The organism is Herbidospora solisilvae, assembly GCF_009901565.1.
Classification (GTDB): Bacteria; Actinomycetota; Actinomycetes; order Streptosporangiales; family Streptosporangiaceae; genus Herbidospora; species Herbidospora solisilvae.
On sequence record NZ_WXEW01000008.1, the window covers coordinates 447,860 to 504,962 of the forward strand.

The window sequence follows — 57,103 nt, forward strand, 5'->3', positions numbered from 1 at the left end:
TGATGGCCCTCGTGCCCGACGGCGAGCTCATGCAGCGTGCCGCCGCCGGGCTCGCCGCCGTCTGCGCGCGGCTCCTGCCGGGGGTCTACGGCTCCCGGGTCGTCCTGCTCGTGGGGGGCGGGGACAACGGCGGGGACACCCTCTACGCCGGGGCGCGGCTCGCCGCCCGGGGCGCCCAGGTCGAGGCGGTGCTCGCGGGGAGCAGAACCCATGAGGGCGGGCTCGCGGCCCTGAAGAGGGCCGGTGGCCGGGTGATCGAGACCGGCGAGGTCGGCGTGCCCGACCTGATCCTCGACGGGCTGCTCGGGATCGGCGGCAGGGGAGGCCTGCGGGAGCCCTATGCCACGCTCGCCCGGGTCGCCGCGGAGTCGGGGGCCATGGTGGTGGCCGTCGACGTGCCGAGCGGGGTCGACTCCGGCACCGGCGAGGTCGCGGGCGAGGCCGTGAAGGCCCAGGTCACCGTCACGTTCGGGGCCCGGAAGGCCGGGCTGCTCGTCGATCCGGGAGCCGAGCGGGCCGGGATCGTCGAACTGGTCGACATCGGGCTGACTCCCCACCTGCCCGAACCCGAGATCACCGTGCTGACCGCCCAGGACGTGGCCCGGCTGCTGCCGGCGCCGGGGATCGAGTCGGACAAGTACCGCCGGGGCGTTGTCGGGGTCCTGGCCGGGAGCGACCGGTTCGCGGGGGCGGCCGTGCTCGCCGTGGGCGGGGCGGTCAGGGCGGGGGCGGGCATGGTCCGGTTCGCCGGGCCCGAAGACGCCGTCCACCAGGTCAGGGCCCGGTGGCCCGAGGCCGTCACGACCGTGCTGCGGGAAGATCCGGTCGAGGAGGTCGGGCGGGTCCAGGCCTGGGTGCTCGGCCCCGGCATGGGCACCGACGAGCGGGCCCGGCGGATCGCCGCCGAGGTGCTCGCCACCGGCCTGCCGGTGATCGTGGACGCCGACGCCCTCACCATCGTCGCGAACGACCCCGGGCTGCTGCGCCGCGAGGCTCCCACGCTGATCACCCCGCACGCCGGCGAGCTGGGCCGGATCCTGGGCGCCGACCCGAAGGACATCGAGGCCCGGCGGATCGAGCACGTGCGCAGGGCGGTCGAGGAGCTCCAGGTGACGGTTCTGCTCAAGGGCTCGACCACGCTGGTCGCCGAGCGGGGCCGTCCGGTCAGGGTGAACCCGACCGGCACCTCCTGGCTGGCCACGGCGGGCACCGGTGACGTCCTGTCGGGCATCTCGGGGACGCTGCTCGCCGCCGGACTGGCCCCCTACGACGCTGGAAGCGCAGCCGCTTTCCTCCACGGCCTGGCCGCCCGGAAGGCCGCCGAGGGCGCGCCGATCGCCGCACTCGATGTCGCCCTCTCGTTGCCGGATGTGATCCGGCACCTCCGGACGGCTGCAAATATGGAGGCATGAGCAGCAGCTTCGTCACTCCTGCCGAGGCCAGGGTCGACCTTTCGGCCATCCGTCACAACGCCGCCCTTCTCAAGGAGGCCGCCGGCGGGGCCGAGATGCTGGCGGCCGTCAAGGCCGACGCCTACGGTCACGGCCTAGTGCCGTGCGCGAAGGCGGCCCTGGAGGGCGGGGCGTCGGGGCTGGGGGTCGCCACGGTCCGTGAGGCCGTCGCGCTCAGAGACGCCGGGATCACGGCTCCGGTGCTGGCCTGGCTCATCCCGCCGGGGGAGCCGCTCGACGAGGCCGTGGCCAAGGGGGTCGACCTCTCGGCCGGGGCGCCGTGGCTGATCGACGAGATCGCGGCCGCCGCACGGCGTACCGGAAAGACAGTCAATGTCCACCTCAAGGTCGACACGGGCATCTCCCGGGGCGGGGCGACCGCCGAGGCGTGGCCCGATCTGGTCGACGCGGCGCTGAAGGCCCAGGCCGAGGGCGTGATCGTGGTCGACGGGGTCTGGTCCCACTTCGCCTGCGCCGACATCCCCGGCCATCCGTCCATCGACAAGCAGCTGGCCGCCTTCGACGAGGCGGCCGGGAGCCTGCCGGGGGTCCGGCGGCACATCGCCAACTCGGCCGCGATCGTCACCCTGCCCCAAGCGCGCTACGACCTGGTCAGGCCCGGCATCGCCCTCTACGGGCTGAGCCCGATCCCCGAGATGGGCGACTTCGGCCTGCGGCCCGCCATGACCCTCACGGCCCGGCTCGCCCTCGTCAAGAGGGTCCCGAAGGGCACGGGGGTCTCCTACGGCCACCTCTACGTCACCGACAGGAACACCACGCTTTGCCTGGTTCCCCTCGGGTACGCGGACGGGATCATGCGAAACGCCACCAACCGTGCCCAAGTCCTCGTCAACGACCAACGCTTCACCATCGCCGGACGCGTGTGCATGGATCAGTTCTCCATCGACCTGGGTGACCACCCCGCCACAGAAGGGGACGAAGTTGTCCTTTTCGGCCCAGGCGATAGAAATGAACCCACATGTCAGGAATGGGCTGATTCCCTCGGCACGATCACTCATGAGATCGTGACCAGGATCGGCACCCGGGTGCCACGTGTGCACGTGCGGCAAGGAGATCGGGAATGACAGTACGGCGCACAGCCGGCATCGCGGGGATCGTGGTCGGCGCGGCCTCCGCGGGGGTGGCGGTGGCCGCCCTGGCCAAGCGCTACGCCGTGGGCCGCATCCGGTTGCGGCCCGACCTGGAGGCCAGCGAGCCCTTCGGCGAGCTCCACGGCACGACCGCCCGGGTCGTCACCTCCGACAACCTCACCCTCGCCGCCGAGGTCGACGGGCCGCCCGACGCCCCGCTGACGGTCGTGCTCTGCCACGGCTACTGCCTGACCTCCGACTCCTGGCACTACCAGTGGCGCCTGCTGCGCGAGAAGTACCGCGTGGTCGTCTGGGACCAGCGCTGCCACGGCCGCTCGGAGCGGGTGGTCGACGTCGACCAGTCGATCGACCGGCTGGGCGAGGACCTCGCGCAGGTGCTCGACGACCTCGTGCCGGGGCCGTGCGTGCTGGTCGGCCACTCGATGGGCGGCATGACCATCATGGCGCTGGCCGATCGGCGGCCCGAGTTGTTCGGCGACAAGGTCAAGGGCGTCGCGCTCATCTCCACCTCCGCCGGTAAGCTGGCCGAGCTCAGCCTCGGCATGCCCGCCCTGGTCGCCAAGCTGGTCCACAAGGCCACGCCGGCGGCCGTGTCGGTCATGAAGAAGAAGGCCGCGCTGGTCGACCGGGGGCGTCAGGCCGGGAACGACATCTCGTTCCTGCTGCTGCGCCACCTCGGCTTCGGCGACTCCGGCCGGGTCAGCCCGACCCTGGTCGACTTCGCCGAGTCGATGATCCGGGCCACGCCGGCCGACGTGATCGCCGGTTTCTACCCGGCGCTCATGTCCCATGACAAGCTGAAGGCGCTCGACGTGCTGAACAAGGTGCCCACGTCGATCATCGTCGGCGACCGCGACTGGCTGACCCCGCCCGAGCACAGCAGGGCGATCGCGGCGGCCGTGCCGACGGCGACGCTGACCATGGTGACCGACAGTTCCCACCTGGTTCAGCTCGAGTGTCCGGGAATCGTGAACGATGCCCTGATCGACCTGATCGACCGGGCGGAACTGGGGGACAGGTGAAGGAGCCTGCGGCCACGGCCGAGGACATGCGCGCACTCGGCGTGAAGATCGCCGGGCTGCTGCGGGCGGGCGATCTGGTCGTGCTGACCGGCCCGCTGGGAGCCGGGAAGACGACTCTCACCCAGGGGATAGGCGAGGGCCTGAAGGTACGCGGCCCGATCACCTCCCCGACCTTCGTGATCGCCCGGGTGCACCCGTCGTTGTCCGGGGGCCCGGCCCTCGTCCACGCCGACGCCTACCGCCTGGGCGGCGCGCTCGAGGTCGACGACCTCGACCTCGACGCCTCGCTGGCCGACTCGGTCACCGTGGTCGAGTGGGGCGAGGGCCTCGTCGAGGGGCTGTCGGACGAGCGCCTCGAAATCGTGATTGACCGGGACGACACCGATGAGAGTAGGTATGTCCTGCTTCGGGGTGTTGGCAATCGTTGGTCCGATATTCCCGCAGGGACGATCTAGTACGGTCCCGCTTGGAGCCTTCCACACCGCCGCCGATTCGTTAGAAAATGAAGATCTTTACTAATGGATTGGCCTAGATTTTCTGGGTAATGGTCGGCGGTGGGAGGGGTGGGCCGATGAACGCGTTATCGAAGGCCGCGTTGGCCGGGGTGCTGCTACTCGGAGTCGCCGGTTGTTCCGCGGAGGCGGGCATCGTCCCGGAGGCGTCCATCACAGTGACGCCACCGGTGCCGACGGTCACCGCGAGCATCCCGCCCCGGCAGGAGGTCCGGGTCACGCTCAGCCCCGACGAGATCCAGGGTGGGCAGTCCCGGAACATCCGGATCACCGCCTACTGCCCGCCCGCGCTGCCGGGCACCAGCTACCAGGCCAGCGCCCATTCCGACGCGTTCACCGGCATCGTGAGCCTGCTGGCTCCGGCGGCCGAGACGCCCGCGCCGTCCCCGGCCCCCGCGCCCCGGCTGACCGGCGTGGCCGTGCTCAAGGCGAGCGCGAAGGCCGGCGGCTACCGCGTCGAGGTGCGCTGCTCGGCCACCAACGACATCGGCAACGCCCGCCTGCAGGTGCTCCGCAGCGGCAACACCGCCGACGAGACCCGCTTCCCGACCAAGGCCCCCGGCGCGGGCGGCGGCGGCACGGCCGCCGGCGGTCCCGCCGACGAGTCGGGCGTCCCGGTCGCTCCGTTCGCCGTCGGGCTGCTGGCCGCGGCCGGTCTCGGCATCGCGGTGGCCCGCAGGCGCGCCCGGGGCTGACGCCTTGGCCGTCTCCACCCGGATGGTCGTCGCGGCGATCGTCTCGGGGTTCGTCCTGTTCGCGCTGACCAAGCCGGAAACGGCCCAGGTCGAGGGCGAGCGCAGCAAAGCCGTGCCCGAACGCATCGACATCCCGGTGCTCCAGATGAAGGCGCCGCTGATCAAGCTCGGCCTCACCGGCGACGGGGAGGTCGAGCTGCCGCCGTACGAGAAACCGAAGATCGCCGGGTGGTACGAGGGCAGCTCCGTACCCGGCGACGAGGGCGCGGCCGTGATCATCGGCCACGTCGACACCAAGACCGCGCCCGCCGTCTTCTACCGGCTGCGGGAGCTGAAGAAGGGCGCGGTCGTCAAGGTCGTCAGGTCCGACGGCAAGACCGTCTCCTACAAGGTCGACGCGATCGAGCAGATCCCCAAGGAGTCCTTCCCCGCCGAGAAGGTCTACCTCGGCGAGGGCCTGCGCCTGATCACCTGCGGCGGGCAGTTCGACTGGGACGCCCACGAGTACAAGGACAACGTGATCGTGTACGCCTCCCGCTCCTGAGCACACGTGCTGTAGGGCTAGGCTTGCTTTTCGTGCTGGTCCTGGCCTTCGACACGGCGACCCCTGCCGTGACCGCCGCGGTGCACGACGGAACACGCGTGCTGGCGGAATCCACCACCATCGACGCCCGGCGCCACGGGGAATTGCTCGCGCCGGCGATCGAGACCGTCCTGCGTGAGGCGGGCGTGACCGTCCACGACGTCACCGCCGTCGTCGCCGGAGCGGGCCCCGGGCCCTACACCGGCCTGCGGGTCGGCCTCATCACGGCGCGGGCCTTGTCGACGACGCTGGGGGTGCCCGCCTACGGCATCTGCACCCTCGACGCGATCGCCTACGCCGCCGGGGTGCCCGGCCCGTTCACGGTGATCACCGACGCCCGCCGCAAGGAGCTCTTCTGGGCGACCTACGCCGACGGCTCCACCCGGCTCGACGGTCCCCGGGTCGACAAGCCCGCCGACGTGCCGGTCGAGCAGACGGTCGTGGGCGCCCGGCTCTACCTCGACGGCGTGACCGGTCCCGAACACCCGTCGGCCGGGGCGCTGGCCGCGCTGGCCGCCGTCGAACTGGGCCGGTTGTCGCCCGAGGAGGCCGCCGCGGCCGCCAGGCTGCCCGAGGGGCGCATCGACTCGGTCGAGGCCGCCCAGAACCGGGCCGTCCTCGGCCCGCCCGTGCCGATCTACCTGCGGCGCCCCGACGCACAGATCCCGGGGGCGCCCAAGAAGGTGACGGCGTGAGCGTGGTGACGCTGCGCGGCATGGGCGTCGACGACCTGCCGGCCGTCATGGAGCTCGAACGCGCCACCTTCCCCGCCGACGCGTGGAGCGAGCGCATGATGCTCGGCGAGCTGGCCGACCAGCCGCGCACCCGCCACTACATCGTGGCCGAGCGCGACGGCCGGATCGTCGGCTACGCCGGCCTGGCCGTGGCGGGCGACCAGGGCGACGTGCAGACCATCGCCGTGCTCGCCGAACACCGGCGGGCCGGGGTCGGCGCCCTGATGCTCAACGCCCTGCTCGACGAGGCCGCCCGCCGGGGGGCCTCAGCGGTCTTCCTGGAGGTCCGGGCCGACAACGCCCCCGCCCAGGCCATGTACGAACGGTTCGGCTTCCACCAGCTCGGCCTCCGGCGGGGCTACTACGACGACGGAACCGACGCGATCACGATGGTGAGGAAACTCGATGGCTGACGAGCCGATCGTCCTGGGAATCGAGACGTCCTGCGATGAGACGGGCGTCGGCATCGTGCGCGGCCACACCCTGCTGGCCGACACGATCGCCTCCAGCATGGACGAACACGCCCGCTTCGGGGGAGTCGTCCCCGAGGTGGCCTCCCGCGCCCACCTCGACGCGATGGCCCCCACGGTCGACAGCGCCCTGGCGAAGGCGGGCCTGAAGTTCTCCGACATCGACGCCATCGCCGTCACGGCGGGCCCCGGCCTGGCCGGTGCGCTGCTGGTCGGCGTCGCCGCCGCCAAGGCCTACTCGGTGGGTCTCGGCGTGCCCCTCTACGGGGTCAACCACCTCGCCGCCCACGTGGCGGTCGACCAGCTCGAACACGGGCCGCTGCCCGAGCCGTGCATGGCTCTGCTGGTCTCGGGCGGCCACTCGTCGCTGCTGCTGGTGCCCGACGTGACCCGGGAGGTGATCTCCCTTGGTTCGACCGTCGACGACGCCGCCGGTGAGGCGTTCGACAAGGTCGCGCGGGTGCTGGGGCTGCCGTTCCCCGGCGGTCCCCACATCGACCGGGCGGCCCGCGAGGGTCGCGGCGACGCGATCCCGTTCCCCCGGGGCAAGGTCGACGACGGCACGCTCGACTTCTCGTTCTCCGGCCTGAAGACGGCCGTGGCCCGATACGTGGAGAAGCAGGGCGACTCCGTCTCGGTCTCCGACGTGGCGGCCTCGTTCCAGGAGGCCGTGGTCGACGTGCTGACCAGGAAGGCGCTCCAGGCGTGCCGCGCCCACGGCGTCGAAGACCTGCTGATCGGCGGCGGCGTGGCGGCCAACTCGCGGCTGCGGGCGCTGGCCCAGGAGCGCTGCGACGCGGCCGGGGTCCGGCTGCGGGTGCCGCGCCCGGGGCTGTGCACCGACAACGGGGCGATGGTGGCGGCGCTGGGGTCCAATCTGGTCGCGGCGGGGGCGACGCCCTCGCTGCTCGACATCCCGGCCGACTCCTCGATGCCGATCACGACCGTGAGCGTCTGAACGTAGGAACACGAAAGGGCCGGGCGAAGTCGCCCGGCCCTTTCTCGTGTGTGGAGATCAGTCCTTGGAGCTCCTGGTGGGCCGCAGGAGGGCCTCAGCCAGCGCCAGCATCGTTTCCTCCAGCGCCCCCAGCCTTCTGGTCAGGTCGGTGTGGGCGGGCTCCACCGTGGTCGAGAGGGCCTCGCGGACCGCCTCGCGGTCGGTGCGGGTCTCGACCAGCGGGGCGATCTCGCCGACCAGGCGGTGCAGTTCGCCGATCTCCAGGGTCGCGGGGAGCTGGCCGAGCCGCTGGTTGATCGACTCGACGCGGTCGTCGACGCCGTCGAAGCGTTCGCCGAGCTGCTCCTCCAGGGCCTCGACCTTCGAGGTCAGGCGGGTCTCCGAGTCGCCCACGCAGGCGCCCAGGCGCTCGTCGAGGGCGCTGACGGCGCGGTCGGTGCCGTCGAGCTTCTCGCCGTTCTCGGTGAGCTTGGCCTCGATGCCCGTCACGCGGGTGTCGATGTCGGCCAGGCACTCGTCGGCCGTCTCGATGCGGGCGTCGATGCGGTCGAGGCGGACGGTCACCCCCGCGACCTGGCCCTCCAGGGCGTGGAACTGGGCCTTGGCGCCCGACTGCGCCTCACTGATCGCGCTGAGACGGGCGTTGCTGGCCGACTGCTGGCCCTCGACGCCGGAGATGCGGGTCGCGATCTGGTCGAGCGTCGCGGTCAGGCGGGTGACCACGGTGTCGAGGCCGGCGGTGAGCGACTCGGTGACGTCGGCCTCCAGGCGGTCGAGGCGCTCGCTGAGGTCGGTGACGGCCTTGTCGATGCGGCTGAAGCGGGCGGCGGCCGCCTCCATGCCGGCGTGCATCTGGGCGAGGCGGTCGGTGACCGAGGCCAGCCGGGTGAGGGACTCCTCGACGCTCTCGCCCATCGTGCCGACGTCGGCCCACAGGCTGGGGAGTTCGCCGATGGGGGTGACCTTCTCGCCGACGGTGTCGACGTGGTCACGGACCATCTCGATGTGCTGGGCGAGGCCCTCGGCCCAGGCGGGCGGGCGGCCCGTCAGGTCGTCGAGGCGGCCGCCGACCGCCTCCATGGTCGCGCTGATGCCGCCGAGCTCGCGCTCGCGGACCTCGCGGAGCAGCCATTCCATGCCCTCCATGCGCTGGCGGATCTCGTCGAGCACCGCCCCTTGGGTGCGCTGCTCGTAGACATGGTCCTGGGCCGCGCGGGCCAGCAGCTCGCGCATCCGGTCGGACACTGCGGCCTGACCGCCCGCTTGAAGGAGGGTGTGGTTTTCCACCGAGGAGCTCCGGATCAAGAGGAAGACGTGAACACGTAATGTCACCGAACGATAACCCTCGGCGCTGCCACTTTCCCGGGGACAGGGAAACATCGGGGTTCCCGATGGATTGCCCGGACTGGCGGCTTTACCTGCCCATTTCCGAGGCCAGCACGGCCACGGGGCGGGTGCCGAGACGGGTCAGCACGACCACCGCCGAGCCCTCCCCGGACAGTCGCAGATCGTGACGGAGCCGCTCCAAGTCGACCGCCGAACCGCGCTTCTTGATCGTGACCGCGCCGACCCTCCGCTCCCGCAGCGCGGCCCTGAGCCGCTTCAGCGAGAACGGCATGACCTCCTCGACGAGATAGCCGGCCGCCCACGGCGTGGGCACGTGGTCGTCGGCGGACAGGTAGGCGATCTGGGGGTCGATCAGCCAGCCCCCGACGATCTCGGCGACCTCGCCGACCAGGTGGGCGCGGACCGCCGCGCCGTCGGGTTCGTACAGGTAACGCCCGATGGGGGCGATGCCGGCTTCGACGCCGCGCGCCGTCATGGTCTCGCCGGACGGCAACAGGGTCGCCCGCCGCCCCTCGGCGCCCGACCACAGGACCGCCTCCTTGACCTCTCCCCGGAACGAGACCCACTCGGCCTCCATGCCGTCGGGGATGTACTCGTAGGGGATGCCGGGGGCGACCTTCAGGCAGGCCCGTCTCGCCTTCCGGACCAGGTCGAGGACCACCTCCCACCTCGGCGAGTAGGCGGCCGGGTCGAAGACGCGGCCCTTGGTGGTGCGCCTGGCCGGGTCGGCGAACAGGGCGTCGTAGGCCCCCGGATCGAGCGACTCCGCGCTCGCGACGCGGACCTGGGCCCGTACACCCAGGGCCCGGACGTTCGCCGTCGCCACGGCGACCGTCAGGGGGTCGAGGTCGACGGCGTCGACCGTGCAGCCCGCCCGGGCCTGGGCGATCAGGTCGCCGCCGATGCCGCAGCACGCGTCGGCCACCGACAGGCCCGCGAGCCGCCGGGCGCGGTGTTCGGCGACCTCGGGGCGGGTGGCCTGCTCCAGGCCGTGGGGGGTGAAGTACATCACCTCGGCGTCGGCGCCGAACTTGGGGACGGCGCGGCGGCGCAGGCCCGCCTGGGTGAGCGCGGCGGAGACCAGGTCGGCGTCGAAGCGCCGGCGCAGGGTGGTCACGGCCTCGATCTGGCCCGCGCCGGAGGCCAGCGTCGCGCCGGCCTCGGCCAGGGCCGTCTGGCCGTCGGGCGTGAGCAGGCGGGCGAAGCTCTCCAGGTCCACACGGAGACGCTAGCGCCCGCCGCTCACCGGTCGGCTATCGCGTGGTCCAGCGCTGGGCCGTGGTCCCGTTGCAGTCGCGGAGTTCCACCAGGGCGCCGTTGCCGGTGCCGGTGGAGTGGAGGCACTTGCCGGAGCCCGCCGCGGTGATCGAGCCGTTGGCGTTGTGGGTGAAGCGCTGGGCCGGGGTGCCGTTGCAGGGCCAGATCTGGATCTTGGTGCCGTTGGCGGTGCCGTTGCCGTTCACGTCCAGGCAGCGGGTGCCGTTGTAAATCCGGTACTCGCCGGCCGCCGTGCGGGTCCAGCGCTGGTTGGCCTGCGTGTGGCAGTCCCACACGTGGACCTGGGCGCCCTGGGCCTGGGAGACGCCGCTGACGTCGAGGCAGCGGTTCGACGCGGCGTTCACCAGGTTGACCGCCCCGGGCGTGAGACTGCCGGGGAACGACTGGAGGGCGGTCCACCAGCGGGCGGCCATCTTGTCGTAGCCGGTCTGATTGGGGTGGAGGCCGTCGGCCAGGTCGGCGGTGGTGAAGCCGGTGGTCATGTCGACGAGATGGGTCAGCGGGCCCTTGGCGGCCACGATGCCGGGGATCGCGGCGTTGAAGGTCTGGATCCGGGCGTTGAAGGCGGGATCGGCGGACGGCGTGATCTGTGCGACGAACAGTTCGACCTGAGGGGCGTTGGCCCGGATCTTGTCGATCAGGGCCGACAGCCGCGCGGGCGCCGTGGACACCTGGAACTGCTGGCCCATGTCGTTGGTGCCGATGTGCAGCAGGATCGTCCGGGGGGTGTAGGCCTGCAGCCAGCCGACGATCTGGGCGTCGATCTGGTCGATCCGCCAGCCCGAGTGGCCCTCGTGGTCGTGGTCGCCCAGGCTCGCCGGGCCGTTGAACCCCGAGCCGACGAAGTCGACCGTGTGACCTGCCTGGACGAACCGCTGCCATAGATTGATGCGGTAGCCGCCGGGGACGTTGAACCCGTCGGTGATGCTGTCGCCCAGCGGCATGATCCGCACGCCGCCGTTCGACTCCGCGTAGGCGGGTGCGGTCAGGACACCCGCCATGAGCAGGAGGCCCGTGAGGGCCGTCAACAGTTTGCGCATCGCCCATCCCTTCGATTGGTGGCACAAGCGAGGGCGAGATCAATGAACGACTCCGGCCACCGGCTGTCAACACTCGCCTGAGGTGCGGTCCCGCTCGTGTTGACGTGCTCGGGGAAGGTGCATACTGTGTCGTGTTGGCACTCGCCTAGTGAGAGTGCCAATGCGACGCAGATAGGTCTGACACCCGCGACGGCAGGCCGCTGGTCGCCTCTTCAGCTCATTCATCGCAATCTGAAGGGGAGGTCCGATCGTGACGACCGCCACCAAGGTTCCCGTTAAGCCGCTCGGCGACCGCATCGTGGTCCAGCCGCTTGAGGCCGAGCAGACCACCGCCTCCGGCCTGGTCATCCCGGACACCGCGAAGGAGAAGCCCCAGGAGGGCAAGGTCCTCGCGGTGGGCCCCGGCAACTGGGACGAGTCCGGCAGCAAGCGGGTTCCGCTCGACGTCAACGAGGGCGACGTCGTCCTCTACAGCAAGTACGGCGGCACCGAGGTCAAGTACGGCGGCGAGGAGTACCTCGTGCTCTCCGCCCGTGACGTGCTCGCCATCATCGAGAAGTAGGCCGTGAGAAGACCCCGGGCGCGACGAGCGCCCGGGGTCTTCGACGCTGAGAGGACTTGTTAAATGCCCAAGACCCTGTCGTTCGACGAGGACGCCCGCCGCGCGCTCGAGCGTGGCGTGAACGCCCTCGCCGACGCGGTCAAGGTGACCCTCGGCCCGCGTGGCCGCAACGTGGTCATCGACAAGAAGTTCGGCGCGCCGACGATCACCAACGACGGCGTGACCATCGCTCGTGAGGTCGAGCTCGACAAGCCTTACGAGAACCTGGGCGCCCAGCTCGCCAAGGAAGTCGCCACCAAGACCAACGACGTCGCGGGCGACGGCACCACCACGGCGACCGTGCTGGCCCAGGCCATGGTCCGCGAGGGCCTGCGCAACGTGGCCGCCGGCGCCCAGCCGCTGTCGCTCAAGCGCGGCATCGACCTGGCCGCGAAGGCCGTCAGCGAGAAGCTGCTGTCCTCCGCGCGTCACGTCGAGGACAAGAAGGAGATCGCCCACGTCGCGACGATCTCCGCCCAGGACGCCAAGATCGGCGAGCTGATCGCCGAGGCGTTCGACAAGGTCGGCAAGGACGGTGTCATCACCGTCGAGGAGAGCAACGCGCTCGGCCTGGAGCTCGAGTTCACCGAGGGCCTCCAGTTCGACAAGGGCTACCTGTCGGCCTACATGGTCACCGACCAGGAGCGCATGGAGGCCGTCCTCGACGACCCCTACATCCTCCTGACCCAGGGCAAGATCGCCTCCCTGGCCGACTTCCTCCCGCTGCTGGAGAAGGTCGCCCAGACGAAGAAGGCCCTGTTCGTGATCGCCGAAGACGTCGAGGGCGAGGCCCTGGCCGTCCTGGTCACCAACAAGATCCGCGGCACCTTCACCTCGGTCGCCGTCAAGGCCCCCGGCTTCGGCGACCGCCGCAAGGCCATGCTGCAGGACATCGCGATCCTGACCGGCGCGCAGGTCGTCTCCGAGGAGATCGGCCTCAAGCTGGAGCACGTCGGCCTCGAGGTGCTCGGCACGGCCCGCCGCGTCGTCATCACCAAGGACGCCACGACGATCGTCGACGGCGCCGGTGAGGGCTCGGCCATCGCCGACCGCGTCAAGGAGATCAAGCTCGCCATCGAGCAGTCCGACTCCGACTGGGACCGCGAGAAGCTCCAGGAGCGCCTCGCGAAGCTGTCGGGCGGCGTGTGCGTGCTCAAGGTCGGCGCGGCCACCGAGGTCGAGCTGAAGGAGAAGAAGCACCGCCTGGAGGACGCGATCTCGGCCACCCGCGCCGCGATCGAAGAGGGCATCGTCTCCGGCGGCGGCTCGGCGCTGGTCCACGTGGCCGCCGAACTCGACAACCTCGGCCTGTCGGGCGACGAGGCGACCGGTGTCGCCGTCGTCCGCAAGGCTCTGGTCGAGCCGGCCCGCTGGATCGCCGAGAACGCCGGCCTCGAGGGCTACGTCGTGACCTCCAAGGTCACCGAGCTCCCCGTGGGCCACGGCCTCAACGCCGCCACCGGCGAGTACGGCGACCTGGTCGCCCAGGGCGTCATCGACCCGGTCAAGGTCACCCGGTCGGCCGTGCAGAACGCCGCGTCCATCGCCGGCATGCTGCTGACCACCGAGGCGCTCGTCGTCGACAAGCCCGAGGAGGAGGCCCCCGCCGCCGCCGGCGCGGGTCACGGCCACGGGCACGGTCACTAATAACGGTTGCCGTTCTACGGCCCTCACCCCATTCCGGGGTGGGGGCCGTAGTTCTATATAGAAGCTGAACGCCGAATGGGCCTGAGCTGTCAGAACATCTGACAGAAATACAGCAATTTCCGCCTTTTAGTGAAATGTCCAAAACCGTCGAGTGTTCGTGCGATTACTTGCCGTTATCGCCGCCCCAATGTGACCAATCCGTATCCGTTCACCATGACGACAGTTCTCTGTGTGGCGGGCATCATGCCTAACGTGACCGAGGGATGCGTCGCCGACGCCGCAACTGGGGTAAGGCTTGCGATTGGGTCCAGAGTCGACGTGAGGCCGGAGGAGTCCGACCTCAGGGAGCTGACCAGTCTGGCCGTGACAGGGGACCGCACCGCCATCGAGAGGCTGCTGACGCAGCTGCGGCCGATGGTCGTGCGCTATTGCCGAGCCAGGCTTGGCAGGGTTTCGGGGCATTATCACAACGCCGACGACGTGGCCCAGGAGGTCTGCATCGCGGTGCTGTCGGCGCTGCCGCGTTATCGGGACATGGGCCGCCCGTTCGCGTCGTTCGTCTTCGGCATCGCCTCTCACAAGGTGGCCGACGCGCTGCGCAGTTCGGTGCGTTCGGCCGTGCCGACCCAGGATCTCCCCGACGGGCCCGACGAGGGTCCCGGGCCCGAGGAGACCGTCGTGCGCTACATCGAGGCCGAACACGCCCGCGCGCTGCTGTCGCGGCTGCCGGAGAACCAGCGCGAGCTGCTGATCCTGCGGGTGGTCTCGGGGTTGTCGGCGGAGGAGACGGGCAACGTCCTCGGCATGTCACCCGGCGCGGTCAGAGTGGCCCAGCATCGTGCTCTTGCCCGGCTCCGTCAGATGGCGGAGCTAGAGTCGATTGCGTGACAATCGACGTTGACGCCGTGCTCGACGCGTTGGCCCGGCGCGAGGCGGTGCGGTCAGCCGATCCGGCGATCTTGGTCCTGAAGGCCCTGATCGCCGATGTGGACAGCATTCAGGAAGCTCAGCGGCTTTCTTCGGTGTCGATGACGCCGTCGACGTAGCCCCTGGCGTACTCCCAGCTGACGTAGTCGGCGGGGTCGGGTTGGAAGGCGGGTTCGTGAACCTGGGGTCGGCCGTTGTCGATCATCTGGCGTAGGTTGCCCCGGAGCAGGTCCCAGTCGAAGTAGTGCTGTTCACCACATTCCGGGCAGTCGAGCACGAGACCGAGCACTCCCTGCGGTTCGAGCAGGGAGCGGAACACCTCCACGTCGGCGAGGTCGGTCAGGGCCTCGTCGCGCTCGGCCATCGTGAGCGGCTCGGCGTCGTCGAGCTCACCCAGCTCCACGGCGGGGTCGTTGGGGTCGTCCGCGAACGGGTCGCGGGGGACGTCTTCCAGCACGTAACCACCATATGACTCCCATCGCTCCCAGTGTGCTCAAAGGCCGGGTCAGGACAACCAGCCCCGGCGGGCGGCCTCCACCCCGGCCTGGAAGCGGGTCTGGGCCCCCAGCTCCGCCATGGCGTCGGCGAACCGCGCCCGGACGGTCCGGACCGACACCCCAAGGCGCCGGGCGATGGTGTCGTCGGAGATCCCCTGGGACGCCAGCCTGAGGACCTGCACGGCCCCCGGCGCGGGCCGGACCGGCACCGCCCGCTGCCACATCTCGTCGAACAGCGCCCGCAGCGCGCCCACCACGATCGGGGCCCTGACCAGGTAACAGTTGTATGCGCTGCCGGGTAACGACACCCCCCAGTCGGCCGGGAGGCCGGCGGCGTCGTGGCCGATCGCGAAGAACCAGCTCGGGATGCGATCGAGGACGCGGATGCCCGCCCCGGCGGCGGCGAGCCGGTCGAGGGAGTCGCGCATTCCGGGCATCGCGAGGGCGGACGCGGGGATCACCGCGCGGGCGGAAAGGAGATCGCTTTTGAGCGCCTCGATCCACGTGTCGGCATATTTGCGGATGAAATCCGTCAAACTACGTTCATCGGGGATCGCGGTCACCAGATCCGAAGGCGGCGATTGGAGCGCCAGCCCGATCACGCTCTCGTAGAGTTCGTCGGCGCCGTTCACCAGTTCCACGGGGAACCGGCGGTCCTGATAATCGCGCCCGGCGTCGTAGGTCAGGGTGAGCCCGCCCACCGAGGCCAGCACCGCGTCGATCTGGCGGCTCTCCTCGGCCAGGCGGTCGAGGCGGGCGGCGATCAGGCGTCCGATCGCGGCGGCGGGATGCCGGGCCAGGTATTCGCCGGCCTGCTCGTCGACCGCCCCCAGGCGGACCAGGCCGGCCAGCCGGACGGCCACCTCGTCGGCCGGCTCGTCGGCGGCCTCGGCGATCTCGGGGAGCGTGGCCCGGTGCAGCCGCAGGACGGTTTCGTACACCGCCGTCTGGGCCCTGGTGAGGCCCAGGCGTTCCAAAGGGTCGGCAGAGGTGCTCATCGTCGGTCCAGTCTCAGGTCGTGGTCGCGCCCAGATGTCTGCTCCCTCGCCCGGAGCCGCCGCGGCTGGGCCACCGAGCGACTTCGCGAGAATAACGCGCTATTGCGTTTCGGACCGAGAAAACCGCGACAGGTGCAGCTTCGTGTAGTTGCAGGTTCGGACATTGTGCGGAGACCGAGGGTGACGCACTCTTGACCCTGCGTCGGCACGGGTGGGACGCCGTGACCGACCGGGCGCGGAGGGGGGCTCGGCGGTCACCGTGGGGGTCCCATCACCCGACGCGTCAGGGGGGTCCGTCCTACGACGGTCCCCCCTTTCCGTGTTCTTCTCCGTTACGGCTCCGCCCGCCCGGCCCCGACCGGCCGCGTCCGCGCCGCCGCCCGACGAGGGCGCGTGGCGGACGCCTCTTTGCGTGAGCCCTAGACTGGCCCAGAGGCCTGACGAGGTCTTCTTTGCCGCAGGAGGGGGTTCGCGGACACCATGGCCAGATTCACCGAACAAGGGCTCACGTACGACGACGTACTGCTGGTGCCCGCATTTTCGGACATGCAGCCGGGTGACGCCGACACCAGCACCCGGCTGACGCGCACGATCACGCTGCGCATCCCGCTGATCAGCGCCGCGATGGACACGGTCACGGAAGCGCGCATGGCGGTGGCGATGGCCCGCCAGGGCGGCGTGGGCATCCTCCACCGCAACCTGTCGATCGACGACCAGGCGCGCCAGGTCGACCTGGTCAAGAGGTCGGAGGCCGGCATGGTCACCAACCCGGTCACCTGCTCGCCCGACGACACCCTGGCCGACGTCGAGTTGCTCTGCGCGACCTACCGGATCTCCGGCGCGCCGGTCACCGACGCCGAGGGCGTGCTGGTCGGCATCGTCACCAACCGCGACATGCGCTACGAGACCGACCACTCCCGGCGGGTCAGCGACGTGATGACCAAGATGCCGCTGGTCACCGCGCCGGTCGGGGTCTCCCGCGAGGAGGCCTTCCGGCTGCTGCGCACCCACAAGGTCGAGAAGCTGCCGCTCGTCGACGACCGCGGCCGCCTCCAGGGCCTGATCACGGTCAAAGACTTCACCAAGAGCGAGCAGTATCCGCTGGCCACCAAGGACGCCGACGGCCGCCTCATGGTGGGCGCCGCCATCGGGGTCGCCGGCGACGCCGAGGAGCGGGCCCGCGCCCTCATCGACGCCGGGGTCGACGTCATCGTGGTCGACACCGCCCACGGTCACTCCAAGGGCGTCTGCGACATGATCGCCAAGATCAAAGCCAACACCGCCGTCCAGGTCATCGGCGGCAACATCGCCACCCGCGCGGGCGCCCAGGCGCTCATCGACGCGGGCGTCGACGCCGTCAAGGTCGGCGTCGGGCCCGGCTCCATCTGCACCACCCGCGTGGTCGCCGGCGTCGGCGCCCCGCAGGTCACCGCCATCCACGAGGCGTCGCTCGCGGCCGGTCCCGCGGGGGTGCCGCTGATCGGCGACGGCGGCCTCCAGTACAGCGGGGACATCGCCAAGGCCATCGCGGCCGGCGCCGACGCGGTCATGCTCGGCTCCCTGCTCGCGGGCTGCGAGGAGTCGCCGGGCGAGCTGATCTTCATCAACGGCAAGCAGTTCAAGTCCTACCGGGGCATGGGCTCGCTGGGCGCCGTCCGCAACCGCGAGCGCGGGGGCGTGTCCTTCTCCAAGGACCGCTACGCCCAGGACGCCGTCTCCGGCGACGACAAGTACATCCCCGAGGGCATCGAGGGCCAGGTCCCCTACCGCGGTCCGGTCGCCGCCGTGGCCCACCAGTTGGTCGGAGGGGTCAGACAGGGTATGTGGTACACCGGCTCTCGCACCATCGAGCAGCTGCGTGAGAACGGCGAACTGATGCCGATCACCGCCGCCGGGCTGAAGGAGAGCCACCCCCACGACATCCAGATGACGGTGGAGGCTCCGAACTACCACCGTCGCTGACCTCTATCGACCAACAGGAAACACACATGACTCAGGTGGAGATCGGGCGCGGCAAGACCGGGCGGCGCGCCTACGCCCTCGACGAGATCGGCATCGTTCCCTCGCGGCGCACCCGCGACCCCGAGGAGGTGTCGATCTCCTGGCAGATCGACGCCTACCGCTTCGACCTGCCCGTCGTGGTCAGCCCGATGGACAGCGTGGTCTCGCCCCGCACCGCGATCGAGATCGGCCGCCTGGGCGGCCTGGCCGTCCTCGACCTCGAAGGGCTCTGGACACGCTACGACGACCCGCAGCCGCTGCTCGACGAGGTGGCCGAGCTCGGCACCGCCGCCGCGACCCGCCGGCTGCAGGAGATCTACACGGCGCCGATCCAAGACGAGCTGATCGGCCGCCGCATCGAGGAGATCCGCGCGGCCGGGGTGACCACGGCGGTCCGGTTGTCGCCGCAGCGCACGGTCCAGCACCACAAGGCCGTTATCGACGCGGGCGTCGACATCTTCGTGATCCGCGGCACGACCGTCTCGGCCGAGCACGTCTCGGGCCGGGCCGAGCCGCTGAACCTCAAGCAGTTCATCTACGAGCTCGACGTCCCGGTGATCGTCGGCGGCTGCGCCACCTACACGGCGGCCCTGCACCTGATGCGGACCGGCGCGGCGGGTGTCCTGGTCGGCTTCGGCGGCGGCGCGTCCCACACGACCCGCAACGTGCTGGGCGTCGTGGTCCCGATGGCGACCGCGATCTCCGACGTGGCGGCGGCACGACGTGACTACATGGACGAATCGGGCGGCCGCTACGTCCACGTCATCGCCGACGGCGGCATGGGCGGCTCGGGCGACATCGCCAAGGCCATCGCCTGCGGCGCCGACGCGGTCATGGTCGGCTCGCCCCTGGCCCGCGCGGCCGAGGCCCCGGGGCGCGGCTTCCACTGGGGCTCCGAGGCCCACCACCCCGACCTACCGCGCGGACGTCGTGTGGAGTTCGGCACCATCGGCACCCTGGCGGAGATCCTCCACGGCCCGTCGTCGGTGGCCGACGGCTCGATGAACCTGATGGGCGCCCTCAAGCGCACGATGGCGACGTCGGGCTACAGCGACATCAAGGAGTTCCAGCGCGTCGAGGTCGTGGTGGCCCCGCCGACGCCGTGACGACGTGCTCGCACAGGGCGCCGGGATCTTCCCCGGCGCCCTGCCGCTTTTCCCGGGGCGGTCGGCGCGCAGCGCAGATGGCGAAATTTCTGGTGTTGGTTCGTCGTCCTAGACCCACTCGCCGTGGCGCATCACGCGGTGGACCTGGAGATCCTCGTCCAAGACCACCAGGTCGGCGCGTTTGCCGACGGCGATGGAGCCGACCTCGTCGTCCAGGCCCAGGGCCTTCGCCGGGTTCAGTGAGGTGACCTCGGTCGCCTGGGACAGGGTCAGGCCGTTGAGCCGCACGCCGCGCCGGAAGGCCTTGTCCATGGTCAGCGTGCTGCCCGCGATCGAGCCGCCGCCCTCCAGGCGGGCCTCGCCGCCTCTGACCTCCACGCGCATCGGGCCGAGGTCGTAGTCGCCGTCGGGCATGCCGGCGGCGTCCATGGCGTCGGTGACGAAGGCGACGCCGCCCTTCGCCGAGCGCAGGGCCAGGTCGATGACCGCCTCGTGGAGGTGGAAGCCGTCGTTGATCAGTTCGACGGTCACCCGCTCGTCGGCCAGGGCCGCCGTGATCGGGCCGGGGTCGCGGTGGCCCAGCGGGCGCATGGCGTTGAACAGGTGGGTGGCCACCGTCGCGCCCGCGTCGATGGCCGCCTCGGCCTCGTCGTAGGTCGCGTCGGTGTGGCCGATCGCGGCGATCACGCCGTTGGCGGCGCAGGCGGCGATGGCGTCGAGGGCGTTGGGGAGCTCGGGGGCGATGGTGAACATGCGGGCGTGGCCGTGGGCCGACTTGATGAGGTCGAGGAACTCCGGCACCGACGGCTCCCGCAGCAGGGCCGGGCGGTGCGCGCCGCACTTCGCGGCGGAGATGTACGGGCCCTCGAAGTGGATGCCCGCCAGCAGGCCCTCCCGGCAGAGCTCCGCCAGTTCGCCGGCCGCCCGGCGCAGGTGGTCGAGGGGGGCCGTGACCAGGCTGGCGACGGCCGTGGTCGTGCCGTGGGACAGGTGGAAGGCGAAGGCGCGCCGCGCCTCGGGGGCCAGACCGGTCGGGTAGCCCGCGCCGCCGCCGCCGTGGACGTGCATGTCCACGAAGCCCGGGACCACGAACCGGTGGCCCAGCGACTCGCCGTCGCGGGGGGCGGCGCCGTGGCCGATGTGGGTGATGCGGCCCTCCTCGATGGCGAGCCAGCCGTCGATGACCGCGTATCCGGTGACGATCCGGGCGTTGACGAGGGTCGTGCTCAAGGCAGGATCACCGATCTCGTGAGGTGGAGCGGTTCGTCGGGGTTCAGACCGTGGGCCAGGGCACGGGCGACGGCCACCCGCTGGATCTTCACCAGTTCCGCCATCGGGTCGCGGGCCGACTCGACGAAGGCGCCGCCGCAGTCGAGCACCTGCGCCGCGAGGCCCTCGGGGGCGTCGCCGAGCATCCACGTCACCCGGCCGGGGCCCGCGATCGAGATCGGGCCGTGGCGGTATTCCATCGCCGGGTAGCTCTCGGTCCAGGCGCGGGCGGCCTCGCGCATCTTCAGCGCCGCCTCGGCCGCCAGGCCGGTGGTCCAGCCGCGGCCGAGGAAGGTGTACTGGTCGGCGCCGGCCAGGTCGCCGAGGTCGTCGGAGAGGGCCAGCTCCGCGTCGGCGATCGCCCCGGTCAGGTCTTCGCCCAGGTGGGCCCGGAGCAGGGCGAGCTGGGTGGTGGCGAAGCGGGTCTGCACGACCGACCGCTCGTCGGCGAAGTCGAGCACGACCACCTCGCCCGCCGCCGTCATCACCGGCGTGGCCGGGTCGGCGGTGATCGCCACGGTGGGCGTCTCCACCGTGGTCAGCAGGGCCAGGACCTCGGTCGTGGTGCCCGACCGGGTCAGCGCGAGGACCCGGTCGTAGGCGCGGCCGAGCGGGAACTCCGAGGCGGCGAAGGCGTCGGTCTCGCCCTGGCCGGCGGACTCCCGCAGGGCCGCGTACGCCTGGGCGACGAACCAGGACGTGCCGCAGCCGACGACGGCGACCCGTTCCCCCGGGCGGGGGAGCGGCGCGTTCGCGGCCAGGTCGGCGGCCCTGGCCCAGAGGGCCGGTTGTGAGGCGATTTCCGATTCGGTGTGCGTCACAACCGGCACTTTATCCAGGCAGGCCCCTCACGAACCGGCGGGGGCGTAGCGGTGCACGGTCACGGATCCGCAGGTCCGGGACTCGATCCGGCGCAGCCGCAGGCGGTCCTTCAGGCCACTGAGCAGCGGGGTGCCGCCGGTGAGGATCACCGGGTGGACGGCGACGACGATCTCGTCCAGCAGGCCCAGGCCGGCCAGCGTCGAGGCCAGCGCGTTGCCGCCGGTCAGCATGATGTTCCCGTCGCCCTCCGCCTTCAGGGCGGCCAGGTCGGCGGTCAGGTCGGCGCCCCGGATGATCCGGGTGTCGTCCGGGACCTCGGTCAGGGTGTCGGAGACGACCACCTTGGCCTTCGACCGCCACTTGGGGGCGTAGGCGATGTCGTGGGGGTGGTCGCTGACCTGGTCGGCGGTGGGCCAGTAGGAGGCCATCCAGCCGTACACGACTCTGCCGTAGAGCAGGATGTCGGTCGCGTCGGTCTGCTCCTCGGAGAAGGCCGACAGTTCGGGGCCCATCTCGGCCCAGTCGAAGGCGCCGGGGCCGTCGATGTAGCCGTCGAGCGACGTGTTGACGTAGTAAACGATCTTCCGCATGTCCGCTCCTCAGTTCGTCGTTTCGCCAGTGGGTCGGAGCCGGGCGCGGGTTCTCTACATCCGTACCAAGAAAAAATGTCCGTCACTTCCCCTACGCTCGCGATCACTGATCAAAGGGAGGAAATGGGGATATGACGTACCTGGAGCTGTCCGAGGAAGGCGGCGGGGCGCACAAGTTCTACGAGGCCGTGGTCTCGGGGACGCGGGTGACCATCACGTACGGCCGGATCGGAGAGAACGGGCAGGTCAAGGTCACCGACTTCCCCACTGAGGAGAAGGCGCGGGCGGCGGCGGCCAAGAAGATCGCGGAGAAGACCAAGAAGGGCTACGCCCCGGCGGTCAGGGGGGTGCGGCAGCGCCGCGCGGTCACCCGGCGGGCCATCGTCAGCACCCGCTCCACCGCCCAGCAGGCGCCGGTGCTCTGGCGGTTCGCCAGCGGCTCGGCGGCGTTCGGCATCTTCGTCGACCGGGAGCGCTGCTGGGTCGGCAACCAGGCCGGGCAGGTCTACACGCTGACCCCCGAAGGCGACATGACCGGGCGCTACCAACTGCCCGACGGGGTCAAGTGCATCGTCGCCGACGACTTCTGGATCTACGCGGGCTGCGACGACGGCAAGGTCTACGACCTGAGCGGGAAGGTGCCGAGGGCGGCGTACGAGATCGCCTCCGACGTCGACATCTTCTGGCTCGACATCGCCGACGGCGTGCTCGGGGTCTCCGACGACTCCGGGCGGATCACCACGATCGACTACGAGGACGAGTTCCTCTGGGCCCGCACCGGCGGCGGCCGGTCCGGGTGGATGGTGCGCTGCGACGGCGACGCCGTCTTCCACGGGCACTCCGGCGGCGTGGCGCGCTACGACCTCCAGGGCAACCAGGCGTGGTACCAGACCGCCGCCTCCGGTGTGCTGTTCGGCTGGCAGGAGGAGAAGTCGGTTTACGCCGGCACGGCCAGCCGGACCGTCCACAAGCTGGCCAAGGCCGACGGCGCGGTCGAGGCGGTCTACCGCTGCGACGCGGCGATCTACTCGTGCGCGACCTCGCCCGGCGGCCAGTACGTCTTCGCCGGCGACTCCGCCTCCTCCGTCTACTGCTTCTCCGCCGACGGGACCCGGTTGTGGAAGCTGGCGACCGGCTGCGGGTCGGCGTTCTCCATGCAGTACCTCGACGAGCGCCTCTACATCGTGACCACCGACGGCTCGCTGGCCTGCATCGACGCGACCGAGCAGGCCATCGCGGCGGCCCGCGAGGGCACGGTCCCGCAGGCCCGCGACGTCAAGATCGCCGCCTCGCTGCCCGTGGTCGAGCCGTCGGTGACCGTCGAGACGACGACCGACACGGGCGACGGCGTCCTCGTCGAGTGCTTCAGCGAGGGCGGCCGGCTGCGGATCCGGGTGCTCAGCCCCGGATACGAGGCCTGGAACGTCCAGTTCCCCCGCGAGATCCGCGAGCCGGGCGCACGGTACGTGGTCGAGGGCATCCGGCCGTCGGGCAACGGCGGCTTCTACCGCGCCTTCGGAGACATCCGCCGCCTGGTCTGATCCGCTTGGTGGTCGATATGTCCCGCCAGGCCGTCCAGGAGCAGTTTCAGGCCGCCCGTGAACGCGTCGTGGGCGGCCTGGTCCCATTCTGCCGGGGGCATGCTCACTGACCTGGGGAAACGTTCGGCGAAGTCGGGGACCAGGTCGTTCATCAGGCGGGATCTGGCCGTCCACCACTCCTGGTCCGAGGTTCCCGTGTCCGAGGCGGCCGCCCGCCCCTCGGCGATCGTCCTCGCCGAGCCTCTGACCAGGCTGAACAGGGCGCTCACGGTCGCCCGGACGGCCACGTCGGGGAGGGCCTCCAGCAGCTTCTCCAGGACCGTCTGCTCGTGGGGGCCCAGGACCGGGCGGGCGTGGGAGACCTGCAACAGCCACGGATGGCGGAGGTAGCGCTCGTGGAGGGCCACGGCCCAGGCCTCGACCGCCTCCCGCCATCCGCCGGGCAGGTCGCCGATCGCGCCTTTGTGGGCGTGGTCGTACATGAGGTCGATCAGTTCCCGCTTGGTCGGGACGTAGGTGTAGAGCGCCATCGCCGTCTTGCCGAGACGCTCGCCGACCGCGCGCATCGACAGGCCGTCGAGGCCCGACTCGTCGGCCACGGCGATGCCCGCCTCCAGGATCGCGTCGACGGTCAGGGCCGGTTTCGGGCCGCGTCTGGGCGGGCCGTCACCCGCTGACCGCCACAGGAGCGCCAGTGTGCGCTCGGGGTCACCCTGTCCCGCGTAGACGACCACGCCGTGCCAACTCCTTACGGCATAAGCTATTGTTCCGGCTGTAAATAGCTTACAAGATAAGGAGATCGCCCATGTTCGCCACCCTCCACGACGGCGCCCGGATCGACGTCGAGGTCCACGGCGAGGGGCCCGCCCTGCTGCTGCCGGTGAATCCGAGACCGGCCGAAGACGGTCCGGCGACCGAGGCCGTGCGCGCCTGGGGAGGCGAGCCCGATCTCGGGTTCAACCTGATCGAGGGGCTCAAAGACCGGTTCAGGGTCGTCGCCTTCGACTACGAGGGGCACTGCCTGGCCGTGCCGAAGAAGGACCTGACCCCCGCCAACGTGGTCGGCGACCTCCTCGCCGTCGCCGACGCGGCGGGCGCCGGGACCTTCGCCTACTACGGCTACTCCTGGCTCGCCATGGCGGGGCTCCAGCTCGCCGTCCGGTCCGACCGGGTGACCACGCTGGTCATGGGCGGCTACCCGCCGATCGGCGGGCCCTACCGGGAGATGCTCGTCGTCACCGAGACCGCCTGGGAGTACGCCAAGAACCCCGAACCGCCCGCCGTGGACGTCGCTCCCGGCGACTGGGACAGTGCCACGCCGACGGCCGACCCGGCCCAGACCGGCCAGTTCATGGCCCTCTACCGGGAACTCCAGGAATTCGACGACCGGGCCGTGACGCTGGACATTCCGAGGCTCTGCTTCGCCGGGTCGCAGGACACCATCGTCTACAGCGACAAATGGGGCGGGGTCACCGTCGACATCGCGGGCCCGCTGCTCCGGAACCGCGACGAGATCGAGGCGAGGGGCTGGGAGGTACGGGTCCTCGACGGCCTCGACCACATGGGCGCCATGCGGTCGGCGGTGGTGCTGCCGATCCTGACAGGATGGGTAGGACGACAGGGGTAGGCGCATAGCCGTACAAAGGGAGAGTTGAACCCATGACCGCGCTTATGGGGACGGGGCGGCTGGGGCCGGCGGAACGCTACGCGGCCCTGTCGCAGATGGCCGCGCAGGAACTCGACGTCGTGGTGGTCGGGGGCGGCGTGGTGGGCGCGGGCGTCGCGCTCGACGCCGCCACGCGGGGGCTCTCCGTGGGGCTCGTGGAGGCGCGCGACTACGCCTCGGGCACCTCCTCGCGCTCGTCCAAGCTGATCCACGGCGGGCTGCGCTATCTCGAACAGCTCAACTTCGAGCTGGTCAGGGAGGCGCTCCAGGAGCGGGCGCTGCTGCTCCAGCGCATCGCCCCCCACCTGGTGCGGCCGGTGCCGTTCCTGTTCCCGCTCACCCACGCGGGCTGGGAGCGGCCCTACGTGGGCGCGGGCCTGATGCTCTACGACTCGCTGGGGTTCTCCTTCGGCTTCACCCGGGGCGTCCCGGGGCACCGCCACCTGTCGCGCACCCGCGCGCTGCGGCTGGCCCCGGCGCTGCGGAAGACCGCGTTCAAGGGGGCCGTCCAATACTGGGACGCCCAGGTCGACGACGCCCGCTACGTCATGACCCTGCTGCGCACCGCCGCGACCTACGGCGCCCACGTCGCCTCCCGCACCCAGGTGGTCGGCTTCCTGCGGGAGGGGGAGCGGGTCACCGGCGTCCGGGTCCGCGACCTGGAGACCGGCGAGGAGATCGACATCCGGGCCCGGCAGGTCGTCAACGCCACCGGGGTCTGGACCGACGACATCCAGGAGCTCGTCGGCGGGCGCGGGCAGATCCACGTCAAGGCCTCCAAGGGCATCCACCTCCTGGTGCCCCGCGACCGCATCCACTCACTGACCGGCATCATCCTGCGCACCGAGAAGTCGGTGCTCTTCGTGATCCCGTGGGGGCGCCACTGGATCATCGGCACCACCGACACCGCCTGGACCCTCGACCTGGCCCACCCGGCGGCCTCCCGGACCGACATCGACTACGTCCTCGACCACGTCAACGAGGTGCTGGCGGTCCCGCTGACCCGAGACGACGTCGAGGGCGTGTACGCCGGCCTCCGGCCGCTGCTGCGCGGCGAGTCGGAGCAGACGTCCAAACTGTCGCGTGAACACGTCGTCGCCCACCCGGTGCCGGGGCTGGTGCTGGTCGCGGGCGGCAAGTTCACCACCTACCGCAAGATGGCCGCCGACGCCGTCGACGCGGTGGTCCACGGCCTGGCCACCCGGGTGCCGCCCTCGTGCACCGACACCGTCCCGCTCGTGGGGGCCGAGGGCTACCAGGCCCGCTGGAACTCCCGCTACCGGCTGGCCCAGCAGTCGGGCCTGCACGTCGCCCGCATCGAGCACCTGCTCCAGCGCTACGGCTCGATGATGGACGAGGTGCTGGCCCTCATCGAAGACGACCCCGGCCTGGCCCGGCCGCTGACCGGCGCCGACGACCACCTGCGGGCCGAGATCGTCTACGCCGCCACCCACGAGGGCGCCCGGCACCTCAACGACGTGCTCAGCCGGCGCACCCACATCTCCATCGAGACCTTCCACCGCGGCCTGGCCGTCGCCGAGGAGGTCGCCCAGCTCCTCGCGGGGCCGCTGGGCTGGGACGACGACCAGGTCAAACGTGAGGTGGAGTACTACACCAAGCGGATCGAGGCCGAGCGCGCCGCCCAGGAGACCGACACCGACCAGGAGGCCGACGCGATCACCATCGGCGCTCCCGAGATCGTCCCGGTGGCCGCGCCCGACCGCAAACCCCTCTAGAAGAACTTCACCCAGGCCCGGTCGGCCAGGGTCGCCTTGTCGCTGATCTTGACGCCGAGGTCGGAGAAGGTCCAGACCGTGTCCCCGATGATCACGCTGCGCCTGATCGACGGGTCGAGCGGCAGGTTGGGGACGCCCGGCTTCGGATGGGTGATCACGCCGGCCTTCTCGATCGTCTCGCCGACCTTCAGCACGAGCGCCTGCGAGCCGTCGTAGTAGTCGGCCCCCCAGGTGGCCAGGGGGATCAGCGCCAGGCCGTCCTGCGGCCAGTAGAGGAAGGCGTGCGGGTCCCATTCGGCCTGCGTGGCCGAGTCCTCCTGGTGGTAGCGCGACAACACCGCCGGGGCGCCCGGGTCGCGGACGTCGAACAGCGAGACCTGGGTGCCCTTCGTCCGGCCCTTCGTGTCGGCCTCCTGGCCGACGCCGATCAGGCGGCCGTCGCCCGCCGGGTGCAGGTAGGCCGAGAAACCGGTGATCTTCAGCTCGCCGGTGACCTTCGGGACCTGCGGGTCGCGCAGGTCGAGGGTGTAGAGCGGGTCGACCTGGCGGAAGGTGACCATGTAGCCGACCGGGCCGATGAACCGCACCGAGTAGATGCGCTCACCCTTGCCCAGGCCCGTCACCTGGCCGGTCGCGGCGAGGGTGTCGGCCTTCAGCACGTAGACGCCGCTCTCCGACTTCTCCTCCTGGGCCCGCGGCGTCGTGGTGGTGGCGATGCGCAGGTGGCCGTCGTACTCCGACATCGAGTACTGGTTCAGCAGCCGCCCGGGGACCGATCCGGAGGCGACGTAACGCGGCACGCCGGTGCCGGTGACGTCGAACCGGTGCACCTCGGTGCGCTCGGAGACCGGCACGACCTCCGGCACGGTGTCCTCGTTCCCGGAGGGCGAGGGGCTGACGACCTCGGCGGTGGGGGTGACCTTCTCGGCGCCGCTCGGCGTCGGCTGCGCCTCGGGCGCGACCTTGCCGGGGTCGGGAATCTGGGTCGGCATGTCGGGGTCGGGCGACGGGGCCACCGGGCTCGCCGGGGCCGCCTCGGCGACCGGCATAGGGTCGACCTCCTCGGCGAGCGGCATCGGGAAGAAGCCGCCCCACCAGAGCGGGTTGCTCGTCACGTAGAGGCTGTCCTGGGTGCCGTAGACGGTGTCGCCGTCGGCCGCGACGCTGATGGGCTCGGTCGTGCCGAACGAGCCGTTCAGGTCCAGGGTGTGGACGGTCACCAGCGACCGGCCCGTGAAGTCGGCCGGGTGGCTGACGTTCTCGCACTTCACCGCGCCCTGGGTGGCCTGGCCGTTCGACTCGATCTCGTACTTGGGCAACCAGGCGTCGAGGGGCGCCTTGCGGTAGGTCTCCTTGACCGCCTCCAGCATCTCCTTCTGGGTCATGTCGCCGTCGTACTCGGGCACCGGCACCTGCGGCTCGCTGCGCACCACGATCCGGACCGTGGTCCCGACCATGCGCGCGTCGACGTGGATGGCGTTGGCGGGGGACATGCTGGCGAGGACCTTCGGCGGACCGGCCAGATCGACCATGACGTAACGGGGCGAGGCGAGCATCATGGGCCCGTCGGCCACGCGGGCGGTGGCGGCCGGGAGGTACCCGCCGTTGTTGAACAGCACCAGCGCCCGGTCACCGGCCACCAGCAGGTTCGCCTCGGCCCACGACTGCTCCTCGGTGACCAGCCGCAACGTGCCGGTCACCTTGCCGGAGGCGGCGTCCATCACCCGCAGCACGCCGCGGTTGACCGTGACGACACGCTCGCCGTCGGTCTTCACCAGGTCGGGCTCGTCGACCCCGGCCTCGTGGACGTTGGTCGTCGAATGGGTCTGGGCGCCGGCGCCCGCGGTGGACCGGGCGGTGTCGGCCGCCTCCGCCATCGCCATCGGCATCACCTGGAAGCTCTGGGCGTGCTTGACCGCGGCCGCGCGCAGCCCTTCCAGCATGCTGTCGCAGTCGTCGAACGCGACCAGCTTGATGTTCGACGTCAGGTTGATCGGCGTCACCGGATCGGGCGACGGGGCGGCACCCGGCGTGCAGGCCGTCGCCAGCAGGGCAATCGCGATGGCGCCCGCCACGCGAATCGAGGTGGTCATGCCCACAAGACGGATCGCGGGCCGCCTCGGTTCGGGCGTTAGCCGCGCCGCAGGTAGCCGCTGCGGAAGTAGAGCTTGTCCATCGCCGCGTCGGTCGCCCGGACCAGCGTCTGGGTCTCGGTCCCCTTCAGGTCGGTGACCACCACGGCGTCCTCGTCGTCGTCTCCGGTGGCCGTGCAGAAGATGTGGGTGGTGTCCCACCAGCCCAGCACGGTGTCGCAGCCCGACTCGAACTCCTCCAGCACCGCCCCGGTCGCGGTGTCCCAGACGCACAGGGTCACCGTCTTGTCCGCGCAGGTGGCCACGAACGCGCCGCCTTCGGCGGTGAACAGGTCGCGCGGGTCGGTGAGGGTGCCGCCGATCTCCGGCAGGGTCTTCAGTTCCTTACCTTGCAGGTCGTAGACGTGGGGGACACGGGTCTCCTTGTCGGCGACGATCACCGCGATGGTGTCGCCGTCGCCGGTCCAGGCGAACGCGGCGTCCTCGGTCAGGCCCGGCACCTCGACGATCCGGGCCGTCTCGGCCGGCACGTCGACCACGACGAACCCCTTGGTCGTCGTCTTCTCGCCGACCTTCTCGCGCATGGTCAGCAGGATCCGGTCGCCTTCGGGCGACCAGTGCACGTAGTTGGTGGTGCGCGGCTTGGCGACCGTCTGGACGGTCACGGTCGTGCCGCTCGACACGTTGGTGATCTTCAGCGAGTCGCGGTCGTCGGCGTCGTACTCCCACGGGATCCCGGCCAGCCGGTCGGCGGTGGGGCTGGGGGCGGCGTCGACGTAGGAGTGGCGGGTGAAGGTCGCCTTGCCGGGTTCGCGGACGTAGGCGTCCCACTTCTCCCGGTCGACCCAGAAGATCGACAGGTACGCCGGGTCGTCGGCCCGCTCCAGCGCCACGGCCGTGGTGTCGTCCATGTCGATGGTGACCGGCGGCCGGGGGCTGGGGGAGGCCGGGGGCGGCGGGGCCGCCGAGGTCGTGACCGGCGGGGAGGGCGGGGCGCTGTTCGTGGTGGCGGCCCACACCCCGCCGATGGCCGCGATCACCGCCACCGCGGTCGCGGCCGTGACCACGGCCAGCGTGGGGAACCCGCGCTTCTCCCGGAAGACCTGCGGGACCGTCGCCCGCGCCGTCGCCGGATCGCTGACCAGCAGCCGGTCGATCACCTCGCGCGCGGTCGGGCGCAGCGCCGGGTTCTTGTTCAGGCAGTCGAGCAGGATGCCCCGCAGCGGCTGGGGGACGTCGCCCAGGTCGGGCGGCATCCGCAGCACCCGGTTGATCACCGCCGGCATCGTGTCGTTGCCGAACGGCGCCCGCCCGGTCGCGGCGTAGGCGATCGTGCCCGCCCACGAGAACAGGTCGGCGGCCGGCCCGACCGGGCCCCCGGCGAGCTGCTCGGGGGCCATGTAGGCGGGGGTGCCGATCATCGTCGAGGTCAGCGCCGTGTGGCTGCCCAGGGCCTTGCTGATGCCGAAGTCGATCACCCGGGGGCCGTCGGACCCGAGGATCACGTTCGGCGGCTTGAAGTCGCGGTGCACGATCTCGGCCTGGTGGATCGCCGCCAGCGCCGTCGCGGTGCCGATCGCCAGCCGGTGCAGCGAACTGCCCGTACGCGGCCCGCTCCGCGGGATCGCCTGGGCCAGCGACTCGCCCTCGATGTACTCGCTCACGATGTAGGGCCGCTCGTCTTCGGCGCCCACGTCGATCACCTGCGCGGTGCAGAACGGCGCCACCCGCTTGGCCGTGCTGACCTCCTGCAGGAACCGCCGGACCATCGTCTGGTCCTGCGCGAGCTCCGGCCGCAGCCACTTGATCGCCACGCGTCCGCCGTCGGGACCGGCCCCCAGGTAGACGATGCCCTGGCCGCCTTCCCCCAGGACCGCCTCCAGCCGGTAGCCGCCGAGCACACGCGGGTCGGACGGGCGTAAGGGAGTCGCCATGACTCGAATTGTGGCCCATCACGTCGGCGGCACGGCGTTGCGAATTGACCGTACCGGCCGGTAGTCATGAGCTTCGCTCCGGAATAGTCTCGCTTTCATGGCTGGTGAACTCCGGGTGCCCGACCCCGCGCTGCTCGACCGTCTCCTGCGTCACGTCACGTCGGAGGGCAAGACGCGGACCGTGGTCGCGCCCTTCACCGGGGCCCCGCTGGCCGAGGTGCCGATCTCGTCGGCCGAGGACGTGCGCCGGGCCTACCGGCAGGCGCGGGAGGCCCAGGAGGCCTGGGCCGAGCTGCCGGTCAAAGACCGGATCAGGCCGTTCGAGCGGCTGCACGACGCGATCCTCGACCGCCGCGCCGACCTGCTCGACGTCATCCAGTGGGAGACCGGCAAGGCGCGCCGGCACGCCTACGAGGAGGTCCTCGACGTCGCCGCGAGCAGCCTCCACTACGTGCGCAAGGCCCCCGGCCTGCTCGCCCCGCGCGCCCGCCGGGGCCCGTTCCCGCTGGCCACCCGGACCGTCGAGGTACGCCACCCGCGCGGCGTCGTGGCCTTCATCAGCCCGTGGAACTACCCCCTGTCGCTCGGCGTGAGCGACGTCGTGCCGGCCCTGATCGCGGGGAACGCGGTCGTGCACAAGCCCGACACCCAGACGCCCCTGTCCACCTTGTGGACCATCGACCTGCTCACCGAGCTCGGCATGCCGCCGGAGATCTGGCAGGTCGTCGTCGGCGACCCGGCCGACGTCGGCGAACCCCTGATCGACGACGCCGACTACGTCGCCTTCACCGGCTCCACCCGGGCCGGCCGGGGCGTCGCCGAGGCCGCCGCCAAGCGGCTCATCGGCTGCTCCCTGGAGCTCGGCGGCAAGAACCCCATGATCGTCCTGGACGACGCCGACGTCGACCGTGCCGCCGCCGGCGCGATCAGGGCTTGCTTCACCAACGCCGGCCAGTTGTGCGTCTCGATCGAGCGCCTCTACGTCCACGACGCCGTCTACGACGCCTTCACCGAGCGGTTCGCCCGCGCCGTGGGCAACATGACCATCGGCCCCGGCCACGACTGGGCCGTCCAGATGGGCTCCCTGACCTCCCAGCGCCAGCTCGACGCCGTCTCGGCCCACGTCGACGAGGCCGTCGAGAAGGGCGCCACGGTCGTCACCGGCGGCCGGGCCCGCCCGGACCTGGGCCCGTTCTTCTACGAGCCGACCATCCTCGAGAACGTCACCGACGACATGGCCCTGTGCCGCGCCGAGACCTTCGGCCCGGTCGTCGCCCTCTACCGGTTCCGCACCGTGGCCGAGGCGCTGGAGCTGGCCAACGACACCGCCTACGGCCTCAACGCCTCCGTCTGGACCGGCGACCCGGCCAAGGGCCGCGCCCTGGCCTCCCGGATCAAGGCCGGCACGGTGAACGTCAACGAGGGCTACGCCTCCGCCTACGGCTCGTTCGACTCCCCGATGGGCGGGATGAAGAACTCCGGCCTGGGCCGCCGGCACGGCGACGAGGGGCTGACCAAGTTCACCGAGAGCCAGACGATCTCCACCCAGGCGGCCTGGCTCGGCTTCGACCCCATCCTCGGCATGCCTTACGAGACATATGCGGACACCCTGGTCACCCTGCTCAAGGGAATGAAGAGACTCCGCCTTAAGTAGACTGGCGCTACCGCCGGTTCATCTTCAGGGAGTCCTCCTGTGTCAGAGTTCGACACGGTCCTGGTCGTCGACTTCGGGGCGCAATACGCCCAGCTGATCGCCCGCCGGGTACGTGAATGCCAGGTCTACTCCGAGATCGTCCCCTCGACGATGCCGGTGGCCGAAATGCTGGCCAAGAAACCCAAGGCGATCATCCTGTCCGGCGGGCCCTCCTCGGTCTACGCCGAAGGCGCCCCGGCCGCCCCCGAGGGGCTGTTCGAGACCGGGGTGCCGACGTTCGGCATCTGCTACGGCTTCCAGGTCATGGCCCAGGCCCTCGGCGGCACGGTCGCCAAGACCGGGGTCGCCGAGTTCGGCCGCACCGACCTGACCGTCGTCGAGCCGGGCCGCCTGTTCGGCACGCTGCCGGCCGCCCAGCAGGTCTGGATGTCCCACGGCGACTCGGTCAGCCAGGCCCCCGAGGGGTTCACGGTCACCGCCTCCACCAAGGAGACGCCGGTCGCCGGGTTCGAACACCCCGACCGGGGCTTCTACGGCGTGCAGTTCCACCCCGAGGTCATGCACACCGACCACGGCCAGAAGGTGCTGAAGGCGTTCCTCGACGCCGCCGGGTGCCGGCCGAGCTGGACGATGCTGAACATCGTCGAAGACGCCGTCGAGGCGGTCAAGGCGAAGATCGGCGACGGCCGGGCCATCTGCGCCCTGTCGGGCGGGGTCGACTCCGCGGTGGCCGCCGCGATCGTGCAGCGCGCCATCGGCGACCGGCTGACCTGCGTGTTCGTCGACCACGGGCTGCTGCGCAAGGGCGAGGCCGAGCAGGTTGAGCGTGACTTCGTCGAGATCACCGGGGTCAAGCTGCGCGTCGTCGACGCCGCCGAGCGGTTCCTCAAGGCGCTGTCCGGGGTGACCGACCCCGAGGAGAAGCGCAAGATCATCGGCCGGGAGTTCATCCGGGTCTTCGAAGACGAGCAGCGCGCGATCCTGGCCGACGGGCCGGTCGACTTCCTGGTGCAGGGCACGCTCTACCCCGACGTGGTCGAGTCGGGCGGCGGCACCGGCACCGCCAACATCAAGAGCCACCACAACGTCGGCGGCCTGCCCGACGACCTCCAGTTCGACCTGGTCGAGCCGCTGCGCGCCCTGTTCAAAGACGAGGTGCGGCGCGCGGGCGAGCAGCTCGGCCTGCCGGCCGCGATGGTGTGGCGGCAGCCGTTCCCGGGGCCGGGGCTCGGCATCCGGATCATCGGCGAGGTCACCCACGACCGGCTCGAGATCCTGCGCGAGGCCGATGCCATCGCCCGTGAGGAGCTGACCCGCGCCGGGCTCGACCGCGACATCTGGCAGTGCCCGGTGGTGCTGCTGGCCGACGTGCGGTCGGTGGGCGTGCAGGGCGACGGCCGCACCTACGGCCACCCGGTCGTGCTGCGGCCGGTGAGCTCGGAGGACGCCATGACGGCCGACTGGTCGCGGGTGCCCTACGACGTGCTGGCCCGCATCTCGACCCGGATCACCAACGAGGTCCGCGAGATCAACCGGGTCACCCTCGACGTCACGAGCAAGCCGCCGGGCACCATCGAGTGGGAATAGTCGCAGTCGGGGTAGATTGGCCCCGGTGACCACGTCTAACCGCCTGGCCTGGCTTGACGCGTTGCGCGGCATTGGCGCGCTCGCCGTGGTGGCCGAACACCTGCTCCCGTGGGTCTATCCGCCGCTCCGGCCGACGTTCATGAACATCGGCATGTACGGCGTGGTCGTGTTCTTCCTGGTCAGCGGCTACATCATCCCCGCCTCGCTGGAGGGGCGGGGAGACGTGCGGGCCTTCTGGACCAGCCGGTTGTTCCGGCTCTACCCGCTCTACCTCGTGGTGTGCGCGATCGCGCTGCTGGTCGGGCTCTGGGTGCCGATCCGGGAGCAGGTGCCCCGTGACGCCTCCGGGGTGCTCGCGCACGTCTCGATGTTGCTCGACGTGGTCCACGTGGGCGGGCTGGCCGACCCGATGTGGACGTTGTCGTACGAGATGGTGTTCTACCTCGTCGTGACGGCCCTGTTCGTGAAGGGCGTGCACCGCTTCAGCGGGTGGTACGCCGTCGCGTTCGGCGGCCTCGCGGTGGCCGCCGGGATCGTGATCGGGGCGCCGTGGTTGCCGGGGCCGTGGCCCGCCGTCGTGTCGGGGGTCGTGTTCGTCGCCGGGATGGCCGGGCTGTTCAGCGGGCGGTTCCAGACGGCCGCCGCGCTGGTCCTCGGCGTGATGGCGGTGGTGCTGCTGATCGGGTCGTCGTACGTGCCGTGGTTCGGGGCGGCGATCCTCGCGATGATGTTCACTGGGACCGCGATCTACCGCTGGGAGAAGGGCACCGGGCCGCTCTGGCCGGTGTTCGCCGCCGCCGTCCTGGTCGCGGTCAGCCCCGCCTGGGCCATCGCGGCGGGCTGGTGGTGGGTGCAGCCGCCGGTGTGGATCACCACGCTGGTGCTGGCCGGGGCCACCTTCTGGGCCGGGCGGGCGCTGCGCCACCGCACGTGGCCGAGGGTGGTCGTCTGGCTCGGGCTGATCAGCTACTCGGTCTACCTCGTCCACCACCCGATCCTGCGGATGGTGCCGATCCTGTTCGGCCACATGATGTCCAAGCCCGTGTGGGAACGGGCGCTGCTGGCCGCCGGCTACCTCGGGGTGCTGCTGCTGGTCAGCTGGGCGACCTACACATGGGTCGAGGCGCCCGCCCAGCGACTGGGCAGGCGCCTCGTGAGGAAGCGTCAGACCTCGCCGGCGGGCTGGCCGCCGAACGGATCGTCCTCGTCCTCGAGCAACTGGCCGTCGTCGTCGCTGCCCTCGGGCGCGGCCGGCGGCTCGGGGTAGGACTGGCCGGGCGTCAGCTTGACCCCTTCGAGCAGGGTCGAGGCCGTGACGAAGTGGTAGCCCTGCTTCTTCAGCGTGGCCAGCACCTTCGGCATCGAGTCGACCGTCTGCTTGACGGTCTCGTGCATCAGGATGACCTCGCCCCGCCCGGCCACTTCGAGGGCCTTGGAGGTCAGCAGGCCGACCTGGCGGTTCTCCACGACCCAGTCGCCGGTCGAGGTGGTGCCGGGGATCAGCACCATGCCGAACTTGGCGGCGATCTCGCGGACCGTGTCGTCGGTGAGGCCGCCGGGGGCGCGCATCACCGTCGGGGCCTTGCCGGTCACCTTCTTGATCAGCTTGTGGGTCTCGTTGACCTGGTCGTAGACCTCGGTGCGGGTCAGCTCGGTCAGCCACGGGTGCGACCACGTGTGGTTGCCGATCTGGTGACCGGCCTTGGCGATGCTCTTCAGCAGCGCCTGGTTCCTGTTCACCTCACGGCCGATCACGAAGAACGTGGCCTTGGCGTCGTACTTCTTGAGCGTCGCCAGCAACCTGGTCGTATAGGGCCCCGGACCGTCGTCGAAGGTCAGCGCCAGACACTTGTGGGTGGCGCAGAACGGCTTCTTGGGTGCCTTCTTGGGCGCCGCCGCGGCGGGTGCGGCGGGCAGGGTCACCACCAACGCTAAGGCGGCGAGGGCGGGGATCAGACGGCGCATCACAGACTCCTCGGGAATCACTCAAGCCCGAAGCGTAACGCCTGTTATTGGGAGTTTTCTGAGCCCTGTCATCCCGTGATGCGACGGACGATCGAACCGGGCAGCCGGGTGAGCTGGCCGAGGATCCCCGGCACCCACACCACCTCCGACTTCGCGCGCAGGCCGTCGAGGATCGCCCCGGCCACCGTCTCGGGGCTCGTCGCGATGGCGGGCGGGGTGACGCCCCTGGTCATGCGGCTGCGGACGAAGCCGGGGCGGACCACCATGACGTGCACGCCGGATCCGCGCAGCGCCTCGGTCAGGCCGCGGGCGAAGGCGTCGAGGCCCGACTTGGCGGAGGCGTACAGGAAATCGGAGGGGGACGGGCGGCCCGCCGAGACCGAGGAGAAGACCACGAGCGCGCCGTGGGTCTGCCGGCGCATCGCGTCGGCGCAGACGATCGCGGCGGTCATCGCCCCGACGTAGTTGACCATCGCCACGTCGGCCGCCTTCAGCGGGTCGAGCTCGGCGTCGCCCTGCAGGCCGCAGGCCACCAGCGCCACGTCGACGTCGCCGTCGGCGAACACGTCGCCGATCACCTTGGCGTGCTCCTCGACCCGGAAGGCGTCGAAGTCGGCCGTCTCCACGCTCGCGCCCGCCTCGGCCAGCCGCGCCGCCGCGGCGTCGCGGGCCGGCGAGGGACGCCCGGCCAGGATCACCCGGCGGACCCGGCGGCGGACCAGCCGCATCGCGGTCGCCATCGCGATCTCGGAGGCCCCGCCGACGAGCAGCAGGCTCTGCGGTTCGCCGAACGCGTTCTTCACAACGACAACCTCCTGGCGAGATCTGACTGGAAGACCAGGCGCGGATCGAGCTGGCGCCGGCGCTCCCGGAAGGCGGCCAGCCCCGGATACATCACCGGCAGCAGTTCGGGCCGCAGCCGCGAGTCCTTGGCCAGGTAGACCCGCCCGCCCGCCTCCGCCACCAGCTCGTCGAGCCGGTCGAGCAGCCAGGCCAGCCCCTTGGTGGTGGTCGGGAAGTCGAGCGCCAGCGACCATCCCGGCGTCGGGAACGAGAGCCAGCCGCCGCTGCCCGGCCCGAAGCGCTTGAGGACGGTCTGGAACGACGCGGCGTGGCTGCGCCTGATGCGTTCGACGATCTTCATGAGGGTCTGCTCGGCGCCCAGCGGCACCACGAACTGGTACTGCACCAGCCCGCGCGGACCGTAGAGGCGGTTCCAGTGACCCACCCTGTCGAGCGGGTGGAAGAACGAAGCCAGCGGCCTGACCTGCGTCGATTCGCGTTTCGTGGTGGCGTAGAGGCCCCGGTTGACCAGGCCCATGGTGTGGCGGTTCAGCAGCCCGACCGGCAGGAAGCCCGGGGAGGCCTCGAAGCCCCGGGCCCGGAACGAGCGGGCCGCGCCCTGGCGCGCGTGGTCGGCGCCCTCGACGACGCCCCGGCCCTGCCGGGACAGGCAGTCGACCCAGGCGGCGGTGTAGCGGTGGGCGAGGTCGGCCTGGGTCAGCCGGGTCATCACCGATTCGAGGTCGGCGCACTTCCAGGTGTTCACGATCATGCGGGAGGTCTCGATCGGAGTGAGCCGGATCGTCGCCTTGGTGATCACCCCGGTCAGGCCCATGCCGCCGACGGTCGCCCAGAAGTCGGGGTCGTCGGGGGTGAGCGTACGGGTCACGCCGTCGGCGCCGAGCAGGTCGAGGGCGGTGACGTGGCTGCCGAAGGAGCCGTCGGCGTGGTGGTTGCGCCCGTGGATGTCGGCCGCGACGGCCCCGCCCACGGTCACCTGCCGGGTCGCCGGGGTGACCGGCGGGAACCAGCCCTCGGGCACCAGCTCGCGCATCAGCCGGTGGAGGCTCACTCCCGCCTCGACCGTGACGTAGCCGTCGCGGACCGGCCCGATCGCGGCGAGGCCGGTCATGTCGAGCACCAGCCCGCCCGCGTTCTGCGCCGGATCGCCGTAGCTGCGGCCGAGACCGCGCGCGATCATCCCGCGCCCGCCCGGCGCCAGCACCAGCGGGGTCAGCTCCGCCTCGGCGCCGGGCCGCAGCAACTCGGCGGCGCTCGGGGAGGTACGGCCCCAGCCGGTGAGGATCGTCTTGTTCGCCATCGACTCTCTCCGTGATTGACCGATCGCGTCACGTTATCCCGGCATTCGGGGGATCGCGAGCACGCACCCCCCACGGGCGGGTGACCTGCGCCTCAAGGATGGGTCAAGAGATCGGTCGTGACTCACGGTGACCGGCAGGGTTACGGGGTAACCGCACCGTTCCGCCCGTTGGAGTTGCCCCGGATGGCCGCCACCCTTTCGGTGATCGTTCCCGTCAGGGACGGCGAACGCCACATCGCCGACGCCCTGACCTCCCTGCGCGCCAACGCGCGCGCCGACTTCGAGTTCATCGTCGTCGACGACGGCTCGGCCGACGCGACCAGGGAGATAGCCGAAAGCTTCAAGGGCGACCTGCCGGGGCTGACCGTCATCGGCCGGGACGCCTCCTCCGGCGTCTCCGCGGCCCGCAACCTGGGCCTTTCGGCGGCGAGCGGGACGTACGTCACCTATCTCGACGGCGACGACTGGTACGCCCCCGGCTACCTTCCCCAGCTCGTCTCCGCCATCGAACGGCTCGGCTGCGACTTCGTCCGGGTCGACCACGTGCGGGTGACCGGCACCACCCGGGAGGTGCGCCGGGCGCCCGAACAGCGGCGCGGGGTCGTCTTCCCGGGCCGTGCGGGCATCACGGGCATGGGCCGTCTCGGCATGGTCGACTACCCGGTCCCGTGGGCCGGCGTCTACCGGCGTTCCCTCGCCGACCAGGGGCTGCTCACGTTCGACCCCGCGCTGGCCACCGCCGAGGACCGGGCCTGGGTGTGGCGCCTCCACCTCCACGCCGCCACCTACGCCGTCGCCTCGCTGACCGGCGTGTTCTACCGGCGCGGCCTCAAGGCCTCGCTCACCCAGGTCGGCGACGAACGGCAACTGCACTTCCTGGACGCCTACCTCGGCGTCATCCACGACCTCGACGGAGACGACCCGGAGTTCGTCCGCAAGGCGACGCACAACCTGTGCGCGCTGATCGCCTACCACCACAAGCTGCGACGGCGGCTGCGCCCCGACGTCGCGGCCACCTTCGACACCCGGGCCACCGCCGCCCTGCGGGAAGTCCCGCCGGACGCCCTCGCGGTGGTCCTGCCGACGCTGGGCCACGCCCGCGAGAAGCTGCTCAGGAGGTTCCTGCCGTGAAAACCCAGCTTTTCTACTGTTCGACGTTGTTCGGGGCGATGACGCTGGCCGCGGCCATCGACGCCGGTCTGTTCGGCCCGGCCGGGCGGCGCGTGCTGCTCGTGTCGAGCAACGTGGCCGTACCCGAGCTGATCTCCCCCCTGCACCGGACGCCCGCCTTCGAGGCGATCGGCGACCGGTTCGACCACGTGCACTTCTGGAACGAACTGATCGCCCCCTACCACCCCGTCCGCGTCAGGGTCCGGCCCGAGCAGGGGCCGCTGCTGCGGCGGCTGCTCACGCAGCGGCTGCTCGACGGGCACGCCCCCGACGAGCTGGTCGTCGAGTCGATCGGCGCCTATCCGGCGCGCGGGCTGGTGGAGATCTTCTCCGGCTGCCCGATCACGGTCTACTCCGAGGGCCTGATGAGCTACGGCCCCACCCGCGACGCGATCCCCGGCGACCTGGGGGCGCGGGTGGAGCGGCTGCTCTACCTGGACCTGATCGAGGGCATGCGCCCGCTGATGCTGGCCGAGCACAAGGTCCCCGCGGTCGCGGTGCCCGACGTGGCCTTCCGCGACATCGTCGGCAAGGTCAGCGCGGTCACGCCGGTCGGCGGGCGCGGCGGGGCGCTGCTGCTCAGCCAGTACATGTCCGACGCCGGGCTCATCTCGTGGGACGAGGAGCAGGCCATCCACGAGGCGATGCTGCACGGCGTCGCCGCCCGCGGCTTCACCACCGTCCGGTTCAAGCCGCACCCGTCGGCCGGCCGCCGCCAGGTGCGCGGCATCCAGGCGCTGGCCGACGAGCTCGGGGTGCAGCTCACCGTGGTGCCCGAGTCGGTGCCGGCCGAGACGTGCTTCGCCGCCTACCGGCCCGACCTGGTCGTCGGCACCTTCTCGACCGGCCTGATCACCGCCCGGCACTACTTCGGCATCCCGGTCGCCACGGTCGGCTGCCCGCGTGTCCTGGAGCGGATGAAGCCCTACGAGAACAGCAACCGGGTCGCGGTGACGATCGTGGACGCGAGCGTGCCCGAGCTGACCCGGACCGGCGCGCTGGTCCCGGCCCCGGTCGAGCCCGACCTGCTGCCCCGGCTCGTCGAGGGGGTGGTCTACTGCGCCCAGCGCAAGCGCATGCCCCACCTGCGGGCCAGCGCCGAGGCGGCCGTCCGGGAGCTGCGCAAGGACGTGCGCTGGCGCTACTTCCCGCGCCGCCGCCTGACCCAGTACGGGCTGATCAAGAAGGCGCCCCGGCCGTCGCTCTGGCGGCGGGCGCTGCGCCACGCGCGCCGGCTGGTGACCGGATGACCCGGCCGACGCTCTCGGTCGTGGTGCCCTTCCACGACGTCGCCGAGTTCCTGCCGCGCTGCCTCAACTCGCTGGCCAAGCAGCGGCTCAAGGACATCGAATACCTGCTCGTCGACGACGGCTCCACCGACGGCAGCGCCGTCATCGCCAAGGAGAAGGTCGCCGCCGATCCCCGGTTCCGGCTGATCGAGCAGGAGAACCGGGGCCTCGGGCCGGCCCGCAACGCGGGGGCGCGGGCGGCCCGGGGCACCTACCTGGCGTTCGCCGACGGCGACGACACGCTGCCGCGCACCGCCTACGCCTCGCTCGTCGGCAGCCTGGAGGCCACCGGCTCGGACCTGGCCTGCGGGAACGTGAAACGCATCGTCGGCGGCAGGCTGCGGCCCTCGGCCGGGCACGCCGAGGCGTTCGCCGCCACGGTCACCGGCACCCACATCCGCCGGCGGCACGCGCTGCTCGCCGACCGGACCATCTGGAACAAGGTGTTCCGGCGCGAGTTCTGGGACCGGCACGGCTTCGAGTTCCCCGCCCGGCGCTACGAGGACTCGCCGGTCACCATCCCGGCCCACGTGTTGTCGACCTCGACCGACGTGCTCGAAGAGGTCGTCTACCACTGGCGCGTCCGGTCGGGCTCGATCTCGCAGCGGCGGACCGAGCCGGCCAACGTGCTCGACCGGCTGGCCTCGATGCGGCAGGTGTCGGAGTTCCTGAACGAGCACGCGCCCCGCCTCTGGGCCAAGCACGACCTGCTGGTCACCGAGTTCGACCTGTCGTTCCTGCTGGAGTCGCTGGAGACGGCCGAGGGCGCGGAGCAGGAGGCGCTGCTCGACTCGCTGGCCGAGACCCTGGGCGTGCTGCACCCGAAGGCCATCGCCAGGCAGCCGTCGATCCGGCGGCTGGAGCTGCACCTGGCCGCCAACCGGATGGTGCCCGAACTGCGGGAGGTCCGCATGTTCCGCCGCGCGTCGCTGAGCGACGCCGGCGCGGTCCGGCACGGCTGGTTCAAACGCCGCCGCTGGTTCATGGACTACCCGTACCTGCGCGACCCGGCGAAGGGCATCCCCGACTCGGTGTACGACCCCTCCGTCGACTTCCAGCTCAAGGCGGTCGTCGACGGCGTGGAGATGGACGGGACCCGGATGACCGCCCGCGGCTACGCCTACATCACCCACCTCGACAGCTCGCGCACCACGATCGACGTGTGGTTCCAGCGCGAGGGCGTCCGGCTGCCGCTGGAGGTGCGGCGGGTGACCCGGATGGACGCCACCGCCGACTCGGGCCAGTCGGCCACCTGCCACGACGACGCCGGGTTCGAGGCGTCGATCGACCTGGCCGACGTGCCGCGCGGGCGCTGGAACCTGCACTGCTCGGTGCGCGACGGCGAGGTCGTCAGGAAGGGCGTGCCGGAGGCCCATCCCGACACCGGGTACCGGCGCTATCCGCCCGGGGGAGCGCACCAGCCGAGCCTGACCGAGGAAGGGCTGGTGCTGCGGCGGCCGGTCAAGGACCGGGGCCACGCCTGGGTGGAGTGGAGCGGCGACCGGATCGCGGTGACCACGCGCAAGAGGCAGCGGCTCGTGTTCCAGAAGACGATCCACCGGCCCGGCGACGACGGCCGGGTCCTCATCACCCCGCCCGCCCGGGTGGGGGTCTGGCGCATCAGGAAGACCGACGGCACACCCCTTCGCCTGCGCGTGGGGGTGTCGCCGTCTCCGCGCCGGATCGGCGTGCACCGGGTGTCGTTCCGCACCGAGCTGGAAGGGGAGGTCCTGGTGGTGGTGCAGCCCGCGCTGGAGGACGACGAACGGGGCCGGTTCGCCGAACGCCGCCTGCGGGGGACCGTGCGGCACTTCAGGAAGAACCCCATCAGGGAGACCGTCGTCTTCGACGCCTACGGCGGCCGGCTGGCCTCGTGCAACCCGCGTGCGATCTTCGAGGAGATGCGGTCGCGGGACCTGCCGCTGGAGTACGTCTGGGTCACCCGCGACGGCTCGTTCGAGACGCCGGAGGACTCCCGGGTCGTCCTGCACGGCTCCAAGGAGCACGAGCACGCGCTGGCGACGGCGCGCTACCTGGTCGGCAACCGCACCCAGCCGAACTGGTACACCAAGCCGCCGGGCCAGACCTACCTGCAGACCTGGCACGGCACGCCGCTCAAGAAACTCGGCCACGACCTGCGCGACCTGCCGTTCCGGCGCACCGAGCTGCTCGACTGGATGGCCCGCGACGTGCCGCAGTGGGACCTGCTGATCTCCCCGAACCCGTTCTCGACGCCCATCATGCGGCGCGCGTTCGGCTACCGGGGCGTGGTGTTGTCGACCGGCTACCCCCGCAACGACCTGCTCTTCGCCGACCGCTCCATGGCGGTCAGGAGGCGGCTGGGCGTGCCGCCGGGCAAGAAGGTGGTCCTGTACGCCCCCACGTGGCGCGACGACCTCCACCGGGGCAAGAGGCGCCGCCTGTCGATGGAGCTCGACCTGGCCCGCATGCAGTTCGCGCTCAAGGACCACGTCGTGCTGGTCAGGGCGCACCACCTGATCACCGACCGGCCGAAGATCAAGGCCCCGGCGATCGACGTGACCGGCTACCCCGAGATCGCCGACCTCTACCTGGCGGCCGACGTGCTGGTCACCGACTACTCCTCGGCCATGTTCGACTTCGCCTGCACCGGCAAGCCGATGGTGTTCTTCACCTACGACCTGGAGCGCTACCGCGACACGCTGCGCGGCTTCTACTTCGACTTCACCGCCGAGGCGCCGGGGCCGCTGACCAGGACCACCGACGAGACCATCGACGCCATCAGGGAGGCCGCGGTGCCCGCGGCCTACCGGACGTTCCGGCAGAAGTTCTGCCCGTGGGACGACGGGAGGGCGTCGTCCCGGGTGGTCGACATCCTGCTCAGTGGTTCTCGAATGGCGTAGGCGTCGGGTAGTAGGCGTCGAGGAAGCGGGCCAGGGCGGCGTCCTGGTCCGCTGTCGTCGGCGCCGTGTCGTTCAGGCAGAACGCGTCGTGCTCGCGGTTGGCGAGCATGCGGCGCAGCTTCGCCGGGGTCTTCGGCAGCGCCAGGTCGACGTAGGTGTAGTCGATCTGGCCCGGCAGCGCCCGGCCCGTCAGGTAGGCGTAGTAGTGGGCCAGCGACGACGCGGTCGAGATGTCGCTCGCCCGGCGGAACCGGCTGGCCGAGACCGTCTTGAACTCGGCCGGGAACCGCTCCTCCAGCTCGAACAGCAACGACCGGCGCAGCGCGTAGGGCACGTGCTTCATCTTCTGCGTCAGCGTGCGCCCGCACAGCTCCTCCAGCATCCGGCGGTTGTTCATGCCGGCCTGGTGGACGGGGTTGTCCTCGTTCAGCGTGAACGGGACCTGCGCGATCGACGGGAAGAACCGGGTGATGCCGTTGCCCTCGAAGAACGTCTCCGGGTAGAGCACCTTGCCCAGGAAGAAGTCGTCGTTCAGGTAGAGGAAGTGCTCCGACAGGCCCTCGATGTGGTGCAGCCGCGACTCGATCGCGTGGCTGTTGAAGACCGGCAGCACCGACTGGTCGGCGAAGATCTCCCGGTGGTCGACGATCCGGATCCGGTCGTCCTCGACCAGCCATGACGGCTTCTGCCGGTCGGTCACGATGAACACGTTCCGGATCCAGGGCGCGTACGTCAGCAGCGAGCGCAGCGAGTAGCGCAGCTCGTCGCGGCTGACGAAACGGGCCTCGCTCGTGGCCAGGTCGCTCAGGCCGCCGGTCAGCGCCAGCTCCTTGCGGGCCCGCCACTCCGGGTCGTTGCCGTCGACCCAGGTGTAGACCGCGTCGATCGGGAAGTCGACGTCGTCGACCAGCCGGCGGGTGAACTCCGGGCGCGTCGGATAGACCCGCGCCGACTCCGACACCAGCCGGTTGAACAGCGACTCCGGCGCGTCGACGGTCTCCTCGTGGACGGGCACCGCCTCGCACACGCGGTTGGGCCGCGGCGCCACCAGCATCTCGCCCTCACGCTGCCAGAACTCCAGGTCGACGCCCGACTCGGGACCGAGCGTGAGGGTGCGTGACGGGCTGGCGTAGTAGAGCCACAGGCGGATCGCCTTGGCGTCGCCCATGTCGTTGCGGCGCAACTGCCGGATCTTGCCCAGCTCGTTGACCTTGTGCCGGCCTCCCGGCAGCCGCGCGCCGTAGAGCCCGTGCCGGGCCAACGACCTGATGGCCCTCTGCCGGTACGTCGTGCGCACCGCGATGACCGGTGGACGGCCGCGCATGGGCCGTACACAGAAGAACGGAATCGCCGATCCGGACAGTGATCGGCAGATCAGGTCGAACGTCTCCCGCGAAGCCTGCGCGGGACTGGCGTCCTGCCTGATCAGAGCCACCCTGGGCGGCATCGGCTCGCGCGCTGTCAGGCGGCTGTGAAGCTGTCGGTACAACGTAGACACCGGCATGGCTCTCCCCCCGAAGAATGCGGCGACCCTACCGGACGCCTGAGGGCGTTGGCGGGGGCTTTGCCCACGTCAGGGCAATGGTCAAGAAGTGGCAACGAGATGCTCTGGGGAGCCCAGAAGAAGCCGTTGACGACTACCGAACGTAGTCATTCTTACGTTCATGGGGGGCTTCACGCTCGACGACATACTGGCGACGCGCAAGCCACGGGACTCCTGGTGGACCGTCTTCGCGGTCGACCCGGTCGCGTGCCGGCTCGCGCTCCTGACCGCCAACCACACCTCGATCACGCCCAACGGGCTGACCGGCCTGTCGATGCTGCTCGGCGTCGCCTCGGCCGCCTGCTTCGCGGCCGGTGAGCTCGCCGCGGGCGCGGCGCTGTTCTACCTGAGCTTCACCGTCGACTGCATGGACGGCAAGATCGCCCGGCTGAAGGGCAGCGGCACCTCGTTCGGCCTCTGGCTCGACTACGTCGGCGACCGGGTGCGCGTCGCGGGATGCGCGTTCGGCTTCGCCTTCGGCGAGGGCGCCCTGTGGGCGTTGTGGCTGGCCGCCGGGATCGTGGTCCTGGACCTGTTCCGGTATGTCAACGGGCCCCAGCTCCTCAGGGTCAGGGAGGCCTCCCGCGACCGGGTGCGCGCCGCGACCGGCGGCGACCCCGTGTTCGTCGAGGACGTCCTGCTGGCCGACCCGCTGGCCGACGTCCGCGACGGCTCCGTCGTCGATCTCCAGTCGGCCTTCCGCCGCAGATTCCCCTGGTTCGACCGGTTCCGCCTGTTCCTCGCGCGGCACCGCGTCCGGACCCATCTCATGAGCGGCATCGAGTTCCACGCGGCGATCTTCGTCGTCGCGCCCCTGTTCGGGGCGGCCGCGATGCTCTGGTCCGCGCTCGCCACGGGCGCGCTGCTGACCGCGTTCGAGGCCGCTCTCGTCTACCGCACCTGGCTGGCGGCCCGTGAGGCCGACCGGGTCGTACCGGAAAGGGTGAAAGTGCTTGTCTGATCGGCCGATCTTCATCGTGGCGTGCCCCCGCTCGGGAACCACGCTCCTCCAGCTCATGCTGCACGCCCACCCGCGCATCGCGATCCCGCCGGAGACGCGCATCCTCGTGCAGGCCTACCTCAAGCGCCGCCGCTTCGGCGACCTGCGCAACCCCGAGCGCCGCCGCGAGATGGCCCAGTGGGTCACCGGCGGCCACCGCACCCAGTTCGGCGACCTGGGCATCGACAAGCACGAGTTCATCGAGCGCGCCGTGGCCGGGCCCGGCTCGCTGGGCTCGGTCGTCGGCCTGGTCTACAAGATGTACGGCGAGCAGCACGGCAAGCCGCGCTGGGGCGACAAGCGGCCACCGTACATCAAGCACATGGACGCGCTCATCGCGATGTTCCCGGACTGCCAGATCGTCCACATCGTGCGCGACGGCCGTGACTGCGTCGCCTCGCTGAAGGAGATGCCCTGGTTCAAGGAGGACATCTACCAGGCGGTCAACCGCTGGTGCGAGGCCATCGACTTCGGCCGCAAGGTCGGCCTCGGCCCCGACAGCTACTACGAGCTCCGTTATGAGGACCTGACGGCCGACCCCGAGCTGGAGCTCAAGAAGCTGTGCTCCTTCCTGGGCGAGGAGTACCACCCGGCGATGCGGGAGCCGTCGAAGGTCGCCGACACGATCCCGTCGCACAAGTCGTGGCACGAGAACACCCGCGGCGAGGTCACCACCGCCCGCGCCGGCACGTGGTCGACCCGCCTGGAGCCCTGGGAGATCTCGCTCTGCGAGACCGTCATGGGCGAGCGCCTGACCTCCTACGGCTACCAGCTCACGGGCGCCCCGAAGGCCGAGCGCAAGCACGTCGCGGCGTACGAGAAGACGGCCGCCTACTGGAAGCGGCGGTACCGCAAGCGGGCCGTGACGGAGTGGTTCAACCGCTTCCGCGAGGCCGGCCCGGTCGCCGCGCAGCTCACCGACGGCCAGCGCGAGCTGTCCGGGCTGGGCTCCTGACCCCATGGCGACCCTGGACAGGCCGGTCTTCGTCATCGGCTGCCCGCGCTCGGGCACCACGATGTTGCAGCTCATGCTGCACAGTCACCCGCGGATCGCGGTCCCGCCGGAGACCCGCTTCATGATCCAGGCCTACCACGCCCGGCGCCGGCACGGCGACATGCGGCGTCCGGACAACCGGCGCCGCCTGGCCGAATGGGTGGCCGGCGGGAAGGACACCAAGTTCCGCGAACTGGGCCTCGACCGCACCGAGTACGTCGACCACGCGGTCGCGGCCCCCGGCTCGCTCGGCTCGGTCCTGGGCACGGTGTTCCGCGACTACGCGGCCCGCTTCGGGAAGCCGAGGTGGGGCGACAAGCGCCCGAGCTACTTCAAGCACGTGGGCATGCTGCTGCGCCTGTTCCCGGACGCCCAGTTCATCCACCTGGTCCGCGACGGCCGCGACTGCGTGGCCTCGCTGCTGGAGATGCCCTGGTACAAACTGGACGTCTACCACGCGATCGCGAACTGGGCCGAGGCGATCGACTTCGGCCGCCACCACGCCGCCCACCTCCCGGCCGGTTCCTACCACGAACTCCGGTACGAGGACCTGACGGCCGACCCGGAACTCGCCCTGAAGCGCCTGTGCGGCTTCATCGGCGAGGACTACGACCCGGCGATGTGCGAACCCCGGCACGTCGCCCAGGTGGCCGTGCCGGCCCACAAGGTCTGGCACGCCAACACCCACACGGCCGTGACCACGGCCCGCAGCGGCAGCTGGTCCACCCGTTTGGAGCCCTGGCAGATCTCCCTGTGCGAGACCGTCCTGGGCTCCCGCCTGGAGTCCCACGGCTACGAGCTGAGCGGCGCACCGAAGGCGACCCGCGACCACCGCACGGCCTACCGCACGACGGCGGCCAGACGGCGCGGCGCCCGGCTGAAGCGCACGGGCCGCGAACGACTGATCCGGCTGTGGGAACCGGGCCCGCTCTCGGCCCTGCTGACCTCCGGCCAACGGGCACTGGCGGGGCTGCCTCCCCTGCCCCACAGCCAGCTGGTCGAGTCGTCGTAGACGGGGGATTTCCTGGGGTTCCATCCCTGGGAAATCCCCACTCGGGGCATTAGTCTTAGCTTATGTTGCCCACATGTCCTGGGAAGTCATTCTTCTGAAGCCGGTTGAGTCGTGGTTCTTGGAGCTAGCCATAACAGATCGTGTCACTGCGGTGGCGATCCAAAAGGCGATTGATCGACTCGCTGAGGGCGGCCCTGCACTGGGGCGGCCGCTGGTCGACACCCTTGAGCACAGCAATCTCCGCAATTTGAAGGAACTGAGACCTGGTTCGAGCGGGCGGTCGAAGATCCGACTGCTTTTCGTCTTCGATCCGGACCGGGCGGCGATCCTCCTGGTTGGTGGAGACAAAGCGGGACAATGGTCCCGCTGGTATGACAAGGCCATACCGCTCGCTGAGGCACGCTACGCCGACTACCGGGCGGAGCTGGAGAAGGAGGCCAATCGATGAGCAGCGCTCGCAGATGGGAAGACGTCAAAGCCGAGGCTCACCGTCTCAACCCTGAGATGGCCGACCCAGAGCTCCAGGCGAGGGCTGAGGCCGAACTCGACGCCTATGTCGCGGGATATCAGCTCGGCGAGCTCCGTAAGTCCCTTGGCAAGACCCAGGCGGAGGTCGCCAAGATCCTTGGCGTGACCCAGTCCCGTATCTCCCAGATCGAGAACGGCAACCTCGAGGTCATGGAGCTGGAGACGCTGCGCGCCTACGCCGCCGCGCTCGGCGGACACCTCGATGTCACGATCAATGTAGGCTCCCACTCGGTGAAGGTCGCCTAGCGGCTCAGGTGGGCGAAGAGGTGTTCCCACTGGTCGAGGACGGGTTCCAGGCGGAAGGCGTCCGCGTGGACGCGGGCGGCGGCGCCCATCTCGGCTCTTCTCGGCGCGTCGTCCATCAGTGCCGCCAAAGCCGTCGCCAGGGCCGTCACGTCGCCCGGGGGGACCAGAACCCCCGTCACGCCGTCGTCGATCAGGGTGCGCACCCCGCCGGACACGTCGAAGGCGATCGACGGGATGCCGAAGGCCGCCGCCTCGCCCAGGACCAGGGGGAAGCCCTCGTGGTCGCTCGACAGGGCCACCAGTGACGCGGCGCGGTATTCGGTCGGCATCTCGCCCGCCGGGATCCGGCCGCGGAACACGACCTGCTGCGACACGCCCTCGGTCACGGCGTGCAGCATGAGGCGGTCGGTGTCGGGGCCGTCGCCGATCAGGTGGAGTTCCCAGTCGGGGCGGGCCGCGCGGGCGAAGGCCGAGATCAGGCGGTCGAAGCGTTTCACGCCGGTCAGGCGGCCCACGCCCAGGATCCGGGTCCTGCGCAGCGGCGAGGGGCGGTGCGGCCAGCCGGGCAGCGGGTTCGGGATGTGCCAAGTGTTGGGGAGCAGGGCCTCCTCCGAGAAACGCCACGCGTCGTCCTCGCTCAGGAAGACGGCCTGGTCGAGGTGGCCGTAGTGGGCCGTGACCGCGCCGAAGTGCCAGGTGCCCCGGGCGTGGGCGAACGAGCCGTGGTAGTGGCCGATGCCGCGGTGGCCGCCCAGGAGGCCGGACAGGCGGGCGACCACCCCCGGTGAGGTCATGACGAGCAGGCCGGGCGCGATCCCGTCCAGGAGCTGCCGGGCGCGTTTCGTGGCGCCGAAGCCCCAGCGGGGGCCGCGGTTGAGCTCGTGGCGGCCGTAGGCCGGGTCTTCGACGTAGGTCACGGGGTCGTCCGACATGTGCAGGCCGATCACGTGGACGTCGTAGCCGCGCCGGGCCAGGCCCTGGGCGAGCGTGTGGGTGACTCGCTGCATGCCGCCGAGTGTGTCGGCGTCCAGGCAGGCGAAGGAGACGGTGTTCACAGGGCGGCCTCCGTCGGCTGCGGGATCACGGCGACTGGCATCTCGGGCGTCACGCCCTCGAAGAACGCGTCCACGACCCGCGCCGCCGCGTGGCCGCGCTCCTCGGCGCACCACGTCCGGCGGAAGGCGGCGTAGCGTTCGGGGCTCCACGGGTCGCGGATCGCGGCGGCCAGGTCCCGCGTCGTGGTGACGCAGGGGCCGGGGGCGATCTCGGGCAGGTCGTACTGGCTGCCGCGTTCGGTTCTCCGGTAGGTCTCCCAGTCGTCGACGAGGAAGACCATCGGCTTGCCGGTCACGGCGAAGTCGCACATCAGCGACGAGTAGTCGGTGACCAGCACGTCGGCGGCCAGCAGCAGGTCGTTGACCTCGGGGTAGCCGCCTGCCTGGCGGGCGAACCAGCGCAGGTCCTGCGGGATGACGTGTTTCTCGATCGGGTGGGTGCGCAGCACCAGGACCCATTCGTCGCCCAGTTCGGCGGCCAGCTCGTGCAGGTCGGCCCGGACCGAGGCGCCCCGGGTGAGGTCCCGGTAGGTGGGGGCGTACACGACGATCTTCTTGGCGGCGGGGATCTCCAGCTCCCTGCGCACCCGGGCCGCCGCCTCGGGGTCGCCGTGGAACAGCACGTCGCAGCGCGGTGAGCCGTGCCGCAGCACGGGCCCTGCGTACTCGTTCGACGGGATGAAGGTGCGTTCGAACTCGGCGCCGGGGGAGACCAGGGCGTCCCAGCGGGCCACGTTGGCGCGCCACTCCTCGCGCGGGCCGGGGAAGTCGCCGCGCAGGTCGGGGGCGTCCAGGCCGATCGACTTGATGCCCTGGCCGTGCCAGGTCTGCAGGTAGCGGGTGCCGCGCGGCTTCGGGAAGCCGAGCGGCATGCCGTGGCTGTCGACCCACCATCCGGCGCGGGCCATGGTCCAGACGTGCCGCCAGCTCATGCGGCGGACCGTGGTCACGTGGGCGGGGAACACGCCCGAGGAGCGTGACCAGACGGCGCGCAGTTTCGACCCCCGGCGGAGGAGCTCCTCGTGGATGTAGCGCGGGTGGCCGGTGTAGCCCCGGCCGCAGTCGGACTCGAACAGGACCAGGTCCTTCTTACGCGGGACGACGCGGATCAGCACCTTGTAGACGGCCAGCTTCACGTCTCTGGCGGCCAGCCTCCTCCGCAACCGCGCCGGGAGCCCGGCGGCGCGCAGGGCGTGCGGCCGGATGGACGGCCGCCGCGCGACGGCCCGCAGCAGGCCGGTCCTGCGCCAGTGCAGCCGCAACGTGGCGGTGTCGCCGAGGGGGCGGGCGGTGATCTCGTACCCCTTGGTCCTCAGCGTCAGGGGCTCCAGGTTCGCGCCGACGAGCAGCGGGTCGCTGGTGGTGTGGCCGTCGAGCGGGCGGGTGAAGCCGAGGCGCGGCTCGTAGGCGCCGCTGCGGCCCGGCGGGATCGTGGCCAGGTCGAGGGTGACCTCGGTCTGGATCGTCCCGTCGGGCTGGCGGCGCGGGATCAGTCGGGTCCGGTGCTTCCTGGCGACGAGGTCGGCCACGTCGTCGAGGCCGACGACGCCGAAGGGGTCGTAGGTGGTGATCGACATCGTCAGGACCGAGCCGGCGGCGGCGATCTCGGTCACCTCGTGGCGCAGCCGGGCCTGCGAGTAGGGCAGCTCGGCCAGCCGCATCGCGGTGATCTCGAAGGCCGGGTCGGGTTCGGCGCCCCAATAGGTCAGGCCGTCGACCCTGACGGCGTGCCGGGGCGGCGCCTTGGGGCCGGTCAGGCTGCGGGCGGCCACGCACAGGTCCTCGACCCGGTCGCGCAGCAGCAGCTCGCCGCAGACCCGCGTCATGGGGTCGGCCCGCTCCAGCACGCCCTGCTCCAGGCGCTCCAGGTAGGGGCGGAGGACGGCGGCCGTCTCCTTGGCCCACACCGCGTCGAACCGGGGCAGCACGTTCAGGTAGACCCGCAGGTCCTGCCGGACGAACCGGGACTGGCGATGGGCGACCAGGTCGCCCATCCCGGCGTCGCGCAGCGCCTGGTCGGCGGCCTCGGCGGCGGCCACCCGGGACCGCGCGTTGGCGACGTCGCGCAGGCTGAGGGAGATCGACGTGCTCTCGCCGGCCGCCCGGTGCCACAGATAGACGGGCCACGGCACCACCGCGAACCGCTGCGCGCGGGCGTAGAGGCGGGCGGTGAAGACGTGGTCCTCGTAGTGGAGGTCCTCGCGGAAGCGCAGGTCGTGGCGGCGCAGGAACTCGACGTCGTAGATCTTGTTGGTGGAGAAGCCGTCGAGGAAGAGCTCGGGCTCGGCCCGGATGCCCTCGACCACGCGCCTGCGCCGGAACAACTCCGGGTAGTAGGGCGCGCCGGTCCCGCTCGCCTCGTAGTGGCGCATGATCTGGCCTGCCACGAAGTCGGCGCCGGTGCGCTCGATCTCCGTCAGCAGCGCCTTGCAGGCGTGTCTCGGCAGCTCGTCGTCGCTGTCGAGGAACATGACGTAGGGCGCCCGCGCCGCGTCGAGTCCCGCGTTGCGCGGCGCCCCGCAGCCGCCCGAGTTGCGGTCGAGCCGGATGTAGCGCACCCCGGGGAAACGTCCCGCCACGTCGGCGGTGTCGTCGGTGCTGGCGTCGTCGACGACGATGATCTCCAGGTCGCGGAGGGTCTGGGCGTACAGGGAGCGCACGGCCCTCGGGAGGCGGGCCGCGTCGTTGTAGGTGATCACGACCACACTCACAGCCGGTCGGGCCGCCATACCCACCCCCATATCAGATGAAAATCACTGATATGGGATGTTCCCCCATGAAATCGGACGATTGCCCTCTGTAGTCATCTTTTGCCGACGACTTACCGGCGGCCCCACCGCCGGACGACGTAAACGATCAGCCCGATCGCCCCGAGCCCGCCCACCACCGGGGCCAGCCGCTTGACCAGTGACGCCCCGGCGGCCTCGCGCAGGTCGAAGGCCTCCTCCTCGGCCGTGCGGGAGGTGCGCAGGGTGCCCGGCGGATGGGACTCGGGCACGGGATCGGGCACGACCGTCAGGTGCCGCCGCCCCTCGATCAGGGCGGCCAGGTTGGCGGCGAACCGCGCGCCGACGTCGTCGAGCACCGGTTGCGGCAGGTCGGTCGCGCACGTCGTGACGAGCATGACCCGGGTGCCCGTGGCGTCTTCCAGCAGGCGGGCCGTCATGGCCGCCTCGGTCGCGCCGGTCGCGTGGGCGCCCTCGACGACCACCTCGACGCTCCGGGTGTCCTTGTCTGCGTTGGCGATCCGGGCGGTGCCCCGGTAGTTGACCGTGAGCGGGCCGACCCTGACCCGCATCCTCCCGGTGGCCGTGTCGCCCTCGACGGAGTCGAGTGTGGCGCCGGGGAGGCAGGGGGCCAGCCGCTCGACGTCGAGGAGGACCGACCACGCCTGGTCGACCGGGACCGGCACGGTGAACTCGTGCTCGAATCGCATGGCTCGACTCCGTTCTCTGAAAGCCGCTCCGGAGACAACTACCGCCAAACTACGAACGTACGCCTGCGTAGTCGCAGATCAACCCCCGGGTCACCGCTTCCGGATCACCTTGGCCAGGATTCCCGCGATTCCGGCGATTCCCAGCCCCCCGATGAGGATGGGCCCGATGATCGCCGGGTCGGGGGTCGGGTCGGTCAGATAACGCACCCCGACCCCCACGAACAGCAGGCCGCACAGCAGCGCCATCCAGTCGGTCCGGTGGGCCCTCTTGCGGTCGTTCCGCTCGGGCACGTCAGGCGCCACGGCGCACCTCCACGTCGCCGACGCCCGCCGAGACGTACAGCTCGATCGTGGCCGCCAGGCCGTCGGGGCCGGTCACCGGGTTGAGGACCCGGCTGATCCGGACGTCGGCGCCGTCGCTGACATGGTGGTCGATCTTGATGTCGCCCAGGCGGGTGGTGCCGTGCACCTCGATGAAGGCGTCGGGCGGCACGACCACGGTGAGCTGGCCCAGTGACACCGAGGCGTCGAACCTGACGCGCGTCCCGGGCGCGAGTTCCAGGTCGGTCAGGTCGAGCTCGCCGGCCCCGACGCCCACGGCGTAGGTGCGGGCGGCGGTCGCGACGGTGGTCGGGTGCCACGAGTAGCTGCCGACCCTCTTCGAGATGCCGGTGACCGACGTGCCGATCACGAGGGCCACCGCGACGATCACGCCGAGCGCGATCAGCCCGGCACCCCGGCCGAACCAGGCGGCGACGAGCAGGCCCCCTCCGATGACGGCCAGCACCGCCCCGCCGACCATCGGCAGACTCACCGAATCGGCCCCGGGCTGCTGCACGGCGACCATGACCCCTCCAACGATCATTGCGAGCACGAATGTCAGGACGCCGACGAAGGACCTGCGCTTCTTGGCCTTCGGCGCCTTGGGCGGCTTGGGCGCCCTGGGGCGCGGTGGTGGTGGCGGTGGTGGCGCCGGCGCCCGCTTGGCGAACGGCCCGTGCGGCGCGAACGCGTCGCCGGCCGCATAGGCCGCCTGCCTGGCCTCGTAGGCCAGATCGGACAACCGCCGGTAGCCGTCGGGCGACTTCGGCGGGGGAGGGGTCCGCGGATACTCCCGGGTGGGCCGCTGCGCCTCCGGCGCCGGTTCCCGATCGCCGTCGGCCGAGCTCTCCGACGGGTAGCGGCCGAACGACATGCGGTAGGACTCGCGGAACGACTCGCGCACCGTCTCGCGGAGGTTCCCGCCGGTCGCCCCCGTGGTGAAGGCCCCCAGCGTGAACGCCGAGTCGGCGGCGGGCGGCGGCTCCATCTTCGTGGTGCCCCGCCGCCCCGACAGCCGTTCGGGAAGCGAGGTGACCAGCCCGAGCACGTCGGCTCCCCGCGCGTGGGCCGCCAGCAGCGTGATCGCCAGCAGCACCCCGACCACGATCGTGCCGCGGTCGATACCCCCCGAGGCCAGGTTGATGATCAGGCCGACGGCGAAGACGGCCACGAGCAGGGCCATCACGGTCTCGGGGTCGAATATCCTGCGCGTCCACTGCTCCACGTGGCCGGGCCCCCCGCCCGGCTCGCGCATCAGGAGGAAGGCCGCGATGTAGAGGAACAAGCCGATGCCCGACCCCAGCAGCAGCACCGCGAAGCCCACGCGGAACAGCACCGGGTCCATGCCCGTGAAGCGGCCCATCCCGGCGCACACGCCCATGAGCATGCGCCCGTCGGACGAACGGGCGAGCGGGATCTCCTCGGGTGGTGCCTCGGTCATGGTGCCCATCCTGTCCGTTTTCCTGGGATGGCCGCCATCGGGGACGTCCCTGAAAGCCTTCTCAGGGACTCGCCCTGATGCGTGCGCGCGAGACGACATGTGACGATGCAGGAGCAATGTCGGATAACCCTGGCGCCGCCGAGGCGTCCCCCAGATTGATGAGGCCCCGGGCGGGGCGCGTGGTCGCCGGAGTCGCCCAAGGGGCCGCCGCCCAGCTGCGCCTCGACCCGGTCGTGCTGCGGCTGGCGTTCGTGCTGCTCACGATCCTCGACGGGGTCGGGGTGGTGGCGTACGCCGCGTTGTGGATGTTCACCGCGACGGAGCAGACCGAACACCCCCACGGCAGCCGCGACTGGGGCCAGGTGGCCGCCTACGGCCTGCTCGGGTTCGCCTTCGGGGCGCTCGCCCTGGTCAGCGGGGCGGCGGCCGGAGGGCTCGCCATGTGGCCCATCGCCGTCGGCGGGATCGGCTCGCTCATCCTGTGGCAGCAGGCCGAGCCGGGCCGGCGGCAGAAGTGGATGACCTCGACCGTCGGCCGGGTGCGCGCCACCTGGGTCCGGTCGGGCATCGGCCTGCTGCTCGTCGGCGTCGGCGTCATCGGGTTCCTCGCGGCGCAGGACCAGCTCGCCCAGGCCAGCACCGGGCTGGTGTTCACCGGGGTCGTGCTCGGCGGGGTCGCGCTGATCGCCGCGCCGTGGCTGGCCGGGTTGTGGCGGGAGCTGCAGAAGGAGCGCACCGAGAGGATCCGGCAGGAGGAGCGCGCCGAGGTCGCCGCGCACGTCCACGACTCGGTGCTGCACACCCTGACCCTGATCCAGCGCGCCGCCCACGACCCCCGCGAGGTCACCCGCCTGGCCCGCAGCCAGGAGCGCGACCTGCGCAACTGGCTCTACATGCCCAAACAGGACGCCGACGCCACCCTCGCCGCCGCCGTCCGGCGGGCCGCGGCCGAGGAGGAGGACGCCCACGGCGTCCCGATCGAGATCGTCTGCGTCGGCGACTGCGACCTCGACGACGGCCTGCGGGCGATGGTCCACGCGACCCGGCAGTCGATGGTCAACGCGGCGAAGTATTCCGAATCGCCCGTGGTATCGGTTTACCTTGAGGTCGAACCCGGCGAGGCCACCGTTTTCGTCCGGGATCGAGGGAAGGGGTTCGTGCTCGACGACGTGCCGGACGACCGCATGGGCATCCGCCAGTCGATCATCGGCCGGATGGAGCGCTTCGGCGGCACGGCCCGCGTCAAGACGGCCCCCGGCGAGGGCACCGAGATCATGCTGACGATGAAGAGGACCACCCCATGAAGACGGTAAGAGTGCTGATCGTGGACGACCACCGGCTGTTCCGGTCGGGGGTGCGGGCCGAACTCGGCCCCTCCATCCAGGTGGTCGGCGAGGCCGAGGACGTGGAGTCGGCCGTGGCCACGATCGCCGAGCTCGAACCCGATGTGGTCCTGCTCGACGTGCACATGCCCGGAGGCGGCGGCGTCGAGGTGCTGCGCCGGGTGCTCGGGTCGGGGGCGCAGGTCCGCTTCCTGGCGCTGTCGGTCTCCGACGCCGCCGAAGACGTGATCGGCGTGATCCGGGGCGGCGCGCGGGGCTACGTGACCAAGACGATCAGCGGCGCCGAGCTGACCGACGCGATCACCCGCGTGGCCGACGGCGACGCGGTCTTCTCGCCCCGCCTGGCCGGTTTCGTGCTCGACGCGTTCGCCTCGACCGAGGCCCCGCCCATCGACCCCGAGCTCGACTCCCTGACGCAACGTGAGCGGGAGGTGCTCCGGCTGATCGCGCGCGGGTACGCGTACAAGGAGATCGCCAAGGAGCTCTTCATCAGCGTGAAGACCGTGGAGACCCATGTCTCCTCGGTGCTCAGGAAGCTCCAGCTCTCCAACCGCCACGAGTTGTCCCGCTGGGCCACCGCACGCCGACTGGTCTGAGCGCGCCGGGTGTGACAGGCTTCACAAATGGGGCGTGACGTACCCGCGACGCACTTCAGCCGCGACGACCGGCGGCGCTACCGCGACAAGCTGAAGCGCTCGCTCGACGTGCTCGCCCGCATGCTCGGCGAGGCCCGGTTCGACGCCGAGCGGCCGCTGGCGGGGCTGGAGATCGAGCTGAACCTGGTCGACGACCGGGGTGAGCCGGCGATGAAGAACGCCGAGGTCCTCGACGCGATCTCGGCGCCCGACTGGGACACCGAGCTGGGCCAGTTCAACGTCGAGATAAACGTGGCGCCCCGGGAAC

At 71.1% G+C, this 57,103-nt stretch carries 52 protein-coding genes (2 of these 52 cut by a window edge); 32 read left to right on the plus strand and 20 right to left on the minus strand.

Annotation, left to right across the window (positions count from 1 at the left end):
- From GT755_RS28125 to tsaD, 9 genes are all read left to right on the plus strand, one after another.
- Positions 1–1,412 carry the 3' portion of an NAD(P)H-hydrate dehydratase gene (locus GT755_RS28125; RefSeq protein WP_161482578.1) on the plus strand. 49 nt of this gene lie to the left of the window's left edge, so the window shows 1,412 of its 1,461 coding nt (coding positions 50–1,461); its start codon lies off the left edge, out of view; the stop codon is at positions 1,410–1,412.
- Positions 1,409–2,536, plus strand: a complete 1,128-nt coding sequence (alr, locus tag GT755_RS28130) for an alanine racemase (RefSeq protein WP_161482579.1) — start codon at positions 1,409–1,411, stop codon at positions 2,534–2,536. Before GT755_RS28125 ends, alr begins: the two co-directional genes overlap by 4 nt.
- On the plus strand, positions 2,533–3,585 hold the full coding sequence (locus GT755_RS28135; protein WP_030451453.1) for an alpha/beta fold hydrolase: 1,053 nt from the start codon (positions 2,533–2,535) through the stop codon (positions 3,583–3,585). The genes alr and GT755_RS28135 overlap by 4 nt, the downstream gene beginning before the upstream one ends.
- 26 nt (positions 3,586–3,611) lie before the next feature.
- Positions 3,612–4,040 (plus strand): tRNA (adenosine(37)-N6)-threonylcarbamoyltransferase complex ATPase subunit type 1 TsaE, encoded by a 429-nt coding sequence (tsaE, locus tag GT755_RS28140; protein WP_161482682.1) that lies wholly within the window; start codon positions 3,612–3,614, stop codon positions 4,038–4,040.
- Between the two features lie 116 nt (positions 4,041–4,156).
- Positions 4,157–4,792, plus strand: a complete 636-nt coding sequence (locus GT755_RS28145) for a hypothetical protein (RefSeq protein WP_161482580.1) — start codon at positions 4,157–4,159, stop codon at positions 4,790–4,792.
- A gap of 4 nt (positions 4,793–4,796) precedes the next feature.
- Complete coding sequence (locus GT755_RS28150) at positions 4,797–5,336, plus strand: class F sortase (protein ID WP_235967406.1); 540 nt, start codon at positions 4,797–4,799, stop codon at positions 5,334–5,336.
- A gap of 32 nt (positions 5,337–5,368) precedes the next feature.
- A complete protein-coding gene (gene tsaB / locus GT755_RS28155; protein WP_161482581.1) occupies positions 5,369–6,070 on the plus strand; it encodes a tRNA (adenosine(37)-N6)-threonylcarbamoyltransferase complex dimerization subunit type 1 TsaB in 702 nt (233 codons plus the stop codon).
- A gap of 20 nt (positions 6,071–6,090) precedes the next feature.
- Positions 6,091–6,522, plus strand: coding sequence for a ribosomal protein S18-alanine N-acetyltransferase (gene rimI, locus GT755_RS28160; protein ID WP_030451448.1), 432 nt, complete (start codon positions 6,091–6,093; stop codon positions 6,520–6,522).
- Positions 6,515–7,537: a tRNA (adenosine(37)-N6)-threonylcarbamoyltransferase complex transferase subunit TsaD gene (gene tsaD / locus GT755_RS28165; protein ID WP_161482582.1), complete on the plus strand. Its 1,023-nt coding sequence runs from the start codon at positions 6,515–6,517 to the stop codon at positions 7,535–7,537. Before rimI ends, tsaD begins: the two co-directional genes overlap by 8 nt.
- A gap of 57 nt (positions 7,538–7,594) precedes the next feature.
- Here the strand turns inward: tsaD and GT755_RS28170 are convergent, their stop codons facing one another.
- The 3 genes from GT755_RS28170 to GT755_RS28180 all read right to left on the minus strand — a co-directional run bounded on the left by GT755_RS28170 (position 7,595) and on the right by GT755_RS28180 (position 11,202).
- On the minus strand, positions 7,595–8,770 hold the full coding sequence (locus GT755_RS28170) for a hypothetical protein (protein ID WP_161482583.1): 1,176 nt from the start codon (positions 8,768–8,770) through the stop codon (positions 7,595–7,597).
- A gap of 181 nt (positions 8,771–8,951) precedes the next feature.
- Positions 8,952–10,103: a class I SAM-dependent methyltransferase gene (locus GT755_RS28175; protein ID WP_161482584.1), complete on the minus strand. Its 1,152-nt coding sequence runs from the start codon at positions 10,101–10,103 to the stop codon at positions 8,952–8,954.
- A gap of 34 nt (positions 10,104–10,137) precedes the next feature.
- On the minus strand, positions 10,138–11,202 hold the full coding sequence (locus GT755_RS28180) for an RICIN domain-containing protein (protein ID WP_235967408.1): 1,065 nt from the start codon (positions 11,200–11,202) through the stop codon (positions 10,138–10,140).
- A gap of 250 nt (positions 11,203–11,452) precedes the next feature.
- On the opposite strand from GT755_RS28180, the gene groES reads away from it, so the two are divergent.
- The 4 genes from groES (at position 11,453) to GT755_RS28200 (ending at position 14,496) form a co-directional block, all read left to right on the plus strand.
- Positions 11,453–11,764: a co-chaperone GroES gene (groES, locus tag GT755_RS28185; RefSeq protein WP_030451443.1), complete on the plus strand. Its 312-nt coding sequence runs from the start codon at positions 11,453–11,455 to the stop codon at positions 11,762–11,764.
- Positions 11,765–11,827: 63 nt separating this feature from the next.
- Positions 11,828–13,450: a chaperonin GroEL gene (groL, locus tag GT755_RS28190; protein WP_062344986.1), complete on the plus strand. Its 1,623-nt coding sequence runs from the start codon at positions 11,828–11,830 to the stop codon at positions 13,448–13,450.
- Between the two features lie 243 nt (positions 13,451–13,693).
- Positions 13,694–14,338 carry a sigma-70 family RNA polymerase sigma factor gene (locus tag GT755_RS28195; protein WP_081898345.1) on the plus strand — a complete coding sequence of 215 codons (645 nt, stop codon included), beginning with the start codon at positions 13,694–13,696 and terminating at the stop codon, positions 14,336–14,338.
- Positions 14,335–14,496: a hypothetical protein gene (locus GT755_RS28200; protein WP_156045282.1), complete on the plus strand. Its 162-nt coding sequence runs from the start codon at positions 14,335–14,337 to the stop codon at positions 14,494–14,496. The genes GT755_RS28195 and GT755_RS28200 overlap by 4 nt, the downstream gene beginning before the upstream one ends.
- Here GT755_RS28200 and GT755_RS28205 read toward each other — a convergent pair.
- Together GT755_RS28205 and GT755_RS28210 are read right to left on the minus strand one after the other, a co-directional pair.
- Positions 14,457–14,834 (minus strand): DUF5319 domain-containing protein, encoded by a 378-nt coding sequence (locus GT755_RS28205; RefSeq protein WP_030451440.1) that lies wholly within the window; start codon positions 14,832–14,834, stop codon positions 14,457–14,459. The two genes, GT755_RS28200 and GT755_RS28205, sit on opposite strands and share 40 nt — an antisense overlap.
- A 48-nt stretch (positions 14,835–14,882) precedes the next feature.
- Positions 14,883–15,872: a helix-turn-helix transcriptional regulator gene (locus GT755_RS28210; protein WP_161482585.1), complete on the minus strand. Its 990-nt coding sequence runs from the start codon at positions 15,870–15,872 to the stop codon at positions 14,883–14,885.
- Positions 15,873–16,352: 480 nt separating this feature from the next.
- Here GT755_RS28210 and guaB point away from each other — a divergent pair, with 480 nt between their 5' ends.
- Both guaB and GT755_RS28220 read left to right on the plus strand, forming a co-directional pair.
- On the plus strand, positions 16,353–17,834 hold the full coding sequence (gene guaB / locus GT755_RS28215; RefSeq protein ID WP_161482586.1) for an IMP dehydrogenase: 1,482 nt from the start codon (positions 16,353–16,355) through the stop codon (positions 17,832–17,834).
- 26 nt (positions 17,835–17,860) lie between these two features.
- Positions 17,861–18,979 (plus strand): GuaB3 family IMP dehydrogenase-related protein, encoded by a 1,119-nt coding sequence (locus tag GT755_RS28220; RefSeq protein ID WP_202610576.1) that lies wholly within the window; start codon positions 17,861–17,863, stop codon positions 18,977–18,979.
- A gap of 108 nt (positions 18,980–19,087) precedes the next feature.
- On the opposite strand, the gene nagA is transcribed toward GT755_RS28220, so the two are convergent.
- Genes nagA through GT755_RS28235 form a run of 3 tightly spaced genes read right to left on the minus strand, consistent with a single transcriptional unit; the run spans position 19,088 to position 21,660 of the window.
- Positions 19,088–20,209, minus strand: coding sequence for an N-acetylglucosamine-6-phosphate deacetylase (gene nagA / locus GT755_RS28225; protein WP_161482587.1), 1,122 nt, complete (start codon positions 20,207–20,209; stop codon positions 19,088–19,090).
- Positions 20,206–21,069, minus strand: a complete 864-nt coding sequence (locus GT755_RS28230) for an SIS domain-containing protein (RefSeq protein ID WP_161482588.1) — start codon at positions 21,067–21,069, stop codon at positions 20,206–20,208. Before GT755_RS28230 ends, nagA begins: the two co-directional genes overlap by 4 nt.
- Before the next feature lie 27 nt (positions 21,070–21,096).
- On the minus strand, positions 21,097–21,660 hold the full coding sequence (locus tag GT755_RS28235; protein ID WP_161482589.1) for a dihydrofolate reductase family protein: 564 nt from the start codon (positions 21,658–21,660) through the stop codon (positions 21,097–21,099).
- A gap of 131 nt (positions 21,661–21,791) precedes the next feature.
- Here GT755_RS28235 and GT755_RS28240 point away from each other — a divergent pair, with 131 nt between their 5' ends.
- Positions 21,792–23,201 carry a WGR domain-containing protein gene (locus GT755_RS28240; RefSeq protein WP_161482590.1) on the plus strand — a complete coding sequence of 470 codons (1,410 nt, stop codon included), beginning with the start codon at positions 21,792–21,794 and terminating at the stop codon, positions 23,199–23,201.
- Here the strand turns inward: GT755_RS28240 and GT755_RS28245 are convergent.
- Entirely contained in the window at positions 23,165–23,935 is a 771-nt protein-coding gene (locus GT755_RS28245; protein WP_161482591.1) for a TetR/AcrR family transcriptional regulator, read from the minus strand. The two genes, GT755_RS28240 and GT755_RS28245, sit on opposite strands and share 37 nt — an antisense overlap.
- Before the next feature lie 71 nt (positions 23,936–24,006).
- Here GT755_RS28245 and GT755_RS28250 point away from each other — a divergent pair, with 71 nt between their 5' ends.
- Both GT755_RS28250 and GT755_RS28255 read left to right on the plus strand, forming a co-directional pair.
- Complete coding sequence (locus GT755_RS28250) at positions 24,007–24,828, plus strand: alpha/beta fold hydrolase (RefSeq protein WP_161482592.1); 822 nt, start codon at positions 24,007–24,009, stop codon at positions 24,826–24,828.
- A 32-nt stretch (positions 24,829–24,860) separates the two neighbouring features.
- The gene (locus GT755_RS28255) at positions 24,861–26,603 is read left to right on the plus strand and encodes a glycerol-3-phosphate dehydrogenase/oxidase (RefSeq protein WP_161482593.1); all 1,743 of its coding nucleotides are present in this window, start codon (positions 24,861–24,863) and stop codon (positions 26,601–26,603) included.
- Here the strand turns inward: GT755_RS28255 and GT755_RS28260 are convergent.
- Complete coding sequence (locus tag GT755_RS28260; protein ID WP_161482594.1) at positions 26,600–28,696, minus strand: beta-propeller domain-containing protein; 2,097 nt, start codon at positions 28,694–28,696, stop codon at positions 26,600–26,602. The two genes, GT755_RS28255 and GT755_RS28260, sit on opposite strands and share 4 nt — an antisense overlap.
- A gap of 38 nt (positions 28,697–28,734) precedes the next feature.
- A complete protein-coding gene (locus GT755_RS28265) occupies positions 28,735–30,630 on the minus strand; it encodes a protein kinase domain-containing protein (protein ID WP_161482595.1) in 1,896 nt (631 codons plus the stop codon).
- A 97-nt stretch (positions 30,631–30,727) separates the two neighbouring features.
- On the opposite strand from GT755_RS28265, the gene GT755_RS28270 reads away from it, so the two are divergent.
- From GT755_RS28270 to GT755_RS28280, 3 genes are read left to right on the plus strand one after another with little or no spacing between them, the layout of a single operon-like run.
- On the plus strand, positions 30,728–32,284 hold the full coding sequence (locus GT755_RS28270) for a succinic semialdehyde dehydrogenase (RefSeq protein WP_161482596.1): 1,557 nt from the start codon (positions 30,728–30,730) through the stop codon (positions 32,282–32,284).
- Positions 32,285–32,323: 39 nt separating this feature from the next.
- On the plus strand, positions 32,324–33,871 hold the full coding sequence (gene guaA, locus GT755_RS28275) for a glutamine-hydrolyzing GMP synthase (protein ID WP_161482597.1): 1,548 nt from the start codon (positions 32,324–32,326) through the stop codon (positions 33,869–33,871).
- Positions 33,872–33,896: 25 nt separating this feature from the next.
- Complete coding sequence (locus tag GT755_RS28280) at positions 33,897–35,138, plus strand: acyltransferase family protein (protein ID WP_161482598.1); 1,242 nt, start codon at positions 33,897–33,899, stop codon at positions 35,136–35,138.
- Here the strand turns inward: GT755_RS28280 and GT755_RS28285 are convergent.
- From GT755_RS28285 to GT755_RS28295, 3 genes are all read right to left on the minus strand, one after another.
- Complete coding sequence (locus GT755_RS28285; RefSeq protein ID WP_161482599.1) at positions 35,036–35,836, minus strand: polysaccharide deacetylase family protein; 801 nt, start codon at positions 35,834–35,836, stop codon at positions 35,036–35,038. The genes GT755_RS28280 and GT755_RS28285 overlap by 103 nt on opposite strands.
- A 68-nt stretch (positions 35,837–35,904) precedes the next feature.
- Entirely contained in the window at positions 35,905–36,639 is a 735-nt protein-coding gene (locus GT755_RS28290) for an SDR family NAD(P)-dependent oxidoreductase (RefSeq protein ID WP_161482600.1), read from the minus strand.
- Positions 36,636–37,940 carry an FAD-binding protein gene (locus tag GT755_RS28295; RefSeq protein WP_161482601.1) on the minus strand — a complete coding sequence of 435 codons (1,305 nt, stop codon included), beginning with the start codon at positions 37,938–37,940 and terminating at the stop codon, positions 36,636–36,638. The genes GT755_RS28290 and GT755_RS28295 overlap by 4 nt, the downstream gene beginning before the upstream one ends.
- A 183-nt stretch (positions 37,941–38,123) precedes the next feature.
- Between GT755_RS28295 and GT755_RS28300 the strand changes: the two genes are divergently transcribed.
- Genes GT755_RS28300 through GT755_RS28310 form a run of 3 tightly spaced genes read left to right on the plus strand, consistent with a single transcriptional unit; the run spans position 38,124 to position 43,281 of the window.
- On the plus strand, positions 38,124–39,071 hold the full coding sequence (locus GT755_RS28300) for a glycosyltransferase family 2 protein (RefSeq protein ID WP_161482602.1): 948 nt from the start codon (positions 38,124–38,126) through the stop codon (positions 39,069–39,071).
- Positions 39,068–40,360 (plus strand): polysialyltransferase family glycosyltransferase, encoded by a 1,293-nt coding sequence (locus GT755_RS28305; RefSeq protein ID WP_202610578.1) that lies wholly within the window; start codon positions 39,068–39,070, stop codon positions 40,358–40,360. The genes GT755_RS28300 and GT755_RS28305 overlap by 4 nt, the downstream gene beginning before the upstream one ends.
- Positions 40,357–43,281, plus strand: coding sequence for a bifunctional glycosyltransferase/CDP-glycerol:glycerophosphate glycerophosphotransferase (locus GT755_RS28310; protein ID WP_161482603.1), 2,925 nt, complete (start codon positions 40,357–40,359; stop codon positions 43,279–43,281). Before GT755_RS28305 ends, GT755_RS28310 begins: the two co-directional genes overlap by 4 nt.
- Here the strand turns inward: GT755_RS28310 and GT755_RS28315 are convergent.
- Complete coding sequence (locus GT755_RS28315; protein ID WP_161482604.1) at positions 43,259–44,716, minus strand: stealth family protein; 1,458 nt, start codon at positions 44,714–44,716, stop codon at positions 43,259–43,261. The genes GT755_RS28310 and GT755_RS28315 overlap by 23 nt on opposite strands.
- Positions 44,717–44,945: 229 nt before the next feature.
- Here GT755_RS28315 and GT755_RS28320 point away from each other — a divergent pair, with 229 nt between their 5' ends.
- The 5 genes from GT755_RS28320 to GT755_RS28340 all read left to right on the plus strand — a co-directional run bounded on the left by GT755_RS28320 (position 44,946) and on the right by GT755_RS28340 (position 48,604).
- Positions 44,946–45,785 (plus strand): CDP-alcohol phosphatidyltransferase family protein, encoded by an 840-nt coding sequence (locus GT755_RS28320; RefSeq protein ID WP_161482605.1) that lies wholly within the window; start codon positions 44,946–44,948, stop codon positions 45,783–45,785.
- The gene (locus GT755_RS28325) at positions 45,778–46,779 is read left to right on the plus strand and encodes a sulfotransferase family protein (RefSeq protein ID WP_161482606.1); all 1,002 of its coding nucleotides are present in this window, start codon (positions 45,778–45,780) and stop codon (positions 46,777–46,779) included. Before GT755_RS28320 ends, GT755_RS28325 begins: the two co-directional genes overlap by 8 nt.
- Positions 46,780–46,783: 4 nt before the next feature.
- Complete coding sequence (locus GT755_RS28330) at positions 46,784–47,830, plus strand: sulfotransferase family protein (RefSeq protein WP_161482607.1); 1,047 nt, start codon at positions 46,784–46,786, stop codon at positions 47,828–47,830.
- A 73-nt stretch (positions 47,831–47,903) separates the two neighbouring features.
- Entirely contained in the window at positions 47,904–48,278 is a 375-nt protein-coding gene (locus GT755_RS28335) for a type II toxin-antitoxin system RelE/ParE family toxin (RefSeq protein ID WP_161482608.1), read from the plus strand.
- Positions 48,275–48,604, plus strand: coding sequence for a helix-turn-helix domain-containing protein (locus GT755_RS28340; protein WP_161482609.1), 330 nt, complete (start codon positions 48,275–48,277; stop codon positions 48,602–48,604). Before GT755_RS28335 ends, GT755_RS28340 begins: the two co-directional genes overlap by 4 nt.
- Here the strand turns inward: GT755_RS28340 and GT755_RS28345 are convergent.
- From GT755_RS28345 to GT755_RS28365, 5 genes are all read right to left on the minus strand, one after another.
- Positions 48,601–49,659 (minus strand): glycosyltransferase, encoded by a 1,059-nt coding sequence (locus GT755_RS28345; RefSeq protein ID WP_161482610.1) that lies wholly within the window; start codon positions 49,657–49,659, stop codon positions 48,601–48,603. The two genes, GT755_RS28340 and GT755_RS28345, sit on opposite strands and share 4 nt — an antisense overlap.
- A complete protein-coding gene (locus GT755_RS28350; protein ID WP_161482611.1) occupies positions 49,656–52,388 on the minus strand; it encodes a CDP-glycerol:glycerophosphate glycerophosphotransferase in 2,733 nt (910 codons plus the stop codon). The genes GT755_RS28345 and GT755_RS28350 overlap by 4 nt, the downstream gene beginning before the upstream one ends.
- Positions 52,389–52,480: 92 nt before the next feature.
- Positions 52,481–53,095 carry an SRPBCC family protein gene (locus GT755_RS28355; protein ID WP_161482612.1) on the minus strand — a complete coding sequence of 205 codons (615 nt, stop codon included), beginning with the start codon at positions 53,093–53,095 and terminating at the stop codon, positions 52,481–52,483.
- A gap of 90 nt (positions 53,096–53,185) precedes the next feature.
- Entirely contained in the window at positions 53,186–53,398 is a 213-nt protein-coding gene (locus GT755_RS28360) for a hypothetical protein (protein WP_030451411.1), read from the minus strand.
- Positions 53,388–54,857, minus strand: a complete 1,470-nt coding sequence (locus GT755_RS28365; RefSeq protein ID WP_161482613.1) for a PspC domain-containing protein — start codon at positions 54,855–54,857, stop codon at positions 53,388–53,390. Before GT755_RS28365 ends, GT755_RS28360 begins: the two co-directional genes overlap by 11 nt.
- Before the next feature lie 158 nt (positions 54,858–55,015).
- On the opposite strand from GT755_RS28365, the gene GT755_RS28370 reads away from it, so the two are divergent.
- The 3 genes in view from GT755_RS28370 to GT755_RS28380 are tightly spaced (at most 27 nt apart) and all read left to right on the plus strand, a layout consistent with a single transcriptional unit that may run on beyond the window.
- A complete protein-coding gene (locus tag GT755_RS28370) occupies positions 55,016–56,161 on the plus strand; it encodes an ATP-binding protein (protein WP_235967410.1) in 1,146 nt (381 codons plus the stop codon).
- Entirely contained in the window at positions 56,158–56,796 is a 639-nt protein-coding gene (locus tag GT755_RS28375; RefSeq protein WP_030451408.1) for a response regulator, read from the plus strand. The genes GT755_RS28370 and GT755_RS28375 overlap by 4 nt, the downstream gene beginning before the upstream one ends.
- Positions 56,797–56,823: 27 nt before the next feature.
- Positions 56,824–57,103: the 5' end (the start) of a glutamate-cysteine ligase family protein gene (locus tag GT755_RS28380; RefSeq protein ID WP_161482615.1), read on the plus strand. The gene runs 1,178 nt beyond the window's last position; only the first 280 of its 1,458 coding nucleotides appear in the window; it begins with the start codon at positions 56,824–56,826; its stop codon lies beyond the right edge, outside the window.

Coding starts and splice junctions, on each gene's coding strand:
- alr (WP_161482579.1), top strand. CDS start 1,409: ATGAGCAGCAGCTTCGTCACTCCTGCCGAGGCCAGGGTCGACCTTTCG.
- GT755_RS28135 (WP_030451453.1), top strand. CDS start 2,533: ATGACAGTACGGCGCACAGCCGGCATCGCGGGGATCGTGGTCGGCGCG.
- tsaE (WP_161482682.1), top strand. CDS start 3,612: ATGCGCGCACTCGGCGTGAAGATCGCCGGGCTGCTGCGGGCGGGCGAT.
- GT755_RS28145 (WP_161482580.1), top strand. CDS start 4,157: ATGAACGCGTTATCGAAGGCCGCGTTGGCCGGGGTGCTGCTACTCGGA.
- rimI (WP_030451448.1), top strand. CDS start 6,091: ATGGGCGTCGACGACCTGCCGGCCGTCATGGAGCTCGAACGCGCCACC.
- tsaD (WP_161482582.1), top strand. CDS start 6,515: ATGGCTGACGAGCCGATCGTCCTGGGAATCGAGACGTCCTGCGATGAG.
- GT755_RS28170 (WP_161482583.1), bottom strand. CDS start 8,770: ATGCGCGAGCTGCTGGCCCGCGCGGCCCAGGACCATGTCTACGAGCAG.
- GT755_RS28180 (WP_235967408.1), bottom strand. CDS start 11,202: ATGCGCAAACTGTTGACGGCCCTCACGGGCCTCCTGCTCATGGCGGGT.
- groL (WP_062344986.1), top strand. CDS start 11,828: ATGCCCAAGACCCTGTCGTTCGACGAGGACGCCCGCCGCGCGCTCGAG.
- GT755_RS28195 (WP_081898345.1), top strand. CDS start 13,694: ATGCCTAACGTGACCGAGGGATGCGTCGCCGACGCCGCAACTGGGGTA.
- GT755_RS28210 (WP_161482585.1), bottom strand. CDS start 15,872: ATGAGCACCTCTGCCGACCCTTTGGAACGCCTGGGCCTCACCAGGGCC.
- guaB (WP_161482586.1), top strand. CDS start 16,353: ATGGCCAGATTCACCGAACAAGGGCTCACGTACGACGACGTACTGCTG.
- GT755_RS28220 (WP_202610576.1), top strand. CDS start 17,861: ATGACTCAGGTGGAGATCGGGCGCGGCAAGACCGGGCGGCGCGCCTAC.
- GT755_RS28235 (WP_161482589.1), bottom strand. CDS start 21,660: ATGCGGAAGATCGTTTACTACGTCAACACGTCGCTCGACGGCTACATC.
- GT755_RS28240 (WP_161482590.1), top strand. CDS start 21,792: ATGACGTACCTGGAGCTGTCCGAGGAAGGCGGCGGGGCGCACAAGTTC.
- GT755_RS28250 (WP_161482592.1), top strand. CDS start 24,007: ATGTTCGCCACCCTCCACGACGGCGCCCGGATCGACGTCGAGGTCCAC.
- GT755_RS28255 (WP_161482593.1), top strand. CDS start 24,861: ATGACCGCGCTTATGGGGACGGGGCGGCTGGGGCCGGCGGAACGCTAC.
- GT755_RS28260 (WP_161482594.1), bottom strand. CDS start 28,696: ATGACCACCTCGATTCGCGTGGCGGGCGCCATCGCGATTGCCCTGCTG.
- GT755_RS28265 (WP_161482595.1), bottom strand. CDS start 30,630: ATGGCGACTCCCTTACGCCCGTCCGACCCGCGTGTGCTCGGCGGCTAC.
- GT755_RS28270 (WP_161482596.1), top strand. CDS start 30,728: ATGGCTGGTGAACTCCGGGTGCCCGACCCCGCGCTGCTCGACCGTCTC.
- GT755_RS28285 (WP_161482599.1), bottom strand. CDS start 35,836: ATGCGCCGTCTGATCCCCGCCCTCGCCGCCTTAGCGTTGGTGGTGACC.
- GT755_RS28295 (WP_161482601.1), bottom strand. CDS start 37,940: ATGGCGAACAAGACGATCCTCACCGGCTGGGGCCGTACCTCCCCGAGC.
- GT755_RS28300 (WP_161482602.1), top strand. CDS start 38,124: ATGGCCGCCACCCTTTCGGTGATCGTTCCCGTCAGGGACGGCGAACGC.
- GT755_RS28310 (WP_161482603.1), top strand. CDS start 40,357: ATGACCCGGCCGACGCTCTCGGTCGTGGTGCCCTTCCACGACGTCGCC.
- GT755_RS28320 (WP_161482605.1), top strand. CDS start 44,946: ATGGGGGGCTTCACGCTCGACGACATACTGGCGACGCGCAAGCCACGG.
- GT755_RS28330 (WP_161482607.1), top strand. CDS start 46,784: ATGGCGACCCTGGACAGGCCGGTCTTCGTCATCGGCTGCCCGCGCTCG.
- GT755_RS28335 (WP_161482608.1), top strand. CDS start 47,904: ATGTCCTGGGAAGTCATTCTTCTGAAGCCGGTTGAGTCGTGGTTCTTG.
- GT755_RS28340 (WP_161482609.1), top strand. CDS start 48,275: ATGAGCAGCGCTCGCAGATGGGAAGACGTCAAAGCCGAGGCTCACCGT.
- GT755_RS28350 (WP_161482611.1), bottom strand. CDS start 52,388: ATGGCGGCCCGACCGGCTGTGAGTGTGGTCGTGATCACCTACAACGAC.
- GT755_RS28355 (WP_161482612.1), bottom strand. CDS start 53,095: ATGCGATTCGAGCACGAGTTCACCGTGCCGGTCCCGGTCGACCAGGCG.
- GT755_RS28365 (WP_161482613.1), bottom strand. CDS start 54,857: ATGACCGAGGCACCACCCGAGGAGATCCCGCTCGCCCGTTCGTCCGAC.
- GT755_RS28370 (WP_235967410.1), top strand. CDS start 55,016: ATGAGGCCCCGGGCGGGGCGCGTGGTCGCCGGAGTCGCCCAAGGGGCC.
- GT755_RS28375 (WP_030451408.1), top strand. CDS start 56,158: ATGAAGACGGTAAGAGTGCTGATCGTGGACGACCACCGGCTGTTCCGG.